General features: G+C 71.3%; 52 protein-coding genes. 15 read left to right on the top strand and 37 right to left on the bottom strand.

What is annotated here, in order from left to right; genetic code table 11:
• Positions 1–44 precede the first annotated feature (44 nt).
• The 4 genes from ACTIF1_RS17545 to ACTIF1_RS17530 are packed head-to-tail and all read left to right on the top strand — an operon-like array spanning position 45 to position 4,377.
• Entirely contained in the window at positions 45–1,439 is a 1,395-nt protein-coding gene (locus ACTIF1_RS17545) for an ABC transporter substrate-binding protein (protein ID WP_439597745.1), read from the top strand.
• A 1-nt stretch (position 1,440) separates the two neighbouring features.
• On the top strand, positions 1,441–2,271 hold the full coding sequence (locus tag ACTIF1_RS17540; protein ID WP_439597744.1) for a sulfurtransferase: 831 nt from the start codon (positions 1,441–1,443) through the stop codon (positions 2,269–2,271).
• Positions 2,268–3,374 carry a MalY/PatB family protein gene (locus ACTIF1_RS17535; protein WP_439597743.1) on the top strand — a complete coding sequence of 369 codons (1,107 nt, stop codon included), beginning with the start codon at positions 2,268–2,270 and terminating at the stop codon, positions 3,372–3,374. Before ACTIF1_RS17540 ends, ACTIF1_RS17535 begins: the two co-directional genes overlap by 4 nt.
• A 31-nt stretch (positions 3,375–3,405) precedes the next feature.
• A complete protein-coding gene (locus ACTIF1_RS17530; RefSeq protein WP_439597742.1) occupies positions 3,406–4,377 on the top strand; it encodes a Bug family tripartite tricarboxylate transporter substrate binding protein in 972 nt (323 codons plus the stop codon).
• On the opposite strand, the gene ACTIF1_RS17525 is transcribed toward ACTIF1_RS17530, so the two are convergent.
• Entirely contained in the window at positions 4,378–5,088 is a 711-nt protein-coding gene (locus ACTIF1_RS17525; RefSeq protein ID WP_439597741.1) for a ribonuclease activity regulator RraA, read from the bottom strand.
• Positions 5,085–5,783 carry a glutathione S-transferase N-terminal domain-containing protein gene (locus tag ACTIF1_RS17520; protein ID WP_439597740.1) on the bottom strand — a complete coding sequence of 233 codons (699 nt, stop codon included), beginning with the start codon at positions 5,781–5,783 and terminating at the stop codon, positions 5,085–5,087. The genes ACTIF1_RS17525 and ACTIF1_RS17520 overlap by 4 nt, the downstream gene beginning before the upstream one ends.
• A gap of 86 nt (positions 5,784–5,869) precedes the next feature.
• On the opposite strand from ACTIF1_RS17520, the gene ACTIF1_RS17515 reads away from it, so the two are divergent.
• Positions 5,870–6,835: a Bug family tripartite tricarboxylate transporter substrate binding protein gene (locus tag ACTIF1_RS17515; protein ID WP_439597739.1), complete on the top strand. Its 966-nt coding sequence runs from the start codon at positions 5,870–5,872 to the stop codon at positions 6,833–6,835.
• A 53-nt stretch (positions 6,836–6,888) separates the two neighbouring features.
• Here the strand turns inward: ACTIF1_RS17515 and ACTIF1_RS17510 are convergent, their stop codons facing one another.
• The 5 genes from ACTIF1_RS17510 to ACTIF1_RS17490 all read right to left on the bottom strand — a co-directional run bounded on the left by ACTIF1_RS17510 (position 6,889) and on the right by ACTIF1_RS17490 (position 11,726).
• Complete coding sequence (locus tag ACTIF1_RS17510; protein WP_439597738.1) at positions 6,889–7,800, bottom strand: DUF6282 family protein; 912 nt, start codon at positions 7,798–7,800, stop codon at positions 6,889–6,891.
• Positions 7,801–7,869: 69 nt separating this feature from the next.
• Complete coding sequence (locus tag ACTIF1_RS17505) at positions 7,870–9,018, bottom strand: alpha-hydroxy acid oxidase (RefSeq protein WP_439597737.1); 1,149 nt, start codon at positions 9,016–9,018, stop codon at positions 7,870–7,872.
• The gene (locus ACTIF1_RS17500; RefSeq protein ID WP_439597736.1) at positions 9,015–10,031 is read right to left on the bottom strand and encodes a C-terminal binding protein; all 1,017 of its coding nucleotides are present in this window, start codon (positions 10,029–10,031) and stop codon (positions 9,015–9,017) included. Before ACTIF1_RS17500 ends, ACTIF1_RS17505 begins: the two co-directional genes overlap by 4 nt.
• On the bottom strand, positions 10,031–10,708 hold the full coding sequence (locus ACTIF1_RS17495; protein ID WP_439597735.1) for an RraA family protein: 678 nt from the start codon (positions 10,706–10,708) through the stop codon (positions 10,031–10,033). Before ACTIF1_RS17495 ends, ACTIF1_RS17500 begins: the two co-directional genes overlap by 1 nt.
• A 34-nt stretch (positions 10,709–10,742) precedes the next feature.
• Positions 10,743–11,726, bottom strand: a complete 984-nt coding sequence (locus ACTIF1_RS17490) for a Bug family tripartite tricarboxylate transporter substrate binding protein (RefSeq protein ID WP_439597734.1) — start codon at positions 11,724–11,726, stop codon at positions 10,743–10,745.
• 143 nt (positions 11,727–11,869) lie between these two features.
• Here ACTIF1_RS17490 and ACTIF1_RS17485 point away from each other — a divergent pair, with 143 nt between their 5' ends.
• Positions 11,870–12,769 carry a LysR substrate-binding domain-containing protein gene (locus ACTIF1_RS17485; RefSeq protein WP_439597733.1) on the top strand — a complete coding sequence of 300 codons (900 nt, stop codon included), beginning with the start codon at positions 11,870–11,872 and terminating at the stop codon, positions 12,767–12,769.
• Positions 12,770–12,885: 116 nt separating this feature from the next.
• Here ACTIF1_RS17485 and ACTIF1_RS17480 read toward each other — a convergent pair whose 3' ends face one another.
• Both ACTIF1_RS17480 and ACTIF1_RS17475 read right to left on the bottom strand, forming a co-directional pair.
• On the bottom strand, positions 12,886–13,644 hold the full coding sequence (locus ACTIF1_RS17480; RefSeq protein WP_439597732.1) for an IclR family transcriptional regulator: 759 nt from the start codon (positions 13,642–13,644) through the stop codon (positions 12,886–12,888).
• Positions 13,644–14,291, bottom strand: a complete 648-nt coding sequence (locus ACTIF1_RS17475) for a Bug family tripartite tricarboxylate transporter substrate binding protein (RefSeq protein WP_439597731.1) — start codon at positions 14,289–14,291, stop codon at positions 13,644–13,646. Before ACTIF1_RS17475 ends, ACTIF1_RS17480 begins: the two co-directional genes overlap by 1 nt.
• A gap of 168 nt (positions 14,292–14,459) precedes the next feature.
• Between ACTIF1_RS17475 and ACTIF1_RS17470 the strand changes: the two genes are divergently transcribed.
• From ACTIF1_RS17470 to ACTIF1_RS17460, 3 genes are all read left to right on the top strand, one after another.
• The gene (locus ACTIF1_RS17470) at positions 14,460–15,434 is read left to right on the top strand and encodes a tripartite tricarboxylate transporter substrate binding protein (protein ID WP_439597730.1); all 975 of its coding nucleotides are present in this window, start codon (positions 14,460–14,462) and stop codon (positions 15,432–15,434) included.
• An 81-nt stretch (positions 15,435–15,515) separates the two neighbouring features.
• A complete protein-coding gene (locus tag ACTIF1_RS17465; RefSeq protein ID WP_439597729.1) occupies positions 15,516–16,523 on the top strand; it encodes a hydroxyacid dehydrogenase in 1,008 nt (335 codons plus the stop codon).
• 88 nt (positions 16,524–16,611) lie between these two features.
• Positions 16,612–17,589: a tripartite tricarboxylate transporter substrate binding protein gene (locus ACTIF1_RS17460; RefSeq protein WP_439597728.1), complete on the top strand. Its 978-nt coding sequence runs from the start codon at positions 16,612–16,614 to the stop codon at positions 17,587–17,589.
• Between the two features lie 48 nt (positions 17,590–17,637).
• Here ACTIF1_RS17460 and ACTIF1_RS17455 read toward each other — a convergent pair whose 3' ends face one another.
• Genes ACTIF1_RS17455 through ACTIF1_RS17440 form a run of 4 tightly spaced genes read right to left on the bottom strand, consistent with a single transcriptional unit; the run spans position 17,638 to position 22,329 of the window.
• Entirely contained in the window at positions 17,638–18,768 is a 1,131-nt protein-coding gene (locus tag ACTIF1_RS17455; protein WP_439597727.1) for a DegT/DnrJ/EryC1/StrS family aminotransferase, read from the bottom strand.
• Positions 18,765–19,169: a RidA family protein gene (locus ACTIF1_RS17450; protein WP_439597726.1), complete on the bottom strand. Its 405-nt coding sequence runs from the start codon at positions 19,167–19,169 to the stop codon at positions 18,765–18,767. Before ACTIF1_RS17450 ends, ACTIF1_RS17455 begins: the two co-directional genes overlap by 4 nt.
• Complete coding sequence (locus tag ACTIF1_RS17445; RefSeq protein WP_439597725.1) at positions 19,169–20,761, bottom strand: ABC transporter substrate-binding protein; 1,593 nt, start codon at positions 20,759–20,761, stop codon at positions 19,169–19,171. Before ACTIF1_RS17445 ends, ACTIF1_RS17450 begins: the two co-directional genes overlap by 1 nt.
• Positions 20,758–22,329 carry an ABC transporter substrate-binding protein gene (locus ACTIF1_RS17440; RefSeq protein WP_439597724.1) on the bottom strand — a complete coding sequence of 524 codons (1,572 nt, stop codon included), beginning with the start codon at positions 22,327–22,329 and terminating at the stop codon, positions 20,758–20,760. Before ACTIF1_RS17440 ends, ACTIF1_RS17445 begins: the two co-directional genes overlap by 4 nt.
• Before the next feature lie 275 nt (positions 22,330–22,604).
• Here ACTIF1_RS17440 and ACTIF1_RS17435 point away from each other — a divergent pair, with 275 nt between their 5' ends.
• Positions 22,605–23,621: a histone deacetylase family protein gene (locus ACTIF1_RS17435; protein ID WP_439597723.1), complete on the top strand. Its 1,017-nt coding sequence runs from the start codon at positions 22,605–22,607 to the stop codon at positions 23,619–23,621.
• Here the strand turns inward: ACTIF1_RS17435 and ACTIF1_RS17430 are convergent.
• The 4 genes from ACTIF1_RS17430 to ACTIF1_RS17415 all read right to left on the bottom strand — a co-directional run bounded on the left by ACTIF1_RS17430 (position 23,605) and on the right by ACTIF1_RS17415 (position 29,628).
• Positions 23,605–24,570 carry an aldo/keto reductase gene (locus tag ACTIF1_RS17430; protein ID WP_439597722.1) on the bottom strand — a complete coding sequence of 322 codons (966 nt, stop codon included), beginning with the start codon at positions 24,568–24,570 and terminating at the stop codon, positions 23,605–23,607. The genes ACTIF1_RS17435 and ACTIF1_RS17430 overlap by 17 nt on opposite strands.
• Positions 24,571–24,617: 47 nt before the next feature.
• On the bottom strand, positions 24,618–26,594 hold the full coding sequence (locus ACTIF1_RS17425; RefSeq protein ID WP_439597721.1) for a hydantoinase B/oxoprolinase family protein: 1,977 nt from the start codon (positions 26,592–26,594) through the stop codon (positions 24,618–24,620).
• Between the two features lie 5 nt (positions 26,595–26,599).
• Complete coding sequence (locus tag ACTIF1_RS17420; protein WP_439597720.1) at positions 26,600–28,642, bottom strand: hydantoinase/oxoprolinase family protein; 2,043 nt, start codon at positions 28,640–28,642, stop codon at positions 26,600–26,602.
• Between the two features lie 86 nt (positions 28,643–28,728).
• Complete coding sequence (locus tag ACTIF1_RS17415; protein ID WP_439597719.1) at positions 28,729–29,628, bottom strand: LysR family transcriptional regulator; 900 nt, start codon at positions 29,626–29,628, stop codon at positions 28,729–28,731.
• Between the two features lie 93 nt (positions 29,629–29,721).
• Between ACTIF1_RS17415 and ACTIF1_RS17410 the strand changes: the two genes are divergently transcribed.
• From ACTIF1_RS17410 to ACTIF1_RS17400, 3 genes are read left to right on the top strand one after another with little or no spacing between them, the layout of a single operon-like run.
• Positions 29,722–30,042, top strand: coding sequence for a (2Fe-2S)-binding protein (locus tag ACTIF1_RS17410; protein WP_439597718.1), 321 nt, complete (start codon positions 29,722–29,724; stop codon positions 30,040–30,042).
• Complete coding sequence (locus ACTIF1_RS17405) at positions 30,024–31,400, top strand: FAD-dependent oxidoreductase (RefSeq protein ID WP_439597717.1); 1,377 nt, start codon at positions 30,024–30,026, stop codon at positions 31,398–31,400. The genes ACTIF1_RS17410 and ACTIF1_RS17405 overlap by 19 nt, the downstream gene beginning before the upstream one ends.
• The gene (locus ACTIF1_RS17400) at positions 31,390–32,517 is read left to right on the top strand and encodes an NAD(P)/FAD-dependent oxidoreductase (RefSeq protein ID WP_439597716.1); all 1,128 of its coding nucleotides are present in this window, start codon (positions 31,390–31,392) and stop codon (positions 32,515–32,517) included. Before ACTIF1_RS17405 ends, ACTIF1_RS17400 begins: the two co-directional genes overlap by 11 nt.
• A gap of 570 nt (positions 32,518–33,087) precedes the next feature.
• On the opposite strand, the gene ACTIF1_RS17395 is transcribed toward ACTIF1_RS17400, so the two are convergent.
• The 13 genes from ACTIF1_RS17395 to ACTIF1_RS17335 all read right to left on the bottom strand — a co-directional run bounded on the left by ACTIF1_RS17395 (position 33,088) and on the right by ACTIF1_RS17335 (position 46,029).
• On the bottom strand, positions 33,088–33,855 hold the full coding sequence (locus ACTIF1_RS17395; RefSeq protein ID WP_439597715.1) for an ABC transporter ATP-binding protein: 768 nt from the start codon (positions 33,853–33,855) through the stop codon (positions 33,088–33,090).
• Positions 33,852–34,904, bottom strand: coding sequence for a FecCD family ABC transporter permease (locus ACTIF1_RS17390; RefSeq protein ID WP_439597714.1), 1,053 nt, complete (start codon positions 34,902–34,904; stop codon positions 33,852–33,854). Before ACTIF1_RS17390 ends, ACTIF1_RS17395 begins: the two co-directional genes overlap by 4 nt.
• The gene (locus ACTIF1_RS17385) at positions 34,892–36,001 is read right to left on the bottom strand and encodes an ABC transporter substrate-binding protein (protein ID WP_439597713.1); all 1,110 of its coding nucleotides are present in this window, start codon (positions 35,999–36,001) and stop codon (positions 34,892–34,894) included. The genes ACTIF1_RS17390 and ACTIF1_RS17385 overlap by 13 nt, the downstream gene beginning before the upstream one ends.
• A gap of 16 nt (positions 36,002–36,017) precedes the next feature.
• On the bottom strand, positions 36,018–36,794 hold the full coding sequence (locus ACTIF1_RS17380; RefSeq protein ID WP_439597712.1) for a DJ-1/PfpI family protein: 777 nt from the start codon (positions 36,792–36,794) through the stop codon (positions 36,018–36,020).
• Positions 36,795–37,107: 313 nt separating this feature from the next.
• A complete protein-coding gene (locus ACTIF1_RS17375) occupies positions 37,108–37,557 on the bottom strand; it encodes a hypothetical protein (protein WP_439597711.1) in 450 nt (149 codons plus the stop codon).
• 66 nt (positions 37,558–37,623) lie between these two features.
• Positions 37,624–38,010 carry a DUF2946 family protein gene (locus tag ACTIF1_RS17370; RefSeq protein ID WP_439597710.1) on the bottom strand — a complete coding sequence of 129 codons (387 nt, stop codon included), beginning with the start codon at positions 38,008–38,010 and terminating at the stop codon, positions 37,624–37,626.
• 73 nt (positions 38,011–38,083) lie between these two features.
• Entirely contained in the window at positions 38,084–38,899 is an 816-nt protein-coding gene (locus tag ACTIF1_RS17365) for a class I SAM-dependent methyltransferase (RefSeq protein WP_439597709.1), read from the bottom strand.
• 12 nt (positions 38,900–38,911) lie between these two features.
• Positions 38,912–40,702: a non-ribosomal peptide synthetase gene (locus ACTIF1_RS17360; RefSeq protein ID WP_439597708.1), complete on the bottom strand. Its 1,791-nt coding sequence runs from the start codon at positions 40,700–40,702 to the stop codon at positions 38,912–38,914.
• Positions 40,699–41,640, bottom strand: coding sequence for an ABC transporter substrate-binding protein (locus ACTIF1_RS17355; RefSeq protein ID WP_439597707.1), 942 nt, complete (start codon positions 41,638–41,640; stop codon positions 40,699–40,701). The genes ACTIF1_RS17360 and ACTIF1_RS17355 overlap by 4 nt, the downstream gene beginning before the upstream one ends.
• Before the next feature lie 63 nt (positions 41,641–41,703).
• Positions 41,704–42,405, bottom strand: coding sequence for an ABC transporter permease (locus ACTIF1_RS17350; protein ID WP_439597706.1), 702 nt, complete (start codon positions 42,403–42,405; stop codon positions 41,704–41,706).
• Positions 42,405–43,172: an ABC transporter ATP-binding protein gene (locus tag ACTIF1_RS17345; protein WP_439597705.1), complete on the bottom strand. Its 768-nt coding sequence runs from the start codon at positions 43,170–43,172 to the stop codon at positions 42,405–42,407. Before ACTIF1_RS17345 ends, ACTIF1_RS17350 begins: the two co-directional genes overlap by 1 nt.
• Positions 43,169–44,584, bottom strand: a complete 1,416-nt coding sequence (locus ACTIF1_RS17340) for a hypothetical protein (protein ID WP_439597704.1) — start codon at positions 44,582–44,584, stop codon at positions 43,169–43,171. Before ACTIF1_RS17340 ends, ACTIF1_RS17345 begins: the two co-directional genes overlap by 4 nt.
• Positions 44,585–44,733: 149 nt before the next feature.
• Complete coding sequence (locus ACTIF1_RS17335; protein ID WP_439597703.1) at positions 44,734–46,029, bottom strand: hypothetical protein; 1,296 nt, start codon at positions 46,027–46,029, stop codon at positions 44,734–44,736.
• Between the two features lie 112 nt (positions 46,030–46,141).
• On the opposite strand from ACTIF1_RS17335, the gene ACTIF1_RS17330 reads away from it, so the two are divergent.
• Complete coding sequence (locus ACTIF1_RS17330; protein ID WP_439597702.1) at positions 46,142–46,750, top strand: sulfotransferase family 2 domain-containing protein; 609 nt, start codon at positions 46,142–46,144, stop codon at positions 46,748–46,750.
• 63 nt (positions 46,751–46,813) lie between these two features.
• Here ACTIF1_RS17330 and ACTIF1_RS17325 read toward each other — a convergent pair whose 3' ends face one another.
• The 7 genes from ACTIF1_RS17325 to ACTIF1_RS17295 are packed head-to-tail and all read right to left on the bottom strand — an operon-like array spanning position 46,814 to position 54,023.
• Positions 46,814–47,794: a Bug family tripartite tricarboxylate transporter substrate binding protein gene (locus ACTIF1_RS17325; protein ID WP_439597701.1), complete on the bottom strand. Its 981-nt coding sequence runs from the start codon at positions 47,792–47,794 to the stop codon at positions 46,814–46,816.
• Between the two features lie 52 nt (positions 47,795–47,846).
• Positions 47,847–48,737, bottom strand: a complete 891-nt coding sequence (locus tag ACTIF1_RS17320) for a dihydrodipicolinate synthase family protein (protein WP_439597700.1) — start codon at positions 48,735–48,737, stop codon at positions 47,847–47,849.
• Positions 48,734–49,915, bottom strand: coding sequence for a sialidase family protein (locus ACTIF1_RS17315; RefSeq protein WP_439597699.1), 1,182 nt, complete (start codon positions 49,913–49,915; stop codon positions 48,734–48,736). Before ACTIF1_RS17315 ends, ACTIF1_RS17320 begins: the two co-directional genes overlap by 4 nt.
• Before the next feature lie 11 nt (positions 49,916–49,926).
• Positions 49,927–51,048, bottom strand: coding sequence for an iron-containing alcohol dehydrogenase (locus ACTIF1_RS17310; RefSeq protein ID WP_439597698.1), 1,122 nt, complete (start codon positions 51,046–51,048; stop codon positions 49,927–49,929).
• 10 nt (positions 51,049–51,058) lie between these two features.
• Positions 51,059–52,090, bottom strand: a complete 1,032-nt coding sequence (gene pdxA, locus ACTIF1_RS17305) for a 4-hydroxythreonine-4-phosphate dehydrogenase PdxA (RefSeq protein WP_439597697.1) — start codon at positions 52,088–52,090, stop codon at positions 51,059–51,061.
• Positions 52,087–53,199 carry a four-carbon acid sugar kinase family protein gene (locus tag ACTIF1_RS17300; RefSeq protein WP_439597696.1) on the bottom strand — a complete coding sequence of 371 codons (1,113 nt, stop codon included), beginning with the start codon at positions 53,197–53,199 and terminating at the stop codon, positions 52,087–52,089. Before ACTIF1_RS17300 ends, pdxA begins: the two co-directional genes overlap by 4 nt.
• A complete protein-coding gene (locus ACTIF1_RS17295) occupies positions 53,196–54,023 on the bottom strand; it encodes an IclR family transcriptional regulator (RefSeq protein ID WP_439597695.1) in 828 nt (275 codons plus the stop codon). Before ACTIF1_RS17295 ends, ACTIF1_RS17300 begins: the two co-directional genes overlap by 4 nt.
• Before the next feature lie 122 nt (positions 54,024–54,145).
• Between ACTIF1_RS17295 and ACTIF1_RS17290 the strand changes: the two genes are divergently transcribed.
• Complete coding sequence (locus ACTIF1_RS17290; protein WP_439597694.1) at positions 54,146–54,835, top strand: SDR family NAD(P)-dependent oxidoreductase; 690 nt, start codon at positions 54,146–54,148, stop codon at positions 54,833–54,835.
• Positions 54,836–54,944: the final 109 nt, after the last annotated feature.

Here is a 54,944-nt window from a genome sequence, read left to right as displayed (position 1 = left end):
AGCATTGCCCGCCGGCCGCGCCGTGGCAATAATGCGGGATGACGATGAACCGCCTGACCGTCGCGCTCGCCCGCGTATACATCCCACCGCGCGGCCGCATCACCGACGACACCTCCGTCCTCACCCTCCGCTCCCTGGTCTTCGAGCCGCTCTGCCGCTGGCGCGATGGCGTGGTCGGCCCGGCGCTCTTCGCCGACTGGCGGCATGATGCGGAAGGCCGCGTCTGGCATTTCGCCATCCGCCCGGACGCGCGGTTCCATGATGGCGTCGCCTGCACGGTGGAACATGTGCAGGACTGCATCACGGCGACGCTGGAGGGGCGCGACATGTTCGGCATGCCCTGGTCCTATGCCCGCTACCTCGCCGGCGCGCGGATCGAGGCCGCGGATGCGCGCACGCTGCGCATCACCACGCCGCAACCGCTCGCGGACCTGCCCGAGATCCTCGCGGAGTTCTTCGTCACCAGGGACACCGCGGAGGGCCAGGCGCTGATCGGCACCGGGCCCTATCGCGTGGTCTCCTTGCAGCCCGATGCGGTGGTGGAGCTCGATTCCGTCGATCCCGCGCGCCGTCCGGCGCAGCTGCGGCTGGTGGCGGAGCGGGATGCGGAAGCGCGCTTCGCCATGCTGCTGGACGGCCGCGCCGATGTCGCGCTGAACCTGGAAAGGCGCGCGGCGGCGCCGGGCGGGCATGGGCTGGACTGGTATCGGACGCCGACAACGCTCTCCGTCATGTTCTACCTGAATTGCGGATCGGGCCTGTTTGCCTCCCCGGCGGCGCGGCTGGCGGTGAACCTGGCTGTGGACAGGCAGGCCATCCTGGACCGCCTGTTTCACGGTCTCGGCGTGCCGGCGCAAACCATCGTCAGCCCCTTCCATCTCGGCATGCCCGCCGGGCTGGCGCCGATCCCGCACGACCCCGAGCGCGCCCGCCGGCTCTTCGCCGAAGCCGGTGCGGATGGGGTGACGGAAATCCTGATCCGCACGCCCACGCATATGCCGGAACGCGCTCCGGAGATCGCGGCGATGGTGGCGCAGGATCTTGCCGCCGCGGGCTGTCCAGCGCGGATCGAGATCGTCGAGGATCGGCCGGACTATGCGCTCCAGGTCGGTGACAAGCGCATCGGCGATATGGCGATCTTCGACTCCTCGCCGCACAGCACTTTTCGCGTCCTGAACGACAAGATTTCCTCCGTGTCGCGTGGCGTGTGGTGGCAGGGGCATGACGATGCGGCGCTGGAGCCAATGATCCGCGCGGCGAACCGGACGATGGACCCGGCGGCGCGCGCCACGGCCTATGCGCAGTGCCTGGCGCGGCTGCAGGCCGACCCGCCCTGGCTCTATCTGTTCCATCCGGAGGAAGCCTTTGCCGCGCGCCCTGGCATCACGGGGCTCACCATGGATCATCGCGGCGTGCTCGGCTTCGACGGAGAGGAATGAGATGAACCACCGCGACAAGGTGCTGGTCACCGCGACCGCGCTCGGCGAGATGCTGGCGCGCGGCGCGCCCGTGGCCGTGCTCGCCATCCGCAATGCGGCGGGGGATACGGCCGGCACGCCGCGCATTCCCGGCGCGGTGGATGTGGACCTGCCGACACAGCTCGCCGCGCCCGGCGGCGGCACGCGCGGCAGCCGCCCGCTGCCGGATCTCGCGGCGCTGCAACGTGATTCGCGGTCCTGGGGGCTGCGCAACGGCCTGCCAGTCGTCGTCTATGACCATGACCGCGGGCTGGTTGCGGCGCGGGCCTGGTGGGTGCTGCGCTGGGCGGGGCTCACGGATGTGCGGCTGCTGGATGGCGGCTTTGCCGCCTGGCAGGCGGCGGGCCTGCCCGTGGCGCAGGAGGCGGGGCGTCCCGAGGCAGGCGACGTGACGCTCAGCGCCGGCCACCTGCCAGTGCTGGATGCCGATGCCGCGGCCGCCCTGGCACGGGACGGGCTGCTGCTGGATAGCCGGGTGCGCGTGAACTACATCGGCGGTCCCGGCGAGCCGCGGCGCGGCCATATCCCGGGATCGGTCAGCGCACCGGCGGCGGATGCGCTGACGGAGGCCGGGCATTTCGCGGATGGCGACACGCTGCGGCATCTCTATGCGGCGCTGGGCGCGGATGGCACGCAGCCGGTGGGTGTTTCCTGTGGCGCGGGAATTTCGGCCGCGCATTCGGTGCTGGCGCTGGCCTCCATCGGCATCGAGGCCGCGATGTTTCCCGGCTCCTGGTCCGCCTGGGCGGCTGATCCCGCGCGGCCCGTCATCATCGGAGGCAAGCCCCAGTGAGTCCCGACTTCGCCGGCACGCCGGACCGCCGCGGCACCGATTCCACCAAATGGGCGCGCTACGCGCCGGACGTGCTGCCGATGTGGGTGGCCGACATGGATGTGGCCGTGGCGCCGCCGATCGCGGCGGCGCTGGCGGAGCGGCTGCAGCACCCGGTCTTCGGCTATGCCGCCGTCCCGGATCGCGTGCGCCAGGTGATCGCGGACCGCATGGCCACGCGCTACGGCTGGGCCGTCTCGCCCGAGGATGTGGTGCTGCTGCCCGGCGTGGTGCCCGGCTTCAACATGGCGGCGCGGGCGCTGGTGCCGGCGGGTGGAGCGGTGCACTACCACGCGCCCGCCTATCCGCCGATCCGCGCCGTCGCCGCGCATTGGGGCCTGCGCGACGCGCCGCTGCCGGTGGAGGCCGGCGCCGGTGCCGTGATGGCGCGCGACGATGTCTTCCTGCTCTGCAACCCGCATAATCCCAGCGGCCATGCCTTCACCCGCCCCGAGCTCGAGGCGCTGGCGCAGGCTTGCCTCTCCGCCGGCGCCTGGATCATCGCCGACGAGATCCATTGCGACCTGCTCTTCGACGGCCGCCGGCACGTGCCGATCGCCTCGCTGTCGCCGGAGATCGCGGCGCGGACGGTGACCCTGATGTCGCCGGGCAAGGCCTTCAATATCGCAGGCCTGAAGATCGCCTTCGCCATCATCCAGGACGCCGCGCTGCGCGACCGGTTCCAGGCCTGCCGCCTCGGCATGGTGGACCAGGGCAGCGGTTTTGGGCTGCTGGCGATGGAAGCGGCCTTCACGCAATGCGACGCCTGGCTCGCAGCGCTGATTCCCCAGCTGCAGGCGAATCGCGACCATGCCGTGCAGCAGCTGCAGCGGCTTCCCGGCCTGCGCGTCGCGGCGCCGGAGGCGACCTTCCTCGCCTGGCTCGATCTACGCGAGGCCGGCCTCGGTCCCGATCCCGCCAGGGTGCTGCTGGAACGTGGCCGCGTCGCGCTGAATGCCGGGCCGGATTTCGGCGCGCCCGGCTTCGCGCGGCTGAATTTCGGCTGCTCGCGGGAATCGCTTGACGAAGGCATTGCCCGCATCGCCGCCTGCATCCCATCATGACGCCTTCGAGATATCGCTGAGGAGTCCTGCCATGCTGACCCGTCGCGGATTGGCGCTGTTGCCCGCCGGCCTGCTCGCCACGCCGGCCCTGGCGCAGTCCGGCTGGCCGAGCCGCCCGATCCGCCTGATCGTCGGCTTTCCCGCCGGCGGCCTGTCCGACCGCATGGGCCGCATCATCGCGGAGGTGCTGAGCGCCGGGCTGGGCCAGAATGTCTTCGTCGACAATCGCGGCGGTGGTGGCGGCACGACCGGCACACGCCAGGGCGTGACGGCGGCGCCGGATGGCTACACGCTGACCTTCGCCGCGCCGTCGACCCACATCACCGGGCCGCTGCTCTACCCGAACCCCGGCTATGACGGCGTCAGCGACGTGGTGCCGATCGGCGCCTTCGCGCAAATCGGCAGCCTGGCGGTGGTGCATCCCTCCGTGCCCGCCACCACCATCGCGGAGCTGGTGGCGCATTGCCGGGCCAATCCGGGCAAGCTGAACTTCGGCTCGGCCGGCTCCGGCGGTTCCGTGCATCTGGCGGGCGAGCTGTTCAAGATGATCGCGGGCGTCGACATCGTGCACGTGCCCTATCGCGGCGGCGCGCTGATGCTGCAGGACCTGCTGGCCGGCCGCATCCAGATCGCCTTCGACAATACGCCGCAGATCCTGCCGCATGTGCGTGCGGGCAGCGTGCGCGGCCTGGCAGTGACGACGCGGGAGCGGACGCGCTTCGCGCCGGAATTCCCGACGATGATCGAGGCCGGCGTACCGGATTTCGAGATCAGCAGCTGGTTCGGCGTCACCGCGCCGCCCGGCACGCCGCCCGCGATCATCGAGCGGCTCAGCAGCGTCATGCAGGCGGCGGTGACGGGCCCGGCCTTCAGCACCACGCTCGAAGTGCTGAATGCCGAGCCGCTGGCCCTCGGCCCCGCGGCCTTCGGTAGCTTCATGCAGGAACAGCGCGGCCGCTTCGGCGAGATCATCCGGCGGCTGGACCTCAAGGCCGCCGATTGATCAGCCGCGCTCGGCCTTGAAGCGCGCCTTCGTCTCCGCATCCGGCGGATAGGTTCCCTCGAGCGGCGCGCCGGCGGCGATCTGCTCGAGGATCCATTCCTCCATGCGCTCCTTCTCGATGGCGGCGTCGGCGACCTCCTCGGCGATCTCGCGCGGGATGCAGACGGTGCCGGAGGCATCGCCCACCATGACGTCGCCGGGGAAGACCGCGACGCCCGCGATGCCCACGGGCAGGTCGTAATCGACGATCATCACCACCGCGCCGGAGGGCACCGGCGAAGACCCGCCGGCGCAATGCACGCAGAAATCCATCTTGGACATGATCGGCAGGTCGGAGACCCCCGTATCCAGCACCGCGCCGGCCAGGCCCGCCTTCTGCAGGGAGGTGGCGATGATGTCGCCAAGCACGGAGACATGCAGGGCCGCGCCACCGGTGGCACAGACCAGCACCGATCCGGCCGGCGCCGCGGCGAAGGCCTTGCGGTGGATATTGGGGATCCGGCCCGCCGCCGCGGCCTCACGCAGATCCTCCCGCACCGGAATCGCCCGCACGGTGAAGGCCGGGCCGATCATCTTCGCAGCCTTGGGATTGCAGGGCGCGATGCCATGCAGGAAGCGCGTGCGCAGACCGCGGGCATAGAGGATGCCGGACAGCGTCGGCACCGCGACCTGCGCGAGCTTGGCCACCAGTTCAGGGGGCAAGGCGTTCATGGATACTGCAGCACGATGTCGCGCCCCACTTCCTTGGCTTCAGCTTCGGCGCGGTCACGCCAGGCACGCATCAGCGGACTTTCCATCTGCGCCGCGATGAAGTCCATGCTGTCGGCTGCCAGTTCCACGCCGTAGGTGACGTAGCGGCTGCACATCGGCGCGAAGGCGGCATCGGCGTAGCAGAAGCTGGTGCCGACGATGTAGGGGCCACCATAGCGGGCGCGCGCATCGCGCCACATCGCCTCCATGCGCTCCGTCCCCGCGCGCACGCCGGGGCGGTTCATCAGCTTGACGCTGGAGGGCAGGCCATCGCGCACCGGCCAGCGCTTGATGAGGTTCATCGGCAGGCCGTTGCGAACCTCGTCGAAATGGCTGTGCACCTCGGCCGCGACACAGCGGGCATAGGCGCGCGCGGTGGGGTCCTGCGGCCAGATGCCGCAGCCGGGATCCTGCTCCCACAGCCACTCCGCGATCGCCAGGCTGTCCCAGAGCACCATGGGCGCATCCGGACCACCCACATGCAGCGACGGCACGCGGCCGGAGGGTGAGACGGCCTTCAGCCTGGCCGGGCTGTCGGGGCGGGACAGGAAGATCCGTACCTCCTCCGGGGCGATGCCCCCCAGCTGGCAGGCCATCCAGCCGACCAACGACCAGGATGACGACCAGGCACTGCCCAAATACAGGACAGATCGCATACGGCTTCTCCATTCGCGTGGGGTATATTGCTGCAATGCACAAGGTCTGGGCAGTATCCTCTCCCAGGATGCTGGAGATCTTGAGGATGACAACCCGTCGAATGGTACTGGCCGCTGCGGCCGCAGCCTTGGCCGCGCCGGCCGTGCAGGCCCAGGCGGCCTATCCCAGCCGCCCCATCCGCTTCGTCGTGCCCTGGGCGCCGGGCGGGGCGACCGGCAACATCGCGCGCATCATCGGTGACGCCATGGTCCCCTTCCTGGGCCAGCCGCTGGTCTATGACTTTCGCGCAGGGGCCGGCGGCGCCATCGGCTCCGACAATGTCGCGAAATCGGCCGGCGACGGCTATTCCATCCTGATCGCCGGGGCCGGCACCTTCTATCGACCAGTAATCGAGCGCGACACGCCCTTCGACCCCTTCAAGGATTTCGGCTTCATCGGCCGCATCGGCGACGGCCCCTTCGCCCTGGTGACCCGCAACGGCCTGCCCACCGACCTCGTGGGCTTCATCGCCCATGGCAAGGCGAATGCCGGCCGGATGAACTACGGCTCCTCCGGCCAGGGCTCGACGAGCCACCTGACCGCCGAGGCCTTCAACACCGCGGCCGGGATCCAGGCGACGCACATCCCCTACCGCGGCTCCGCCGGCGTCACCGCCGACCTGATCGCCGGCCGCATCGACTACTATTTCGACGCCTTCTCCAGCGTGCAGGAGAATGTGGCCGCCGGGCGCATCCAGATCCTCGGCGTCACCAGCAGCCAGCGCGCGACGCAGGCGCCGGAGGTGCCGACGATCGGCGAAGCGGCGCTGAGCGGATTCTCCGTGGCACCCTGGTGGGGCATCGTCGGCCCCGCCTCCGTGCCGGCAGCGGTGACGGCGAAGCTGGCCGAGGCGATGAAGCAGGCCGCTGCCATTCCGACCGTGGTCGCGCAGCTGGGCGCGCAGGGCTGCCGCGCCGCCTTCCTGGAGCCCGCACCCTTCGCGGACTTCGTGCGGTCGGAGGACGCCAAGTGGACCCGCATCATCGAGGGCGCAGGCCTGCGGGTCGCGTGATCTTCGGCGACCGGACCGGACGCGCCGAGGCGTATCCGGTCCGGCCAGCCGCATCAGACCGGCAGCTTGAACAGCGCCGCAGGATTGGTCGCCGTCATCCGCCGGATCTCGTCATCCGTGAAGCCTTCGGACTGCACCAGCAGCAGATACTCGCGAAACGCCTCGACCGGCGGCGGCAGCAGGAAGACACCGCCATCGCTGGACAGCACAGCCCTTTCGCCCGCGGCGCGGATGCGCGGCGCGAAGTCCTGGATGGTGCTGGCATTGGCGATCTTGTGCTTCTCCTCATCCACATGCGTGAGCCCGACCTGGGTCGCATGCGTCAGGATGAAGAAGGAGAATTCGCAATAGGCGCCCATCGCCACGATCTCGCCGATCTGGTCGATGGTGTAGCGGGACCCATGCGTCCGCACGCGCTCCACGCCGCGGCGCCTGGCCTCCCGCACCAGCTGTACCGCCTCCCGCCCCGAGACATGGCCGCAATCGAAGACCACATCCTTCGCGGCGCAGAGATCCATGATGGCGCAGACCACTTCGGGTACTTCGCCGCTCTCGGGCACGAAGAAGGTGGTCTCCAGGAAGGCGGGGCTGCGGCCCTCGCGTTCGGCGATGTAGCGGGTGTGGTGCGTCGGCAGGCTGACGAAGCGGGCGCCGGTGCCGGGGCCGTAGCCATAGCCGATGGCGGCCTTGGCGACTTCCAGCGTCACGCCACCCGCGGTGGGCTGCATGATGACGCCGCCGAAGGCGTAGCAGCCGAGATGGCCCAGCTCCTCATTCGCCAGGGCCGCATAGCCCGAGGTGTTCTGGAAGTTGTCCATGATGCCGATGGCCTTCATGCCCGCGGCGGCGGCCTGGCGCACCGATTCGAACACATTGACCGACCGTCCGTTCAGATGCGGCGCGCTATGGACGTGGCAGTCGATGGCGCCCTTCAACAGGTGCGAACCAGGCATGGCGTAGGCCATCAGCGAAGTCTCCTTGGTGCGGGGGCGATCATGTCGCCCGGTCACTTCTCTCGCAGGCGGGCCGCCGCGTCAAAGCGGCGGACACGACGGCGCCGCGAGGTGGTCGACATCGCTCATCGCCGCAATTCGCGTCTGCCCAAGCAGCGCCATCACGCGCCGCAATTCCTGAATCAGGATTTCGATCGCCTGGGCCGCACCGGCTTCCCCTGCGGCCGCCACGCCATAGAGCGGCACGCGGCCGACCAGCACGGCCTTGGCGCCCAGCGCCAGCACCTTCGCGATATCGACACCGTCGCGGATGCCGCCATCCAGCAAGAGCGGCATGCTCCTCGCCGCAGCCAGACAGGCGGGAAGCATTTCCACCGTCGAGACCATGCCATCCAGCTGCCGCCCGCCATGATTGCTCAGCACGGCGGCCTCCGTGCCGAGGGCGGCGAGGCGCGCCACATCCTCCGGATGCACCACGCCCTTCACCACCAGCGGTCCCCGCCAGGCGTCGCGCAACCGTGCCAGGCCCTCGAAGGTGAAGGCCGGATCCTTGCCCTCGTTGATTGCCCTGCGCTCCGCCTGGACACTGTCGTCCGGCAGCTTCATCGCGATGTTCGGAAAGCGCGGCGGCCCATGCCGCAGCGAGGCCGCCAGCCAGGCGGGATGGCGCAGCGCGTCGATCCGCGTGCGCAGGCGGGGGCGCCCTGAGGGCGTGAAATGCCGCGCCTCCCAATGACGGATGCCGGCGACCGGCGTATCGACGGTGATCACCAGCCCGACGCAGCCCGCCCGCTGGGCCCGCGCCATCAGCCGCTGCGTCGCATCCGGGTCGCGCAGCGGATAGGCCTGCATCCACACCTGCCCGCCGGCCTTCGCCACCTGCTCCACCGGCATGTTCGACGCGGCGCTGAGGATGAAGGGCACGCCCATCCGCGCCGCCGCGCGGGCCAGCATGCCATCCGCGCCCGGCCGCATCATGCCGGCGACCCCGGTGGGCGCCACCATGATCGGCGCCGCCATGGCAAGGCCGAACAGGCGGGTGCCGACATCGACCTGGGACACATCGCGCAGCGTGCGCGGCAAAAGGGCCAGCGCATCCAGCGCTACCCTGTTGCGCGCGAGCGTGCGTTGCTGCCCCGCACCGCCTTCAAGATAGTCCACGACGAAGCGCGGCAGATGGCGATGCGCCGCCTCGCGCAAGGCAGCGATGCTGTTCGGCAGCGCCCTCACCGTGGATGCGTGAGGTACTGCGCGTTCACGCAGGTGCGCAGACGGCCGTTGCGCAGGTAATCGACCAGATAGGTCATCGAGAGACGACGGATATCGAGGATGCTCGCCGTGCTGTAGAAGGCCGAATGCGGCGTCAGGATCAGCCGCTCATCCAGCCATTCCTCGCCGGCGGCCCAGGCCTTGGTGAGCGGGTCCTCGCGATCCAGCGGTTCCTCCTCGAAGACATCGAGCCCGGCGGCATTGAGATGACCGCTGCGCAGCGCCTCGGCCACGGCGGCGAAATCCATGATGCCGCCACGCGCGGTATTCACCAGCACGGCGCCCCTGGGCAGCAGGGCCAGCGCGCGCGCATCGACCATCCTGCGCGTCTCCTCGTTCAGCAGGCAGTGGATGCTGAGCAGGTCGCTGCGTGCGAGCAGCGCATCCAGCGTGTCAAACCTCTCCCAGCCGAAGGAAAGCTGGTGGCCGACGGGCAGATGCGGATCGTAGTAGCCGACCTTCATGCCGAAGGCCTCGAACCGGCGCGCCGCCGCGGTGCCGATGCGGCCGAGCCCCACCAGCCCCACCCGCACCTCGCCCAGCCGCTTCACGGTCTTCAGCAGCCTCGCATCCCAGCTGTCATTGGAACGACGCAGCCGGCGGTCATAGGCCTGGACGCCGCGCAGCAGCGCCAGCGACAGGGCGACCGCATGGTCCGCGACCTCCGTCGTGCCGTAGTCCGGCGTGTTGATCACCGGAATGCCACGCTCACCGGCCGCCTTGAGATCGACATGGCCATAGCCGACGCCGCCCTGCGCGATGCAGCGGCAGCGGTCGAGCCTGGCGATGATCTCGGCCGGAAGCCGGTGCGCGCTACGGCAGTTCAGCACCGCATCCGCATCGGCATAGTCGCCAGGGTCCGGCAGCGTGCCCTGCACCGAACGCCGGAACATCAGCTCGACGCCAGGGCCGGCCGCGGCTTCCTCGACATCGGGCAGGGTGTCGTAGAGGGGATCGATGACCAGGATCTTCATCAGTGGGTCTTCTGCCAGAGGGAGATGAGCGCCTCGGCATCGAAGCCGGCCGCCCTTGTGGCGTCGATCATCGCCTGTTCATCCGCGAGCAGATCCTCGATCGCGTCCGGAAGTGCCGCGACATGCTCGGGCGGCACGATCATCGCGCCATGCCGGTCGGCATGGATCAGGTCGCCCGGATGCACGGTGAGGCCGAAGACGGTCACCGGTTCGCCGAAGCCGCGGATCTGCGTGAAGCCATTGCCGAGGCAGATGCTACCGGCGAGGATCGGAAAGCCGTCCACGGCATGAAGGTCACGCATGGCGCCATTGGTGATGACGCCCGCGCAGCCGAGGCCACGATGGATCGCCGCATGCACCTCCCCCCAGATCGCCCCGAGCCCAGGACGTTCGCCGACATCCTGCATCACAACGATGCATGGGCCAGGGCCGCGATCCACCATGCGGTAGTAGCCAAAGCGGATCGCGTCCTTCTCGGCCTGGGCCAGTGGCGCGGGCCGGTCGGATGTCATGCGCGCCGTCACCGCATGGCCCACCATGCGCATGGCGGGATCGCTCGCGATCGGCCGGCCGAGGGTCAGCCCCTCGACGCTGTGGCCGCGCAGCCTGGTCAGGGCGTTCCAGACGGTGGGCGTGTCGTATCGTCGCAGCGTGGCGATGGTTGCTTCGGTATCCATGCGTATCGTCCTTGCGGCGGGGCTCCGCCCTGCGTCAGTTGAGGCTGATGTTCCCGCGCGTGATCACACGCTTCCAGCGCGCCGCATCATCGGCCAGCGTCGCCCCGAAGGCGGCGGGCCCCTCGCCGACCGGGACCAGGATCAAGGGCTCCAGCCGCGCCTGCAGCGCCGGCAGCGCCATGACCGCGCGCACCACCTCATCCACCCGCGCGATGGCCGAGGCCGGTGTGCCGACGCGGGCGACGAGCCCGATCCAGACGCGCACATCCATGCCGGGAATGCCCAGCTCCGTCGTCGTCGGCACATCGGGATATTGCGCCAGGCGCACAGGACCGGCCGCGGCGATGGCGCGCAACTCCCGCCGGTCCAGCGCCGGCTTCACGGAGGCGACGGAGCCCAGCGTCATGTCGACACGGCCGGACATCAGATCCGCCATCGCCTGCCCGGTGCCGCGATACGGCACGTGCAGGAAGCCGGCGCCGGTTTCCTGGTTGAGGATCTCCATCATCAGATGCGTGACCGAGCCGATGCCCGGCGAGGCATAGGTGATGCTGCGGGGCCGCGCCTTGGTCTCGGCGATCATCTCGTTCAGCCCCGGCTGGCGCAGCGACGGGCCGGCGGAAAAGATATAGGGCGCATCCACCAGATGCGTGACGGGCACCAGATCGCGCATCGGATCGAAGCTGAGATTCGGCGCCAGCGCCGCGGCGATGGTCACCTGGCCGCCGGAGGCGACCAGAAGGCTGGTCCCGTTCGCCGGCGACTGCACCACATTCTCCGCCGCGATGAGTCCGGCCGCACCGGTGCGGTTCTCCACCACCACCTCCTGGCGCAGCCGCTCAGCCATATGCGGCGCCATCAGGCGGGCCAGCACATCGACCGAACCACCCGGCGCGAAGGGCACGATGAGCCGGATCGGTCCCGTTCCGCCGGATTGGGCCCGGGCAGGCACGGCAAGGGCGGGCATGGCCAGGCTCGCGCTGGCCGCGGCCAGCAGGCTTCTCCTGTTGATGGGCACTGGACATGATCTCCTGTGAAGCACCGCCGGGGCGTGCCACGCCCCTGGCACCGTCACACGATCATCACGGCGAAGCCCGGATAGTGTCCAATCGCATTTCTTCGTCTATCTATGCAGAAATGCTATCAAGTCGGGCGTCAGGCATGGTCACCCATCGCATGGTCGAGGCATTCCGCGCGGTGATGCAGACTGGCAGCGTCACGCGTGCGGCCGGCATGCTGAACATTTCCCAGCCTTCGGTGAGTCGCCTGCTGGCGGATCTCGAAGCGGGGCTGGGCCTGCGCCTGTTCGACCGGCGCGGCACGCGCATGACCGCGACGAGCGAAGGCATCGAGCTTCATGACGAGGTCGAACGGTCCTTCCTCGGCCTGGCGCGCGTGCTCGATACGGCGGAGCGGATCCGCGCGCGTCATTCGCAGGTGCTTTCGGTCGCCACCATCCCGGCGCTGGGCAATACGCTCCTGCCCGAGGTGTTGCGAGGATTCCAGGCCTTGCGCGACGCCCCGGTGGTGCATCTGCACATCGTGCCGTCGCAGCAGGCCCTCAGCCTGCTCGCCCAGCGGCGCTGCGACCTGGCCTTCGCCTCGATCGCACCCGCGCCCGAGATCGGCCGGCAGGTCGCAAGCTTCCCGATGCGCGGGCGCGTCATCCTCCCGGCCGCACATCGCCTTGCGCGTGGCAGCCGGGCGCTGACACCGGAGTTGCTGGCGGGCGAGCCGATCGTCGCACTGGCGGCCCATTCGGTGATGCGGGTGGAGACCGAACAGGCCTTTGCCCAGCGCGGCGTGCCCTTCCACGTCGCGATCGAGACGATGCAGGCCTTCTCCGCGGCGCAGCTCGTCCAGGCCGGCTTCGGCTGCGCCATCGTCGATCCGATGACCGCCCGCGCCCATGAGGCGTCCGGCGGCGCGAGCCGCGCCTTCGAGCCCGAGATCGATTTCTCCTTCAGCGCCTATGCCTGGCGCACGGGCGACCAGATGGGCTGGATCGAACGCTTCGTCGCATCGGTCGCCGCGGCCGTCGCGTCACTGACCGGCGATTGAGACGCCGGGCACCACCTCCCGGCCCAGCCACTTCAACCGCCCTCTCCAACCGCGCCCGCTCGGGGACAGGCCTTCCGCGCGAAAGGCCAGCCTCGTCGCCCGCCTTCCAATCCCGCTCAGCCGGCCGGCTCGGCGCCGACGCGCGGCCGTTCCGGCATCTCGCCACCGATCCGCCGGGTCAGAGTTGCAGCCGCCTCGGTGAGGATCGGCCGGGCGGCCGCCTGCGCCTCCGCGGTCCAGCGGATCACCGGCGCGGAGAGCGCGAGGGCACCGGCGAGCTTGTCACCCGGCCCGAACACCGGCGCAGCCATCGCGCCGGTATGCGGATCCGTCGCCCCCATGGTGACGATCGGCAGCTCGAGCGTCGCGGCATAGGACGGCAGGGGTCGCGGCGCGAAGGCCCGCAGCACCTGGGCGATGCCGGAATTGTCGAGCGGCAGCGCATCGCCGACCCGCACATGCATCCGCAGCAGATGCGGGCTGTCCACCCGATGCAGGCAGAGCCGCTGCTCCCCGCGCCGCACGTAGAAGGCCGCCGTCTCGCCCGTCCGGGCCACGAGCTCCTCCAGCACCGGGATCACATGCGCATCCAGCCGGAAGGATTGCGTGTAGATGGAGCCGAGGCGGAGGACCTCGGCATCGAGCCGATAGGCGCCCTCCTCCTCGCGCGCCAGATAGCCATGCTCCTCCAGCGAGATGGCCAGACGCATGATGGTGCTCTTCACCAGGCCGGTCCGTTCCGCCAGCTCCGCCAGCGACAGGGCCCGATCGCCCTTGCGGAAGGCCGAGAGCACGGTCAGGGCACGGTCCGCCGAAGCAACGCCCTCAAGCGCCGGCCTTCGCTTTTCCTTCTCCACCATGGGCGCCTCCGTCATCAGGCCGCATCTAAGCCGATTCCGGGCGCGCGCGCAGGATGCGGCCGGTCGGGTCGTGCAGGCCGGTCTGTTCCTGGTCTGTGAAGAAGATGCTGCCATCCGCGCCGAGGGCCCGGTCGTTCAGCCCCCTTGAAGGTGGCGACCTGCGGCAGGACGGGCGCGCGCTGCGCGCCGCTGATTGCGAGCACGCGCAGCGTGCCGCCCTGGACATGGCCGAGCGCCAAGTCGAGCGAGACCATGACCGCGTCCACCTGGCGCGACAGCACATTGGTCACCGCCTCCCCCGCCCCGCGGAAGGGCAGGTGCAGCATGCGGGTTCCGGCGGCCTGGGCGAAGGCGGCGGTGGCGAAGTACGGCGCGCTGCCGCTGCCGCCGGTGCCGTAGGTGATACGCTCCGGCTCGCGCTTCGCGGCCGCGATCAGCGCCGCGAGGTCGGGCCAGGGCGCGTGGCGGTGCACGGCGATCACGACCACCGGCCGTCCCAGGCTCACGGCGAGCTTGGGCGGGAGGCGCCGCGCGATGGTATGCACGGCCCCGCCGGGCGCCCAGGCGACGACGAGGCGGATCGGGCGCGACGGCCAGGCTTCGCCCGCCGCGCCGCCCTGCGCGAGCCCGGGCCGGGACAGCGCCCCGCAGGCGAGCGGCATGGCGGCGAGACCGGCGCGGAGGATCTGGCGGCGGAGAGCATGAGGCGCGATTCCTTCCCGGGGATGCCCTGTTGCCGGGGCTTGTTTTTCGAAATGGCGTTTCGTTATATTCGAGTGCCGTCTGAGCCTGTCAAGCAAAGCCGCGGCGCGGGGAAGGAAACCATCGAGATGCCAGCACCCCTTTTCGGGCGCCGCACCGCCCTTTCCGCCGCCGCCGCCATGCTGGCCACGCCGGCGCTGGCCCAGCGCGGCTGGCCGGCGACACGCCCGATCGAGATCGTGGTGCCCTTTGCGCCCGGCGGCGGCATGGATGTCATGGCGCGCACCGTCGCCCCCTTCCTCGCCGCGCAGCTGCCCGGCGCGCGCGTCATCGTCGGCAACCGGGCCGGCGCCGGGGGCCAGGTCGGCACCGAGGCGGTGGCGAATGCCGCACCCGATGGCTTCGTGCTGGGCGCCTGCGCGACCCCCACCATCCTCAGCCAGCCGATCGAACGCGCTGTCCGCTGGCAGCCGGCGGAACTCACCTATCTGGCGCAGGTCGTCGAGGATCCCTGCGGCCTGTTCGTCCGCGCCGACAGTCCGCTGCGGGGGCTGCCCGATCTGCTGGCGGCGGCGCGGGCGCGGCCGGACGACGTGCCCTATGGCACCGCCGGCATCGGCGGGGACGACCACATCGCCACCCTGCTGCTGGAGGAGGCCGCGAGCCTGCGGCTGAACCACATCCCCTTCAACGGCACCTCGCAGCTGCTCGTGCCGCTGCTCGGTGGCCAGCTGGCGGTCGGCGCCTTCAATATCAGCGAGGCGCTGCCCCTGCTGCGCGACCGGTCCATTCGTGGCCTGGCCCTGGCCAGCGCCGAGCGGAATCCCACCGCACCGGATATCCCGACCTATCGCGAGGGCGGGGTGGACGTCGTCTTTTCCGCAGGCCGGGGCATCTTCGGGCCGCCAGGGCTGCCGGGGGCGATCCGCGCGCAGATCGAGGCGGCCTTCGCGGCCATCTTCTCCGATCCGGCCTGGTCGGACGCCGCCGCCCGCGCCGGCCTGCCGCTCAAGCCGCTGGTCGGCGCGGCCTATCGCGACGCGGCACTGGGGGGTGAGGCGGCGCTGCGCGCGCTCTGGGCCCGGCGGCCCTGGAAAGAGTAGGATCAGCTTTTCGAAATTTGATTTCGGTTTTCTATATTCCTGTCTGACCGCGCGCCCCGCCCCGTTCCGAAAGTGTCCTGCATGCCCCAGCCCGAAGCCACCAGGCCCGCGGTCCTCGTCACGGCCGCGAAGCTCGCCCCGGAGGCGGTCGCCCTCCTCGAATCCGCCGGCTACGCCGTGCCCTGCACATCCGGCTATCCGTCCGAGGCCGAACTGCTGGCCGCCATCGCCGCGCACCGCCCGGTCGCGCTGTTGCACCGGCAGGGGATCATCAACGGCACGGTCATGGATGCGGCGGCGCCCAAGCTGCGCGTCATCGCGCGCCACGGCGCCGGCGTGGACGGCATCGACCTGCCGGCCGCCGAGGCGCGCGGGCTGACCGTGACCCGAGCCGCCGGCGCCAATTCCCGCTCGGTCGCGGAACATGCGATGGCGCTGATGCTGTCCCTGCTGAAGGACCTGCCCGCGGTCGCGCAGGGCATGCGCGAGGGCCTGTGGGAGAAGACCTCCCGCATGACCCGCGACGTGGCGGGGGTCTCGCTCGGCCTGGTGGGCTATGGCGCGATCGGCTCCAAGGTCGCGCGCCTGGCGGAGGCCTTCGGCATGCGGATCGCCGCCTATGACCCGCTGCTGCCCGCGGGCCCGCTGCCGGGGCCCGGGGAGCGCGTCGCCGACCTTGCAACGCTGCTCGCACGCTCCGAGGTGCTGTCGCTGCACTGCCCGCTGGATGCGTCGACGCGCGGGATGATCGGCGCGGCGGAACTGGCGGCGCTGCCGCGCGGCGCCATCCTGGTGCATACCGCCCGCGGCGGCATCGTGGAGGAGGCGGCGCTGCTGGCCGCGCTGGACTCCGGCCACATCGCCTGGGCCGGCATCGATGTCTTCGCGCAGGAGCCGCTGGACGGCGCGAGCCCGCTGCGCGGCCATCCGCGCATCCTGCCCACGCCGCATCTGGCGGCCAATACGCCGCTCGGCGCCGTCGGCATGTCCACGGGCGCCGCCGAGAGCATCGTCGCGGTGCTGGCAGGGCGACTGCCGGCCCTGCCGGGCGCCGTGGTGATCCCGGGCGGCCTGCGCGTGGCAGCCTGAAGGGATGACGCGCGACGCGCCCTGCGGATGGGGCGCCTGCGCCACCGCCTGCCCGCAATCCTGAAGACGTTCCAATGGAGAGGAAACCATGAGCACCCACACCGCCCCCACGCGCCGCGGCATTCTCGCCGCCGGCCTCGCTTCCCTGGCGGCGCCCGCGCTGGCGCAGCCCGCCTGGCCGGCCGGCCGGCCGATCGAGGTCGTGGTCGGCTTCGCGCCGGGCGGCGGGACGGATGTCATGGTCCGGGCCCTCGCGCAGTTCCTGCCGGCGGAGCTGCCGGGCGCCAGTTTCGTCGTCTCCAACCGGCCCGGCGCCGGCGGGGAGACCGCCTATGTCGCGCTGCAGGCCGCCCGGCCGGATGGCTACACGCTCGGCACCATCAACACGCCCGGCTATCTCTCGCTCGGCGTGCAGCGACGGGTCCGCTACGACCGCGCGCAGATCCGGCTGATCGCGCGCCTGGTCGATGATCCGAGCGCCTTCGTCGTGCATCGCGATTCACCCTTTCGCACGCTGAAGGACGTGGTCGAGGCCGCGAAGCGACGCCCGGGCACCATCAGCGTCGGCTCCTCCGGCATCGGCACCGACGACCATCTGGGCCTGACGCTGTTCGAGGCGGCGTCGGGGGCAGAATTCATCCACGCGCCCTTCGCCGGCGCCGGACCGGTGCGGAATGCCGTGCTCGGCAAGCAGATCGATATCGCGGGCCTCAACCTCGGCGAGATCGGCATGCTGGGGCAGGAGAATCCGCTGCTCCGCGCCATCGCCGGCATGGGAGAGCATCGCTGGGAGCTGATGCCGGACGTGCCGACCTTCCGCGAGGAGGGTTTCGACGTGCAGATGACGAGTGAGCGCGGGCTGGGTGCGCCGCTTGGCATCCCGGACGAGATCGCGAAGCGGCTGGAGGATGCGATCGCGAAGGTGATCGCCACGCCGGAATGGGCCGAGAAGGTCCGCCAGCTGGAACTCGCCATGGCCTTCCTGCGCGGCGCGGAGTGGGAGGCGCAGATGCCGGCGCAGCTCGCGCGCTACCAGGGGATCTGGCAGCGCACGCCCTGGCAGTGATGGGCGACAGGCTGCGCCGCGGCCGCGCCCATCACCACGCGGAGGCGGTCAATCCGTGCGCTTCCACCGGCACATGGCGGCCGTCACCCCATCGATATCCGCCATCTGCAGGTGCGGTCCGATCGGCAGGCCCAGCAGCCGGTCTGCCGAGGCCTCCGTCTTCGGCAATTGCCCGCGCGTGACGCCGAGCCCGGCATAGACCGGCTGAAGATGCATCGGCGGGCTGTAGAGTGCGTTGCACTGCACGCCCGCGGCGGTCAGGTGCCGCGCCAGCGCCTCCCGCTCCGGCGTCTCGATGACGTAGTTGCGCCAGGCGTGGCGCAGGCCCGGCTGTTCCGCCGGCACCTGCACCAGGCCCGCAAGCGCCTGCGAATAGCGCGCGGCCTGCGCGCGCCGTTGCGCCAGCGTCCGGTCCAGTGACGGCAGCTTGGCCCGCAGCACCGCGGCCTGGATCTCGTCCATGCGGTCGTTCTGGCTCTCCTCCTCATGATGCAGGGCCAGCGGACGCGGCTGCATGCGGTGCCGGGCGCGGTCCTGCCCGTCACCCGAGACCAGGCGCAGACGGCGCGCGACCTCGGCATCCTGCGTGGCGCAGCCGCCGGCATTGCCCATGGCGCCGAGATGCTTGCCGGAGGAGAAGCTGAAGCAGGTGATATCCGCGAAGCGGCCGAGGCGCTGGCCCTCGATCTCCGCGCCCAATGCCAGGCAGGCATCCTCGATCAGCGCCAGCCCGTGCCGGTCGGCCAGCTTGCTGAAGGCCCGGATGTCGCAGGGCTGGCCATACATGTCGACCGGCAGGATGGCGGCGGTCCGCGGCGTGATGGCGGCCGCGCAGGCCGCCGGGTCCATGCAGCGCGTCAGCGGATCGATATCCACCCACACCACCCTGGCGCCGACCGAATGGATGGCGGTGCTGTTCGCCATGTCGGTATTGGCGACGGTGATCACCTCCGCGCCCGGCCCGATGCGGAGCGCGCGGAACGCCGCCTTCAGCGCCGCGGTGCCAGAGCCGGTGGCCACGAAATGCCCGGCGCCGAGCCAGGCCGCCAGTTCGCCCTCGAAGGCCGGAACCTCGTCGCCCCAGTCATAGCGCCCGCTGGCCAGCACGCGCGCCACCGCGGCATCGATGGCGGCCTTGTCGTCGAGATAGAGCTTCCGCCGGTCATAGACGGGGATCATGGGGAGGGCGCTTTCGCCTGCGGCGCATAGGCGATGACCTCGACTTCCATCGTGATCTGCGGCCGGCCGAGCACCGGCACATAGAGGCCGGTATGCGGCGGGCGATGATCGCCGAGGTAGTCCAGGCGCACGGCCGTCACGGCCTCCCGGTCCGCGGCATTCGTCAGGATCGTCGTGACCTTGGCGATGTCGTCCTTCGTCGCGCCCATATGCGCCAGGACGCGGTCGATGTTGCGCCAGATCTGACGCGCCTGGTTGGCGGCATCGCCGCCGACCCAATGGCCGTTCTCATCCTTTGCGACCTGGCCGGAGAGGAAGATGAAGTCGCCGGCGCGGGAGGCCTGCTCGTAGCTTTCGCCCGCGCGAACGCCGGGCGGGCTGGAGGTGAAGACCCTGGTCATCAGCGCGCCCCGGTATTGCGGCGCGCCAGCACGGCGCGCGTATAGTCGTAGCCGCTGGCCTCGTAGGTGATGCCCCGGCGCGTCGCCCAGAAATTGGTGAGCTGGTAGAGCGGAATGACCGCGGCATCCTCCACCGCCATGGCCACGGCCTGCCGCAACTGCGCCTCCCGCGCGCCATCGTCGAGCGTCGTGAGGGCGCGGGCAATCAGCGCATCCAGCGCGGCATTGGAATAGCCGGACCGGTTGAAGCTGCCCGTCGAGCGGTCGCGATCGAAGGTGCTGACCACATTGATCAGCGGATGCCCGGCCTGACCCGAACTCGCCCAGCCCCACATCGTGATGGGAAACTCCATGCGCGCGGCCCGCGGGCCGTAGGCGGCAAGCGGCAGGACCTCCACCGTGGTCTGCACGCCGATGCGCGTCCACATCTGCGCGATGGCCTGGGCCGAGACGGGATCGGTCGGCCGCGCATTGCCGGCGACGTGCAGCACCATGCGGAAGCCGTCGGGATAGCCGGCCTCGGCCAGCAGTCGCCGGGCCGCCACCGGGTCCGGCTGCGGCACGGCGATCGCCGGATTGTAGGAATAGGCCCCCGGCGGCATGAACTGGTAGTTGGGCACCGCGGTGCCCTGCATGATCCGCTCCGCCAGCGCCTGGCGATGGATGGCGATGGACAGGGCCTGCCGGACGCGCCGGTCCTTCAGCGGATTGGTCGCCAGCGGCCGTCCCTCATTATCCGTGACATGCGGTGCCACCTCCGCCGATTGGTTCGGTGCCAGGTAGACCAGCCGCAACCCCTGCGCCGAATGCACGGCCGTATTGGGATCGCTGCGGAAACGCGGCAGGTCGTTCGGCGAGGGCAGGTCGATCAGGTCCACCCCGCCCGAAAGCAGCGCTGCTGACCGTGCGCCGGCATTGGGGATGTAGCGGAACACGACGCGGTCCCAATCCGGCCGCGCCCCCCACCAGCCCTCGTTGCGCACCAGCTCCGCTTCCGTCCCCGGCGCGTAGCTGCGCAGGATGAAAGACCCCGTGCCGATTGCGGCGCGCAGCGCATTGTAGTCATCCGTCGTCGCACCCTCGCCGACCTGGCGGGAGACGATGGCGACCACCGAAAGGTCCATCGGCAGGGTCGGCGCGGGGCCATCCGTGTGGAAATGGACAGTCAGCGGATCGACCACCTCCACCCGGCTGATCGAGCGCACCTGGCCGGCATAGCTGGAGGTCGCATTGGGCACGTTCGGCACGCGCCCGACGGTGAAGGCCACGTCCTCCGCCGTGAAGGGCTGGCCGTTGGAGAAGCGCACGCCCGGACGCAGCTTGAATTCCCAGACTGTCTCCGCCACCGGCCTCCAGCTCAGCGCAAGGCTCGGCGCCAGGGTGGAATCCGGGCGGCGATCCGTCAGCGCCTCAAAGACATGGTAGGTCAGGGTCTGCGTGGAGGTGCCCTGGTTGAAATGCGGGTCCACCGAGCCGGGAGCGGCGCTGATGCCCATGGTCAGCGTCGTCTGCGCCACGGCCGGCATGGCGAAGAGAGCGACCAGGCCGAGCGATGCCGCGCTGACGCGGAGGTGCCTTGCCAGGGCGCTCACCGCGGGAAGGCCCGCATCGCGGAGGTCATCTCGGAACTGCCGCTGTCGCCGACCTCGTAGCGAATGCTCGACTTGGAGGCTACGAGGACCGGGGCGGTGAAGAAGGGGATCAGCACACGTGCCTCCGTGGCACGGCGGTTGGCGGATTGCAGCAGCGCCAGGCGCCGCGCCGGGTCGCGCGCATTCAGCGCCGCCTGGATGTCGCGGTCCGTCTCCGCGTCGGAATAGCCGGATCGGTTGCTGGCGCCGAGCCGCCGGCCGCGATCCAGGCTGTGGAAGAGGTTGTTCAGCGTATAGCCGGCATCGCCCTGGTTGTTGCTCCAGGCACCGAGGAAAAGTGGCGCGGGATTGCTGCCGGCGCGGACGCGTCCGAAATAGACATTCGCCGGCACGGCCTGCACATCCGCGCGGATGCCGATGCGCGCCAGCATCTGGCCCAAGGCCTGGCAGACCTGCGCATCGGCCACGTAGCGGTCGTTGGTGCAGAGCAGCGCGGTGGAGAAGCCGTTGGGGTAGCCGGCCTCCGCCAGCAGGCGCCGCGCCTCGTCAGGGGCGAAGCGGTCGGCGGGGCGCTCGACGTAGCCGTTCATGCTGGGAATGCCGATCTGGCTGGCGGCCTGGCCATAGCCGAGCAGCAGGCTCCGGATCATGCCTTCCCGGTTGGCGGCCAGCGAGATGGCCTGGCGCACGCGCGGATCGGTCAGCGGACTGCGCCCCTCCACCATCGCGACGCGCGGATCGAGGTTAACGCCGAGGAACATGACGCGGGAGGAGCTGCCGCTGTGGAGCGTGATGCCCGGCGTCGAGGCCAGCCTTGCCGCATCGTGCAGCGGTACGAATTCGATGAGGTCCACATCGCCCGCCAGCAGCGCGGCGCTGCGCGCGGCGTCATTCGGCAGCACGCGGAATTCCACCGCATTCCAGGCGGGCTTCTCGCCCCAATAGCTGTCGTTGCGCTGCAGCAGCAGCCGGTCGCGGCCCTGCAGCCGCACCAGGCGGTAGGGGCCGGTTCCGATGGCGGCGCGCCCCTGGTTGAATTCCTCCGTGCCCCGCCCTTCTGCGGCACGCCGGGAGAGGATCGACAGCTTGGCGATCTGGTTGGGCAGCATCGGCACGAAGCCATCGGTCACCAGATCCACGGTAAGATCATCGACCTTGCGGATTTCGGTCACGCCGAGCAGCGCGCCCGTATAGGGCGCCGGGTTGTTCGGGATATTCGGCACGCGCTGCAGGCTGAAGACCACGTCATCGGCGGTGAAGGGCGTGCCGTCATGGAAGGTCACGCCGGGGCGAAGCCTGAAGCGCCAGGCATTCTCGCCTTCCGGCTGCCAGGACAGGGCCAGGTCGGGGTGCAGCCGGCCCTGCGCATCCTGGTCGATCAGCGCGCCATAGATATGCTGGTTATAGGCGATGTTGGTGTCGATCAGCATGAAGTGCGGATCGAGCGTCGGCGTGCCGGTGGTGCCGATGCGCAGATCGGTCGCTTGCGCCGCCGGAAAGCCAAGGCCCAGTCCCAGCAGGGCGATGGCTGCGCGCAGCGGCAAGCGGGATTTCGTCGTGAACCCCATGGCCTACTCCATCCTGTATCGGGCTGGCCGTCCAGGTTCCGCTTCTTCCGGGCGGGGACCTGTCGGGAACCACCGAAATTCGCGAGGGTAATGCCGCGTATTCTGCGCTCCGGAAGCGATCCTCATCTGCAGGCGCGCGATATGCCAAGACAATCCGCGCCTGCCTTCATAAGCGCGTCTTATACCGAAGACCGCGATCGGCCTGGCCGAAGCAATGGGCAGTCGGCGGCCCGCGGCGTATCACCTGGCATGATCGTCCATCAGGGAAGTTCCAGATGCTCGTCATCCATCACCCGGACCAGGCCAGGCACGACGTCGAAAGCGTCTTCCGCACCGGCAGGTTCATCCCGCATTTCGACCGGGCCGAGCGCTACCGCATCTTCCTGGATGCGGTGACGCGCGCGGGACATGAGGTCGTGCAGGCGCCGATCGCGGGGCTGGAGGCGATCACCGCCGTGCACGATCCCGCCTATGTCGACTTCCTGAAGGGCGTGCATGCGCGCTGGATGCAGCGGCCGGACTTCGGCCCCGTCGCGGTGCCGAGCGTCCATCCCACGCACCGCATGCATCGCAGGCCCACCGACCTGATCGGCGAACTCGGCTGGTACAGCAATTCCACGACCTGCCCGATCGCCGCCGAGACCTGGACCTCGGTCTTCGCCAGCGCGCAGGTCGCCATCCACGGGGCGCAACGCCTGACCGCCGCCGAGGCGCCCGTCTATGCGATGTGCCGGCCGCCCGGACACCACGCCTATGCCGACCTGATGAGCGGCGGCTGCTACCTCAACAACACGGCCATCGCCGCGCAGCTTCTCACCAGCCGCTTCGGCCGCATCGGCATCCTCGACATCGACGTGCACCACGGCAATGGCACGCAGTCGATCTTCTGGGACCGTGCGGACGTCATGACCTGCTCCGTGCATGTCGATCCCAATGCCGGCGCGCCGCTCTATGCCGGCCATGCCGATGAGGTGGGCGGCGAGGCCGCGCGGGGATGCAACGACAACCAGCCGCTGCCGCGCGGCACGACCGATGCGCCCTGGCTCGCGGCCATCGACAGCGCTCTGGCCCGTCTCCGCAACTTCGCGCCGGGGGCGCTCGTCATCGCGCTGGGCTTCGATGCCGCAGAGCACGACCCCGTGGCGACCTTTCGGATCACCGAGGCAGGCTTCGCCGAGGCCGCAGCGAGGATCGCAGCCCTGGGCTGCCCCACCCTTCTGGTGCAGGAGGGCGGCTATCTCAGCCCTTCGCTGGGCCGGTATCTGCAGAGCTTCCTCAGAGGATGCGGCTGACGTAGGGCGCTTCCAGCCGCGCCACCTCCTCCGCCGTCAGGTCGAGCTGCGTGGCGGCCGCCGCATCGGCGATCTGGGCGGGGTCGCTGACACCGACGACAGGCGCCGCCATCACCGCCTTGCCCATCAGCCAGGCCAGCGACACCTGCATCGGCTTCACGCCGCGCGCCCGCGCGATGTCCAGCACCGCATCCAGCACGGCGAAGTCGCTCTCCCGGTAAAGGCCTTCCGCGAGATGATCGGTGCGCGCCCGCTGGGTCGCCGCGCCTTCGCGCGTCCGGTTGCCGCCGAGAAAGCCGCGGGCGAGCGGGGAATAGGGCACCAGGCCGACGCCCTGGTCGAGGCAGAGCGGGATCATCTCCCGCTCCTCCTCCCGCTGCACCAGGTTGTAGAGGTTCTGCATCGCCACCGGCCGCGCCCAGCCGCGCTCCGCCGCCAGGGTGCACATCTGCGCGAAGCGCCAGGCCGGCATGGTGGAGCCGCCGATGTAGAGCACCTTGCCCGCGCGGACGAGGTCGTTCAGCGCCGCCATCGTCTCCTCCACCGGCGTCACCGCATCCAGGCGGTGCAGCTGCAGCAGGTCGATATGGTCCGTCTCCAGGCGCTTCAGCGAGGCCTCCACCGCGGCCACCAGGTGCTTGCGCCCGACGCCGCCGGCATTGGGCTTCGGACTCGTGGGGATGCCGACCTTGGTGGATATGACGACCTCCTCGCGCGGCACCTCCTTCAGCAGGGTGGCGCCGATGATCCGCTCGCTCTCGCCGGCATTGTAGACGTTCGCGGTGTCGAAGAAATTGATCCCGGCCTCGAGCGCCGCGCGGAAGAAGGGGCGCGCGCCCTCCTGGTCGATCGGCGCCCAGCCGCGGCGACCCGCCGCGCCCCAGGAATTGCCGCCGAGGCAGATGGCGGAGACGGTCAGGCCACTGCGGCCGAGCTGGACGTATTTCATGCGAAGACCTTTCCGGCGTCGTGGCCGCGCCGATGTCTACCCGGCGATCAGCCCGCGGGGAACATCTCCGGGTAGCGCCGGCGCAGGCGCGTCACGGCCTCCGTCACAGGGCAGCCGGTGGTCTCCCGTGCGATGGCCGGCACCATCTCAAACAGCCGAGACTTCATGAAGAAGCGCCAATGCACCGGCAGGCTGGCGATGACATCCGTCATGGCGGCATAGACGTCGCGGCTCCAGAGCTGTTCGAAGGTATCGCGTTCGGGGCCGAAGAAGAAGTGGCGGCCGGTTTCCGTCGCGCGCAGCGCCGCCCGCCGCGCTGCTGTCGCGCTTTCGTCCACCACGCCGTCGCGGATGATCACCCCGTAGTCGGTGGCCGCGGCCTCGACAGAAACATAGCCGCGCCGCACATCCTGCAGCACCAGCGCCGCGTCGCGCTTCAGCGGGCTGCCGCGGCCGCCGCCGCCGGGCGAATGGATATGCAGCACATCGCCCGGATCCATGCTGGTGATGTCCGTATTGCCCAGCGGCTTCACGCGAGCCGTGCCCGGATTGAGCATGAAGTCGGATGGCTTGCCGCTATGCCCGCCGAGCGTGCCCCAGGGACGGAAGCGGCAGCGGTCGCGGTTGCGCGCGGTGATATGCGTATTGGGCGAGAAGACCTTGAATTCCAGCACCGAGGCGAGGCCGCCGCGATGCTCACCGGCCCCGCCGGAATCCGGCATCAGCCCGTAGCGCAGGAACTGGATCGGGACCTCGGTCTCCGTGATCTCGATCGGCGTGTTCTTGAGATAGGCGCCATCGGCGCCGGATCCATTGGTGCCGTCGCGATGCGGCATCCCGCCGGCGCCGCCGACCACCGGGTTGATCGCCGCCAGCACCGTCTCCCGCGTGCGGTTGTCCACGGTGCGGACATTCATGATGGAGCTGGTGCCGGCGGGCGCCGCCGGCATGCGGTCCGGAATCGCCAGGCTGAAGGCGCCGAAGATCAGTGAGCGCAGCCGCGCGCAGGTCAGCGACCGCATGCCGACCGCGGCCGGGAAGGTCGGGTTCAGCACCGTGCCCTCCGGCGCGATGCAGGTGAAGGGCCGCACCAGCCCCGCATTCAGCAGGATCTGCGGATTGAGCGTGTAGAGCACGTAGTAGACGCCCACCAGCAGCAGCGTGTGCCGCGCCGCGCCGCCCGTCGGCACGTTCAACGCGGAGGTCAGCTGCGGGTCCGTGCCGGTGAAGTCCAGCGTCGCACTGTCACCCTCGATGCGCAGCGTCAGCGCCAGCCGGCAGGGATTGCCGCCGGCCGAATCCTCATCCGTGTAGTCGCAGAAGAAGTAGTCGCCATCGGGGATGGATCGCAGGATCTCCCGCGCCTGGTGCTCGGCATAGTCCAGAAGCCCGGCCTGGCCGGCACGGAAGCCCTCCAGCCCGAATTTGCGCAGCATGGCCAGCACCTTGCGCTCCCCTGTATTGAGCGCGCCGACGAAGGCCTTGAGGTCGCCCAGGTTCTGCTCCGGCTTGCGGACGTTGAGGAGCATGATGCGCAGTGCCTCCTCGTTCAGCACGCCTTCGCGGTACATCTTGAGCGGCGGGATGCGCACGCCTTCCTGGTGGATCTCTGTCAGGGTGCGCGAGAGGCTGGCCGGGACGGCGCCGCCCATATCGGTGTTGTGGATATGGCCGCTGGCGAAGGCGACGATCTCATCCTCCCAGAAGATCGGCTTCCACATGTGCAGGTCCGGCGCATGGGTCGCCAGGAAGCCGCTATAGGGATCGTTGGTGGCGCCGATATCGCCCGGCCTGTAGTCGGGGATCATGCCGATGGCGGGGCCGTAGTTCAGCCCGACATACCAGGTGGCGCCGAGGTCCATCGGCACGGCGCTGACCTGGCCGGCGGGGTCGAGGATCTGGATGGTGAAGTCCTCCGTCTCCTTGACGAAGGTGGAATGCGCCGTGCGGTACAGCGTATAGGCCATGTTCTCCGCCGCCGCGCGCGCGTGGTTGGCGAAGACCTGCAGCGTGACCTTGTCCATCGTGCTCAGCCCTCCGCCGTCAGGTGCAGGTTGCCATGGGCATCGACGGTACCGGCGTAGCCCGCAGGGATGCAGACCGTGCTGTCCTCCTGCGCCACCACGGCGGGGCCGGCGAATTCGTGCCCGTGCCGCAGGTTCTCCCGCAGGAAGAGCGGCATGCGGTGCATCGCGCCATCGTGCCAGACATCGACCAGCCGTTCGGGCCGCGGCGTGCCGGAGGCTTGCGCCTGCACCGCGAAATCGGGCGGCTCCGTCGCGCCGGCGATGACCAGGCGCAGATTGACCAGCTGCACGGGCGCGGCCTCGTCGGCGAAGGCGTAGATGGCGGTGTGGCGGGCATGGAAGGCGGCGCGGATGGCGTCCAGGTCGCCGTCCTCGATCCAGGCTTCCTCCAGCACCGTCTCGATCTCGAAGGACTGGCCCCGGTAGCGCATATCCGCGGAGACCTGCAGCGCAGCGACACCCGTGAAATTCTGGTCACGGCGCAGCCAGCGCTCGGCCTCCGCGCGCAGCGCCGCCAGCGCGGCCTGCATCGCCCCCAGCCCCTCCGGCCGCACCTCGATGAACATGGTGCGGATGAAGTCGTTCTTCACCTCCGCGACCAGCCCGCCGAGCGCGCTGACCACGCCAGGGCGGCGCGGGACCATCACGTGGCGGATGCCGAGTTCCCGCGCCAGCAGGCAGCCCATCATCGGGCCGGCGCCGCCGAAGGGCACCAGCGTGAAATCGCCGAGATCGACACCGTAGCGCGCCACCAGCTTGTTCACCTCCGCGAACATGGAGGAGATGGAGACCATGATGATGGCTTCCGCCGTCTCATGCAGGCCGCGCCCCAGCTTCCGTGCCAGCTCGCCGACCACCGCTTCCGCCCGCCCGCGATCCATGCTGACGGAGCGATAGGCCAGCGGCGCATGGCCGAGGAAGCCGCAGACCGCCATGGCGTCGGTGATGGTCGCGCGGTCGCCGCCGCGCCCATAGCAGGCCGGGCCGGGCGTCGAGCCGGCGCTTTCCGGGCCCACCTTCAGCATGCCGAAGCCATCGACCGTGGCGATGGAACCGCCACCATCGCCGATCGAGGTGACGGAGACGCTGGGCACATAGAGCGGGAATTCGCCGATCAGCTCGCCGGTGCCGAACTGGGCCTTGCCGTCGATGATGAGTGCGACATCTGCGCTGGTGCCGCCGATATCCAGCGTCAGCGCATGCGGCACCCCCGCCTGCCGCGTCAGGAAGGAGGCGCCCATGACGCCGGAGGCGGTGCCCGACAGCAGCATGGAGACGCAGGAGCTGCGCCCCATGGCGATGTTCATCATGCCGCCATTGGACTTGGTGATCATCGGCGGCGCCGTCACACCGCGGCCGCGCAGCGCCTGTTCCAGCGAATGCAGGTAGCCATCGACGCGCGGGAAGACATAGCCGTTGAGGATCGCCGTGGTGGTGCGTTCGTATTCCCGGATCACCGGCCAGATCTCGGCGGCGCAGAAGACGAAGAGGTCCGGCGCCAGGCGCTGCACCACCGCCTTGGCCGCCTGTTCCTGTGCCTGGTTCCGGTAGGCGTGCAGGAAGGCGATGATGACGCCCCGCGCGCCCCGCGCCCGCGCCAGGTCCAGCGCCTCGGCCACCGCCTGTTCGTCCAGTGGCTCCGCCTCGCTGCCATCGGCCAGGATGCGGCCGGCGACGCCGAAGATGCGGTCGCGCGGGATCAGCTGCTCCGGCCGCGCGCAGAACAGGCTGTACATCTCCGGCATGCGCAGCCGCGCCAACTCGATGACATCCTCGAAGCCGGCATTGGTGATCAGCGCCAGCTCCGCGCCCTTGCGCTGGATGACGGTATTGATGCCGACGGTGGTGCCGTGCACGAAGCTGGTCACCTCGGCGGGGTCCATGCCGTGCCGCTGCTGCAGCAGCGCGATGCCTTCCATCACCTCGCGCCCCGGCTCATCCGGCGTGGTGAGGACCTTCAGCGTGTGCATCTGCCGGGTCGTCTCATCCAGCGCGCAGAAATCGATGAAGGTGCCGCCGATATCCACGCCGATGCGCCAGCCCATGCCGTATCCCCGTCAAAGCTGGCGCAGTGTCGGGCGGCGGCCGCCAGGCGTCCAAGACCGAGTGAGGGGTCCGCGATAAGCCGCCCTTATGAAGGCAGGTGGGGCATGTAGCGGCTGCCGGCCTCCCGCAGCTTCCGGCGCAGCACGTTCTGGGTGGTGGAAAGCGGCCGCCGCGTGCTGAACAGCAGGGAGATGGGCAGGGTCTGCTGCGGCAGGAAGCGCCGCGTCGTCAGGTCCTGGAAGCCGCTCCAGGGCACCAGCGCATCCACCAGCGCCACGCCCAGCCCCTGCTGCACGAAGCCGATGGCGGCGATGGAGACGTCGATCTCCACCTGCGGCAGGTAGCGCGTGCCCGCCTCGGCGAAGGCTTCCGCCAGCATCACGCCCTGGAGGCTGTCCGGGCGATAGGAGATCAGCGTCTCCCCCTCCAGGTCGGCGGGGCCGATGCTGGGCTGGGCGGCCAGACGGTGGCCCTGCGGCAGCAGGCACAGCACCTCGCTGCGGCCGATCCGCTCGGTCTGGATCAGCGGCTGCGGCGTGTCGTTCAGCGCGACGCCGAGATCGGCCTCGCCATTGTCCAGCATGGTGGTCAGCACGGCCATGGAGACGATGTAGGAGACCACCCGGACGCCCGGGCAGGCGATGCGGAAATCGGCCAGCGCCTGCGGCACGAAGGACAGTGCCGTGGGGGCGGAGGCCGCGAGCCGCAGCGCCCCCTGCTTGCCGTGGCGCAGATCGGCGGCGAAGCGGCGGAAGCCTTCCAGGTCCCGGTGCAGGCGCTCCGCTTCCGGGAAAAGCAGATTGGCCTCCGGCGTCGGCGTCAGCCGGCCGTGCAGGCGCTGGAACAGGCGGAAGCCCAGCTGGTCCTCGGCATGCAGCAAAAGCTGGCTCAGGGCGGGCTGGGAGACATTGAGCGCCTGGGCCGCGGCCGTCAGCGTGCCGCAGCGCATGATGGTGCGAAAGACTTCGATCTGCCGTGCATTCATGGGTCGCTCCCAGGCTCCGCCATAGGTCGGGCTTATGCAAGCAAGCCGGATGCCGATTGGACAGCCCCCGCCGCCGGGCGGAGGCTGGGCGGCATGAGCGCAAGCGGGCACGAGGCGGGGCTGTTCCGCCGATTGGCGGAAACCGGGCGGCGGCCGCTGCGGCTATGGGTCGATGGCAAGCCGATCGAGGCGCTGGACGGCGACACGCTGATGGTGGCGCTGCTGACCCAGGGCCTGCTGCTGCGGCACAGCGAATTCGGCGATGGCGCGCGGGCCGGCTTCTGCATGATGGGCGCCTGCCAGGATTGCTGGGTCTGGACGGAGACGGGCGAGCGGCTGCGCGCCTGCAGCACCCCCGCCACCGACTCGCTCCGCATCGTGACGCGGGAGGTTCCGTGGCCGGCCCTGCCGTGATCGTCGTCGGCGCTGGGCCGGCGGGCATCCGCGCGGCCGCGCGGTTGGTCGAAGCCGGCCTGCGCCCGGTGCTGATCGACGAGGCCGAGCGCAGTGGCGGCCAGATCTATCGCCGCCAGCCCGCCGGCTTCACGCGCCCGGCCTCGGCGCTCTACGGATCGGAGGCAGCCAAGGCGGTGGCGCTGCACGCCGCGGCCGATGCACTGGCGTCGCGCGTCGATCATCGCCCCGGCACGCTGGTCTGGGCCATCGCCGATGGCGCGGCGCTGACCCAGCGTGAGGACCGGCTGGAGCGCCTGCCCTATGCGGCTCTCATCGTCTGTTCGGGCGCGACGGACCGCATCATGCCGCTGCCCGGCTGGACCCTGCCCGGCGTCTACAGCCTGGGCGCGGCGCAGATCGCGCTGAAGGCGCAGGCCTGCGCCATCGGGTCGCGCGTCGTCTTCCTCGGCACCGGGCCGCTGCTCTACCTGGTCGCCTGGCAATATGCGAAGGCCGGCGCGACGGTGGCGGCGGTGCTGGATACCAGCCCCTTCCACCGCCGCGTCCTGGCCGCCGCGTCGCTCGCCGCGCGGCCGGCGGTGCTGGCGCAGGGGCTGCGCTACCTGGCCGGCCTGCGGCGGGCCGGCATTCCCGTCCTCACCGGCGTCACGCCGCTGCGGATCGAGGGGCAGGGCCGCGTCGGCGCCGTGCTGGTGCGCGACCGCCGCGGGCGGGAGCGGCGCTTCGAGGCGGATGCGGTCGGGCTGGGCTACGGCCTGCGCTCCGAGACGCAGCTGGCGGACCTGGCGAAGGCGCGCTTCGCCTTCGATGCCGCGGCCCGGCAATGGCTGCCGGAGAGGGATGCGGATGGCCGCAGCAGCGTGCCCTTCGTCTACCTCGCGGGGGATGGCGCGGCGGTGCGCGGCGCCGATGCGGCGGAGCTGGCGGGGCAGCTGGCGGCTTGCGCCGCGCTGCGCGACCTGGGCCATGCCGTGCCGGAGGCGGAGTTCATCCGCCTGCGCGCGGCGCTGCGGCCGATGTCGCGCTTCCGCCAGGGGCTGGAGGAGGGCTTTCCCTGGCCCGGCCACCTGGCCGCGACGCTGCCGGACGAGACCATCATCTGCCGCTGCGAGGCCATCACAGCCGGCGACATGCGCCGCACCATTGCCGAGACCGGCGCGCCGGAGATGAACCGCGCCAAGTCGCTCGGCCGCGTCGGCATGGGGCGCTGCCAGGGCCGCATCTGCGGCCTGGCCGCGGCGGAGCTGCTGGCCGCCGCCCGCGGCGTTCCGGTGCGGGAGGTGGGACGACTGCGCGGCGCCGCACCGATCAAGCCCCTGCCGCTGACCGCGGAACTGGCCCCCGATGCAGGCTGACGTCATCATCGTCGGCGGCGGGCTCATGGGCAGCGCCACCGCCTTCTTCCTGCGCCGCCGCGGCCTGTCCGTCATCCTGCTGGAACGCGACCTGGTCGGGCAGGCCGCCACCGTTGCCAGCTTCGGCAATATCCGCCGCCAGGGCCGCTTCCTGCCCCAGCTGCCGCTGGCCAATCTCTCGCGCGAGCTCTGGGGCCGCCTGCCGGAGCTGATCGGGGAGGATGTGGAATTCCTCGCCAGCGGCCATCTGCGCGTCTGCTTCCGCGAGGCGGAGATCGCCCGGATGGAGCAGTATGCGCGCGACTGCCTGCCCTACGGGCTGAAGCTGGAGCTGATCAGCCGCAACGCGCTGCGCGAACGCTTCCCGTATCTGTCGCCGGATGCGGTCATGGCCTCCTACTCGCCGCTGGATGGCCATGCCAATCCGCGCCTCGCAGCGCCGGCCTTCGCGCGCGCCGCACGACGTGAAGGTGCGATGGTGGTGGAGAATGCGGAGGTGATCGGCATCGCCCGCGGCGCCGAGGATTTTGCCGTGGAAACCCGCGCCGGCACCTACCACGCGCCGATGGTGCAGGTCTCGGCGGGCGCCTGGGGCCAACGGCTCTCGGCGGCGCTGGGGGAGGATGTGCCGCTGACGCCGGCCGGCCCGCAGATGGGCGTGACGGAACCCGCTCCCTACCGGATCCCGGAGGTGATGGGCATGCACACCGACATCGCGGAGGAGGGCGTCTATCTGCGCCAGGTGAAGCGCGGCAACATCGTCTTCGGCGGCGGCCGCCGCGATGCCGCCTCGCTGGACACCAAGCGCGCGACGCTGAATCCGCTGAACACCATGGCCCAGATGCCGCATCTGCGGCGCCTTCTGCCCGCCATGGCCCAGCTGCGCGTCATCCGCAGCTGGAGCGGCGTGGAGGGCTATCTGCGCGACGACATCCCGGTGATGGGGCCGAGCGGCGTGACGCCGGGCCTGTTCTACGCCTTCGGCTTCTGCGGCCATGGCTTCCAGCTCGGCCCCGGCGTCGGCGCGACCATGGCGGAGCTGATCGCCACCGGCCGCACCAGCGTGCCGATCGAGCCGTTCCACATCGGGCGCTTCGCCGCCTCAGGCCCCGCCTGAGCGGCGCGCTTTGCCGTCTCCCCGCCCCAGGGCCGGGAGGCCTGCCAGGGCATGGGCTCCCCCTTCAATCGCCGCGGAGGCTGATCGCTCCTGTCGCTTCTGGCCAAGGCCGGAAGGACGGGCGCATGACTTGCGCCATCTGCCGCCCCCTTCGCCCGATCGTCCCGCCTGCTGCGACCAGGCGAGCTCGTCCCGGAGCCCTGGATGATGGATCTCCTCTCGTCGCCCTGGGCGGCGCGGTGGTGATCGGCCTGCTCGCCGCGCGCTTCCTGACGGCGGAGGGGATCGCCGAGCCCTGGCGCGGACCTGGCTGCTGCTCGTGACCGGCGTGCTCGGCAGCTGCACCACCGTCTCCTCCTTCAGCCCGCAGACGCCTGGCTCGCGCCGCGGTGACCGGGCGCGCAGCGGTCTATGTGATGGCCTCGCTCGGCCTTTAGCTCTCCGCCGTAGAGGCCGGGCAAGGGGGCCTGGCTGCCGGCCGCCTGCCCCGGCCATCGCCTGGCGCAACGCATGAACCGTCTTCGGGCGAGCTGAACATGGCCACGACCACGACCAGGGCCGCCCGCTGCATCAGGCCATGCGCGGCCCAGCCGGCAGGGCGGCAACCGGGATGATCGCGCGCTGCCCCCTGGGCGTGACATGCAGCTCCGCCTCCAGCCCATAGACCTCGGCCATCAGCCGCGGGGTCAGCACCGCCTCCGGCAGGCCGCACCCCACCAGCCTTCCCTGGCAGAGCACGGCGAGCCGGTCGGCAAAGGCTGCGGCGGCGTTCAGGTCGTGGATCGCCACGATCACAAGCAGCCCATGATCCCGCGCCAGACGCCGCAGCAGGCCGAGCAATTCGAACTGGTTGCGGAGGTCCAGCGCGCTGGTCGGCTCGTCCAGCAGCAGCGCCGCCGGCTCCGCGCAGAGAAGCTGCGCCAGGAAGACCATCTGCCGCTGCCCGCCGGACAATTCCCCGAGCAGGCGCGAGGCCAGGCCGGCGATGCCCAGGCGGTCCAGCGCCGCGATGGCGCGCGCCACCTCTGCCTCCGCCACCCGCATCCCCAGCACGCGCAGCCGGCCGAGCAGCACCGTCTCCAGCACCGTCAGCGCGGTGCGCGCGCCATTGTCCTGCGGCAGGAAGCCGATGCCCGCGCGATCCAGCCCGTGATGCACCACGCGCCCCTCATGCCGCAGCAGGCCGGCCGCCGCGCGCAGCAGGGTCGATTTGCCCGAGCCGTTCGGCCCCAGCAGCGCCAGCACCTCCCCTCCCCTCGCCGAGAGGCTCACCCCCCGCACCGCGTCATGCTCGCCGTAGCGCACCGAAACCGCGTCGAGATCCAGCCGCGCGCTCACCAATGCGACCTCCGCGAGGCCAGGATCAGCCAGGCGAAGAAGGGCACGCCGATCAGCGCCGTGACGATGCCCACCGGAAACAGCGCCCCCGGCGAGACGATCTTGCTGGCGACGGAGGCGGCGGACAGCAGCACCGCGCCGGCCAGCGCCGCCCCCGGCAGCAGCACGCGCTGATCCTCCCCCAGCAGCATCCGCGCCAGATGCGGTGCCACCAGGCCGATGAAGCCGATGGTGCCGACGAAGGCGACCGCGACGCCGGTGGCGACGGAGACGAAGACGAAGCCGCGGAAGCGCACGCCGGCCACGCGCACGCCCAGCGCCGCCGCGCGGTCATCGCCGAGACGCAGCGCCGTCAGCCGCCAGGCATCGCACAGCAGCAGCGGCACGGCGATGACCAGCACCGCGGCGACGATGGCCAGCTTCGGCCAGGTGGCGCGCTGCAGGCTGCCGAACAGCCAGAAGACGATCTGCTGCAGGGCCTCAGGCGAGGCCATGAACTGCAGCATCGCCAGTAGCGCCTGGAACAGGAACATCAGCGCGATGCCGGCCAGCACCAGCGTTTCGGGCGTCGCGCCGCGGATGCCGCCCAGCGCCCAGACACCGGCGCAGGCCAGCGCCGCGAAGAGGAAGGCGGCCAGCGGCACGGCCTGCGCCTCCGCCATCGGCAAGGCCGCGCCGAAGACGATGACCAGCGCCGCGCCGAACCCTGCGCCGGCGGAAACGCCGAGCGTGTAGCTCGAGGCCAGCGGGTTGTTCAGGATGGTCTGCATCACCGCCCCGGTCAGGCCGAGCGCCGCGCCCACCAGCAGCGCCATCAGCGCCACCGGCAGGCGGATGGACCAGACGATCGCCTCCACCATCGGGTCCTGCCCGGCCCCGAACAGGGAGGCCGCGACGGCCGAGACCGGCAGCAGCGCCGGCCCCGTCGCCAGGTCCAGCAGGAAGCACAGCGCCAGTACCGCCGCGCCACCGGCCAGCAGGCCGGCGCGCCGCGCAGCGCGCCGCCCCCAGGCCGCGCGCGCCTCCGCCGTGGCGCTCAGGCCCGCCATGGGAGCATCCAGGTGCCGGAGAAGGGCACCGGCAGGTAGCGCGCGTGGTAGTCGGCCAGCGCCGCCACGGGGTCCATGTCCGCAAAGGCGCCGGGCCAGGCGCGGCGGGCGATGTAGAGCATGGCGGTATCGTCGAAGAGCGTGCGGCACAGCCCGTGCTCGATGGCATGCAGCTCGCCGTTGCGGATCGCCGTCAGGCCGGACCAGCCGGCGCGCGTGGCATAGGGCGCCAGGCTGGCGCGCGTCTGCTCCGCCGTCACGCCATAGCCGGTGCGCACGGCGTTCGGGCGGTTCACCCAGGAGGAGGCGCCGATGTAGAGAAAATCCGGATTGGCGGCGAGCACCGCCTCCGCCGCGATCGGCGCGTAATTGCCGGTGAAGCGCCCCTCCGCGACATTCTGCACGCCGAGCAGCGCGAAGATGCGGCCCCACATGGTGGCGGAGCCGTAGCTGTTGCCGACCACATCCTTGCCGCCCTGGCCGAGCTCCAGATGGATTTTGGGGCGCGTCGGGCCGGCGGCGCGGCCGACGCGGTCCAGGATCTCGCCAATACTGCGGCGATAGCGCTCCGCCAGCTCCGCCGCCCGCGCCTCGGTGCCCATGGCGGCGCCGATCGCCAGCGTCGAGGCGACATGACGCTCCACGGTCTGCGCATTGTAGTCGAAGACGAGGATGGGAATGCCGGCGGCGGCAATCTGCTCGCGCGCCGTCGATCCCGCCGTCCAGGCCCAGGCCGGCATCATCAGCAGGTCCGGGCGCAGCGAGATCACCTTCTCCGCGCTGAAGGTGCCTTCATCGGTATTGCCGACATCGGGCAGCGTCGCGAGGTTCGGGATCAGCTCCCGGTAGCGCGCAAAGATGGCGGGGCGCCAGCCTTCCCAGACCACGCGGTTCATGCCGACCACGCGCTGCCAGCCCTCGAGGCCGGCGATGGCGGTGAACTCCTCGTAGTTGAACATGTTCACGATGCGCTGCGGCTGGCGCGGCAGCACGACCTCGCGGCCGATGGCGTCGGTGATGGTGCGGGTTTGCGCGAGGGCCGGCAGCGGCAAGGTGGTGGCCGCGAGCGCGGCCAGGATCTGGCGTCGGGTGGTCATGGGGTGTCTCCTCGATTCAGGTTCCAAGCCGGCGCTGGGCACGCAGCGCGGCAGCCCGCGCGCTGGCCAAGGCGGGCGCGCGGCGGGCCAGCACATCCGGCACCGCCGCGGGCGATGCCTCCGGCGATCCGGGCCCGAAGGGCGGGTCCGGGGCATATTCGAGAACCAGGCCGATGCGGCGGGCCAAGGCCTCGCCGCCGATCTCGGCGGCCAGGCGCAGGCCGAAATCGACCCCCGCCGTGGCGCCGCCGCCGGTCATCCGGTTGCGATCCACCACCACGCGATCCGTGGCCATGGTGGCGCCCAGCAGCGGCAGCAGGTCGCGCACATACCAATGCGAGGTGGCGCGATGGCCGCGCAGCAGCCCGGCGGCGCCCAGCACCAGCGACCCGGTGCAGACACTGGTCACCCAGCGCGCCGACGCCCCCTGCGCCGCGAGGAAGCCCAACACGTCAGGATCATCCATCAGCGCGACGCTGCCGCCGAGGCCGCCCGGCAGGAACAGGATCGGCGCGCCGGGCGTGAGGTCAGCGAACCGGCTGTTCGGCGTGACCGGCAGGCCGATATCGGTCGCGACCGGCGACAGATCCTTCCAGGCCAGCCGCAACGTCGCGCCCATCAGGTTGAAGACGGTCATCGGCGCGACGAGGTCGAGCAGGATCATGCCGGGATGCACCAGCAGGACCACCTCCGGCCCATCGCGCGGGATGGGCTGCGCGCTGGCCGTGCTTCCGGCGGCCAGCGCCGCGAAGGCCGCGAGGCTGGCGCGGCGGGGGAGTTGCGCGGTGCTCATGGCTGGGGACTCACCAGGATGCGCAGCACGGCATGCGCATTGCCGTTGATCGCCAGGCGGCAGCGGCCTGCCTCCGCCTATCCACGCGATCGACGCTGGAGAGCCAGTTCACCGGCGCCTCCGGCGCCGTGCCGGTGACGGCGATCTCTCCCAGCGAGAAGGGTTCCGGGACCGCGCCCTGCGCGGGCAGTTCGACTGACAGCAGGCAGGGCGCGGCACCCGCCAGAAGGCGGGCGCGCGGGGTTGGGCTTGGCATATTGTCTCTCCGATGCGTCGTGACGAAAGGCATCCGGCCTGTGGCCGCAGGGCGTCGTCAGGCGGTCGGAGGGGCGCGGGGTTGCTGCGGCGGGGCGCGCGGCGGAAAGGGTGGGAGGCCCGCCGGGCGCGGCGGCTCGGGCAGGACGGCGAAGCTGAGGCGATTCGCGGGCGCGGTCGGCGGCTGCGGCAGGATCGCCAGCGGGCCGAGGCCCAGGGCGCAGCACTCCATCGGCTCGGCCAGGTCGATCGGCTGGCCCTCCGCATCCAGAAGCAGGATGCGGATCCCCTCATGCGTGCAGATCTCGACGAGCTGGCTATCAGCCAGCCGCGCCATGCCGCGCGCATGCGCCGTGGCCGTCGCCACCCATTGGCCCAGCAACAGGCAGGCCAGCAGAGCGGCGAGAAGGTCCCGGCCACGCCAGCGGCGCAGCGCCGCCGCAGGCCGGGGCTTCCCGCCCCTGGCCGGCCGGGCGGCCATGCCGCCGCGGCCATCTGCTTCCACCATCCCGAAGATCCCCGAGCTGCAACACCAGCGCCCCGGACCGCAGGCGGCCGGGGCGCAGACAAGGCGTCAGAGCTGGATCGGGGGACCGGTGGGGCGGTAGGGCGGCGCGCGCGCGCCGGGCGGCAGCGCCAGGCTGCGCGCAAGGTCCGGCGCCTCCGCATGCGCCAGCCGCGGCGCAGGGATCTCGACAGGCGGCGGCAGGTCCGCGCCCGGCAGCAGATGGCAGGCCAGGCAGACATCCGCCGCGGCCTGCGGCCGCTTGTCCGCCCCATCCTGGTCGGTGTCGGACATGTCCATAGTGACCAGGCCATCGCTGGTGCAGATCACCAGCTGCAGCGCCCCGGGCTGGTCCGGCACCGCCAGCCGCGCGCAATGGGCCATGGCAAGGCCGCTCTGCAGGCAGAAGGCCAGTGCGATGATCAGCCGAAGCGCGCGGGCGGCCAGGGGGAACATGGGGACTTCTTGCCTCGCCCGGTCCCCGATCGCAACGGGTCCGTGATCGCCCAGATGCCGCCCTGTCGGAGGGTCAGGGGCTCCCCGGCAGCGCCTCCGCGCCGCGGTCCTTCCGCCCCCAGACCTGCACCACGGCGTAGAGCGTCGCCGTGGTGCCCGGATCGGCCAGATGCGCCCGGCAGGCGGCGAGGACCTCGTCCAGGGCGGCGCCGCAGGTCAGGCCGGCCCGCAGAAGCGGGCCGCGCAGGGAATCCACCGTATCCGGCAGCCAGTCGGCCTGCGGATCGCCCGCCTGGCAGGCCACCAGGAAGGGGCGGTAGCGCAATTCCCGCAGCCCCGCCTGCCGCAGCAGCCCGAACAGCCGCCGCGCGACACCCCGGCCGGTCCCGCTCTGCTCCAGCCCGGCGCCAAGCAGCGCCTTCAGCCGCGCGAAGGCGGGATGCGGCGGGAAGCAGGCCATGCAAGACAGGTCCTGCTCCTGCAGCGCCACCATCCCGCCGGGCCGGGTCAGCCGGATCGCCTCGGCCAGCAGCGCCTCGAACTGCGCCCCGCCGGCAAACAGGAAGCGGCCATGCACCAGGTCGAAGCCGCCATCGGGCAGGCCGGTCCGGCAGGCATCTCCTTCCAGGTAATCCACCGCCCCGGCGGCGCAGACGCGGGCGCAGTCGAGGAAGCGGCGCTCCAGGTCCAGGCCCACCACCTGGCCCGTGGCGCCGGCCCGCGCCGCCATCAGCCGCGTCACGTCACCCAGGCCACAGGCCAGGTCGAGGCAGCGCCAGCCGGGCCCGAGCCCGATGGCGGAGAGCAGGGTCTCGGTCTCCGGCGCCAGCCAGGCGCCCTGCGCCGCCAGCCGGGCCATCTCGCCCGCGCGGGGCTCCAGGGGATACATTGCGGGCGGTCCCTAGGCTGTCTGGGCCGCCTGGTCAGCATGGCGATCCACCGCCGCGGCCATATCGGCCAGGCGGGGATGCTCCAGCAGATCGGCATCGGTGATGAAGACCGAACGCTGCTCATAGAGGCCGGCGGCCACCTGCAGCATGTCGAGCGAATCGCCGCCGAGCTCGAAGAAATCATCCTCGCGCCCGATCTCATCCACCTCGAAGAGGGTGGCCCAGAGGCCGGCCAGCAGCCGCTCCGTCGCGCCCCGCGGCGGCACCGCCGGCGGCATGCCCTGCGGCCGCGCGCCGCGCAGCGGCGGCAGGCGGCCGCGCGCGATCTTGCCGCCGGCCGAACGCGGCAGGGCCGCGAAGACGCCAACCCGCCAGGGCACCATATAATCCGGCAGAACCGAGGCCAGGCGCTGCCGCAGGCCGGGCGCGCTGATCGTGGCGCCCGGCACCGGCTGCACCCAGGCGGCCAGACGCAGGTCACCGCCCGCCATCCGCACCGCCTGCACCACGCCCTCCGCCACGCCCTCCTGCCGGCAGAGCACCGCCTCGACCGCGGCCAGTTCCACGCGATAGCCGCGGATCTTCACCATGTGGTCGGCCCGGCCGAGATGCTCCAGCAGCCCATCCGGGTGCAGCCGGCCGAGATCGCCGGTGAAAAGCCGCCGCCCGCCGGGGCGCTGCGGATCCGGGCGGAAGCGTTCCGCCGTCAGCTCCGGCCGCTGCCAATAGCCGAGGGCCAGGTAGTCGCCGGAGACGACGATCTCCCCCACCTCCCCGGGCGGCACCGGCATGCCCTGCTCGTCCAGCACGGCCACGCCGCGCTCTTCCACCGCAAAACCCACCGGCACCACCTCCCGCCCCTGGCAGGCGGCGGGGTCGACCACCCATTCGGCGATCATGCCGGCCTCGCTGCTGGCCAGCCGGTTCACCACCGGGCAGTCCCAGCCCAGCCGCTCGCGCAGCGCGGTCACATCCTCCGGCCGCAGCACCTCGCCACCGACGATGATGCGGCGCGGCTGCCATGCCTGCCGCTCCGGCAGCCGCGCCTCCACCAGGTCGCGCAGCACGGGTGGCGTCACCGGCAGCACCGTGATCCGCCGTGCCGCCGCCCAGCGGCCCAGCGCCAGCAGGCCGTGGCGGCGGCTGTCGAAGACCTCCACCGTGGCGCCGGCCAGCAGGCCGCCGAGGATGGCCGGAATGGCGCCCGCATAGGCGAAGGAGGAGAGATGCGCGATCCGGTCGCCCGGCGCATAGCCATGGTGGCGGGTCTGCAGCCCGGCGTGCCAGCACAGCGAGCGCTGGGGGCGGACCACGCCCTTGGCCGGGCCGGTGCTGGCGGAGGTGAGGTAGATGATGGCCGGGTCCTCCGGCCGCGGCGTGCGGGCGATGCCGCCGGGCGCATCGGCAGGCACCCCCACCTGCACGGGGGTGCTGCCGGCATGGTCGCGGCACCAGGCCTCCTGCGCCGGCGCGGTGACGATGCGCGCCACCTGGGCGAGCAGGCCGATGACATCCTCCGGCGGCGCCGCCGGGTCGATCGGCATGGCTGGCACGCCCGCCTTCAGCGCGCCGAGCAGGGCGATGATCGCCTCCATGCCGATGCCGAAGACCAGCGCCACCACGCTGCCCTGCGGCAGGTCGCGCAGCGCCGCCGCCGCGCGGTCGCTCTCGGCGTCCAGCGCCGCATAGGTCAGGCTGCGCCCCTCCTCCACCAGCGCCTCGGCGGCCGGCAGGGCGGCGACGATGCGGCGCAGGCGGGCGGGGATGGTGCCGTCGAACTCGGCGCGCTCGAAGGGGATCATGGCGCGATCTCCGCCGCCAGTTCGCCCGGCGCCAGCACGCGGTCGATCAATTGCCGCTGCCGCAGCCAGTGCTGATAGGCCATCAGGCTCTCCAGATTCAGCGCCGCATCGGCCGGCATGCTCGGCCAGCAGGCCCGCGCCAGAAGCTCGGGCGCCAGCCGCGTGGCGCGCGCCAGGATTTCGAGGTTGCGCGGCGTCTTGCCCTCATTGTAGCGGGCGAGCGCGGCGCGCCAGGCACGCAGGAAGCGGCGGCCAAGCGCCTGGCCGTCGGCCAGCATGCGTTCGGAGAACATCAGCGCCGTGAACTGCCCGCCCGGCAGCAATTGCTCCGCCCCCACGGCGACGCGGCCGATGCCGGCCTGGTCCAGCCGCGCCACCCAGGGCTCGGAGAGGAAGGCGAGATCGAGCGCGCCGGAGGCCAGCGCCGCCTGCTGCGCCGCCACCGGCATTTCGCGGAAGCTGACCTGCAGCCGCTCCGCCCCCGGGCGCTGCCGCAGCAGGTCCACCAGGAAGCCCTCGAAGGCATTCGGCTCCGCGCTGATGCGCAGCGATCGCGGCTGGCCGGACGTCAGCTCCGCCAGGGTCAGCCCGGTGCCGTAGAAGGCGGCATAGGAGCATTCGGCCGGCGCCAGCATCACGCCGGAGGCCACCAGCCGGGCGCGGCCGCCGCGCGCCATCGCGTTGAACAGCGCCGGTGCCGCCTGCGGGATGCCGGCATCGAGGTCGCCGGTCATCAGCCCGGGCAGGGCGAGGTGGGAGGAGGAAAGCGCCACCGGCTCGACGGTGATCCCCTCCCGCGCAAAGAGCCCTTCCTCCAGCGCGATGAAGATCGGCGCCTGGGAGAGGAAGGGGAGCACCACCAGCTTCACGCGCTCCGCCTTTGCTGCCATCGGCAGCGCCACCATCAGGCAGAGGGCGAGGCCCAGCGCCCGCGCCATCCTGGCCGCGCCGCGGGTTCCTCCTGGCCCTGTCCGCATCGATCCTATTCCTTCCTGCACGTTTCAGCGGCCGAGGCAGCGATTGAAGAGAATGCCGAGCACGGCGACGACCAGCAGCGTGCCGTAGAGCTGTTCCACCCGCATGGTCTGCCAGGACTGCCAGACCGCGGCGCCGAGCCCATCGCTGCCGCTCAGCATCTCCACCGAGATCAGCACCACGATGGCGGCATTGAGCGACAGGCGGAGCCCGGCGCGCAGCATCGGCCAGGACCCCGGCAGCACCAGCCGGCTCAGCAGCATCCAGCGCCCGGCGCCGTAGTTGCGCGCCACATCCCAGAGCAGCGGATCGATCGACCGCACGGCGACGGCGCCGGCGATGGCCGCCGGGAAGAAGGCGACCAGCGCCACCGGGACCACGCGCGCCTTCTCGCCGAAGCCGAAGAGCACCAGGAACAGCGGCAGCAGCGCCACCTTCGGCATGGGGTGCAGCGCGGCAATGACCGGGTCCAGCGCCCGGTGCAGGCGCGGCAGCAGGCCCATGCCGAGCCCGGCCAGCGTGCCGAACCCGGCGCCGAGGCCGACGCCGATGGCCAGCCGCTGCCCGCTCGCCAGCAGGCTCTCGGCCATCTCGCCGCTGCGCAGGCTGGCCAGCAGCCAGTCGAGGATGGTGGTCGGGGCGGGGAAGAGCAGCGGCGCCACCCACTCCGCCCGCACGGCACCTTCCCAGGCCGCGGCAAGGCCGAGCAGGGCGAGCAGATGCGCCATCAGGCGGCATGGGTCGCGATGGCGGGCGCCAGCAGGTCCCAGATCCGCCAGCGCAGCGCCGTGACCTCAGGCGGCGGCGGGCCCAGGATGCGTCGCGGACGCGCGAAGGGCACCGTGATCTCCGCCACCACCCGGCTCGGTCGTGCCGAGAGCACCACGACGCGGTCGCAGAGCAGCAGCGCCTCCTCGATGTCGTGGGTGACGTAGACGACGCTGCGGCCCGTCCCGGACCAGAGGTCCAGCAATTCCTGCTGCAGCAGCACGCGCGTCTGCGCATCAAGCGCGCAAAAGGGCTCGTCCAGCAGCATCGCCTCGGCCTCCGCCACGAACAGCCGGGCGAGGGCGGCACGCTGGCGCATGCCGCCCGAAAGCTGGTCCGGACGCGCCGCGGCAAAGCCCTCGAGCCCCAGGCGGCGGAGCATGGCATGCGCGCGCGCCTCCCGCTCGGCGCGCGGAACCCCCTGGGCTTCCAGGCCGAAAGCAACATTGTCCAGCAGGCTGAGCCAGGGCAGCAGCCCGTGGTCCTGGAAGGCCATCAGGCGCCGGGGCGGGCGGCGGCCGGTCCAGTCGGGGAAGTCGATGTGGCCGGCGCTCGGCGCCCGCAGCCCGGCCAGCATGGCCAGCACCGAGGATTTGCCGCAGCCGCTGGGGCCGATCAGGCCGAGAAACTCGCCTGCCGCCACCTCCAGATCCAGCCCCTCCACGGCGCGCAGCGGCCCGCCCGGTCCGGGGTAGTCCAGCCGCAGGCCGCGCAGAGCGATCCTCACGCCGGCGGCGCCTCGAACAGCGCCGCGACCAGCCCGGGCACACGGCCCTGGCGCAGGAACCAGCGGATCGCGCCATGATCGGCGACGCCCGCGGCCGGCACCAGGCGCACGCCGGGCAGGCCATGCATCCGCTCCGCCTCCTGGCGATCCGTGTGATGGCCATCGCCGAAGCAGAGAATGGCGCGCGGCGGCTGCGCCACCGCGGCATAGGCCTGCGGCAGGTCGAAGACGAGGCCTGGATTGCGCTCGGCCACCGCGCGCATGGCGGGCGAAACCTCCGGGTCGTGCCGCGTCTCCGGATTCGTCATCAGGCCGAAGGCCAGCGCCGCCTCCGCCCCGAGATCGAGGGCATAGCGCAGCGCGGCATAGCCGCCGGAGGAATGGCCGAGGCAGGCCAGTCGTGTCGCGCCCAGCCCAGCCGCCTGCGCGCGCAGCAGGTCGAGCAGGCCACGATAATCCGCGATGCCGAGATCGGGGTCGCCGGCCAGGTAGAAGCTGCCACCCAGGTCGCGCAGATAGATCAGATGCACGCCACAGCCGCGAAGGGCGCGGTGCAATTCGTCGAGCAGCAGCCAGAAGCCCCGGCCGCCGCCGGCGAAGATGATGAGGGCCCGGTCGCCGCCTGCCGGGTTGCGCCAGACGAGGCTGGTGCCGGACCGCGCGGGATCCACGCCGCCGGCCGCCAGGTCCTCGATCAGGCCGCTGCGCTCCACGGTGCGGATGATCTGGGCGCAGGCACGGCCCGTCGCGCTCTCCCGGTCCAGGGCGGAAAGCGTCTCCAGCACGCGCTTGGCCTCGGACGGGGTGCCGAAGCGAAGGAGGTCCTCCACATCCCGCAGGCTCGGCGCCCGGTTGCGCCCTGTGCCGCCCGGGACGGTGCTGCGAGCGCCGGAGGCGTAGCGGTCCCACCAGGTCTCGTGATCCGGCCAGCGGTCGCGCAGCCTGGCACGCAGCGCCTTGAAGCCGGGCCCGTCATGGGCGAGCCAGGAGGCCATCATGAACTGCTCGTACCAGTCCGGCTCCGCCAAGGCCTCGAAACGGTCGAAGACCGCCTGCCAGTGGCGCTGGGCCTCCGGCCAGGCGCCGCGCCATTCGGCGAGCTTGGCCAGGCCGATCCAGCCCAGCGGCTCCTCCGGCCATTCCGCCAGGAGGCGCGTCAGTGCCTCCGCCGCATGGGGCGGGAGCAGCGCATCCTCGGCCCGTCGTGGCCGGTTGAAGGCAAGCAGGGCGCGGGCGAAGGCCAGGCTCTCCGCACGTCCGGCCAGATGCGGCCAGCGGTGCAGATCCTCGGCCTGCAGCTGCAGCGCGGACGCCTCATCGCCGCCCTCCCGCGCCTGCCGCATGCGGACCAGAAGGCCGCGGCGCTCCGCCGGCCCTTCGGCTGCCGGATGCACTGGCTCCGCCCAGGGCATGCGACAGTCCAGGCTATCCGTCGAACTCTCGCACGCCCCCTCGCCGCCGTCCCGTTGCACCGCGCCCGCATCCTGCCAGAGGGTGAATCACGCGGAGGGTGGTGACGAAAAACCATGAAGAGATGGTTAAAGGCGCGTCGATTGTTCCGTCATCCGATCTCGTAGCTGTAGCGCCAGAGATTGAAGATCTTGCGGCGGTCGTCGTCGCCGGGCCGACCGGCCTCGGCATCCGTCAGCGCCTGCGCGCCCTGCAGCCCGATTCGCATCCAGCCGCGCCGCGCGACGGCGCGGCAGCAGATCGCCTCCGCCACCTCGCGCCGCGCCTCCGACCAGCTTCGCACCGGCACGCCGTCCACCGTCACCACCAGCCGGTCGCGCAGGGCGGGATCGACCCAGCCCTTGTTGTAGAGACGCAGCGTCAGCCGTGCGCCGGGCCCCGGCACCGGCAGATAGATCAGTGCCTCCTCGCCCGCGCCCAGCCAGCGGCAGCATTCCCGGCTGCCGGCGGCGTCGCGGCCATGCAGGCCGCGGCCGATCAGGGGCATGTTCATGTCGAAGACATGCTCCGCGCCGATCCGCATCGGCAGCAGGGTGGCAAGGCGGGCGGCGAGGAACTCCGCCTCGAATTCCGCCAGCGTATAGTCGGCGGCGCGGTCCTGCCGCAGCGCCGCCACCGCGCGCTCATGCAGGAGGCGGTCGCCGGCGGTGACCTCGGCGGCGGCGGCCAGCGCCGCCTCGCCCGGGGCCTCGGGCCGCGTCCGGTTGCGCACCTCCAGCGGGTCGGGCGGGCACCAGCCCATGTCGCGCGCCAGCGCGCCGAGCAGCCGATCCACCTCCTCCAGCACGCCGATGCGGGCACGGTAGTCCTGCAATGTCTGCCAGGCCTGCGCGGCCCGTTCCTCCGGCGGCATGGCGTCGAAGGCCGCGGCCGGGAGCCTGTGCTGGGTCAGGGCGCGGCACTGATGGTCCTCGAACATGCTGCGGAAGGCCGGGCTTTCGCCACAGGCGGCCCGCAGCGCGGCGAAATCGGCGGCGCCGCGACAGGCCTCGTGCATCCGCTGCCAGTCCGCGGACTTGTGGTCGTAGTCGTGCGGCGCCAGCCGGCGATAGTCCTGGAACTGCGACAGCGCGCGCCGATCGGCCCGGCGCAGCACGGTGACGACGTGATCCTCCGCCGACAGCCAGGGGGCGATATCGAAATGGCCGTGCAGCACGTCGAACCAGGCGATGCTTTCGCGCGCGGCCGCCGCCACCGCATCGCGCAGGGCGGGGTCCTGCAGCTCGGCGAACTCGGTGCGCCGGACGCCGCGGTCGCGCAGCCGCTGCGCAAAATCCGTAGCCGGGCGCGCGCGCTCCGCATGCACCTGGGTGTCGAGCGCGGCATTCAGCGCCGTGCCGCCGCATTTCGAGATATGCAGGTGAAACAGCTTGCGTGCGGCCAGCATGGGATCCCGGTGGCGGATTTTGTTGCGATGGAAAGGCGATTGGCGTCTTTTCTTCCGGATCGGTATAGATCATCCCTCCGCCACAGCGCCAGCAAGGGGGGAACCTCGGCCCGTGATCTCGATCCGCCACGCCTTCCTGTTCATCCATCGCGGCAAGTCGGGCGGCAATTCGGTCTCGGAGGCGCTGCTCCCTTATTCCGAGGACCGCAAGAGCGTCACCGGCACGCAGGACGGCACGGAGCGCTTCGACGTGGAGAACGCCACCTTCGGCACCCACAAGCATGCCCGCCTCGCCGACTACAGGCGGGTGCTGCCGGCCGAGATCTTCGACCGCCTCTACAAGTTCTCCACCCTCCGCAATCCCTTTGAGCGGCTGGTGAGCGCCTATTTCTCGCCGCATCGCCGGGCCGACCGACAGGTGGCGGGCTTCGACCGTGCCGACTTCCTGGCGCTGATCGAAAGCCAGGCGACCTTGCGCGACTTCGTCTGCACCCGCCCGGGTGGCAGGCTGGATGACGAGCTCGACATGCTGATGCGCTTCGAGCGGCTGGAACAGGATTTCGCCGCCGTCCTGCGCGCCCTTGGCCTGCTGCCGCGGCCGCTGCCGCATCGCAACCGCGGCGAGCATGCGCCCTATCGCGCCTATTACGACGCGGAGCTCCGCCAGCTGGTGGAGGCGAGGTTCCGGGAAGAGCTGGAATGGGGCGGCTACGCCTTCTGAGGCCGGCTCTGATGACGGGAAAGCTGTTTCACCGCCCTCGCCCACGGTGAAACAGCCACGCGCTCACTCCGGCTGATAGTTGACGCTGCGCAGCAACTCGGTGGCACGGGAGATTTCCGCGCCGATGAAGCGCCGCGTCTGCTCGATGCTCTCCGTCACCGGCTCCAGCACCTGGTTCTTCAGCCGATCGACGATGGCGGGCTCACGCATCGTCTCCTGCATCAGCGCATTCACCTGCTGGCAGATCTCGGCCGGCGTGCCCTTCGGCGCCCAGACGCCGTACCAGGACTGGAACTGGTAGCCGGGCAGGCCGGCCTCCGCCATGGTCGGCACGCTGGGCGCCAGCGTCGACCGCTCCGCCGTCGCGATGCCCAGCGCGCGCACGCGGCCGTCGCCGGTCGCCGGCAGCAGCGCGAAGCTGGGGTCGATCAGCAGCTGGACATTGCCGCCCATCAGGTCGCTCAGCGCGGGCTGCGTGCCACGATAGGTCACCAGGTTGATATCGAGGCCGGTGCGCCGCAGGAATTCAATCGTCGCGAGATGCCCGGCCGAGCCGAGCGAGGAGACGGCGAAGTTCCAGTCCCGCGGGCGGTCCCTGGCCGCCGCGATCACCTCCGCCAGCGTACGCTGCGGCCGCTGCCCGGTCATCACCATGACCAGCGGCGCCTGCGCGGTGCGGGCCATCACCTCCAGGTCCCGCTCCGGGTCGAAGGTCGCGCCCTTCAGCACCAGCGGCATGACCGCGGTGTTGAAGGCGGAGGCCAGCAGGGTGAAGCCATCCGGCGCCGCCTGCAGCACGGCATTGGTGCCGACCAGGCCGGCGCCGCCGGTGCGGTTCTCGACCACGGCCGTGGCGCCGAGCTTCTCCTGCAGGCGCTGCGCCGTCAGCCGCGCCAGCGCGTCATTCGCGGCCCCCGGCGGCCAGGGACAGATCACGCGGATCGGCCGGCCGCGCGGCCAGGCTTCCTGCGCGCGCAGGGCGGGGGCGGCCAGCAGGCCGATGCCGCCTGCCGCGGCGCTGGCCAGAAGGTGACGTCTCTGCATGGTTTGCTTCCTCCAGAAAGGGCGCGCGTCGTTGCGCCGCCCGGTGATGCGGTCAGGACTCCAGCAGCGCGCTTTGCTCCGCGCTGGAAAGCGGCAGCAGGGGCGGGCGAAGCCTCTGCCAGCCTGCCTCCCCGGTGCGCTGCATCAGCAGCGCCTTCAGCGAGGCCATCTGCGCGAAGCGGGAGGCGCGGTTGCGCATGGCGACGATGCGCGCCTGCGCCGCCTCCACCTCCGCCGCGCGGCCGGCATCGGCGAAGTGGCGGAAGACGAAGGCGAGGTCCACCGCGACGAGGTTGGAGGTCGCGGTGATGCAGCCGGCCCCGCCCTTGCGCAGCAGCGGCAGCATCAGGGGATCCGCGCCCGCCAGTACGGCGAGACCCGGAAAGGCCTCCACCAGCGCCTCCATATGCGAAAGGTCGCCGGCGGAATCCTTGATGCCGGTGAAGACGCCCGGATAGGCGGTGCGCAGCCGCGCGATGACCGGGAAGGGGATCGGCACCGCCGACATCTGGGGGATGTGATACAGCACGATGCGCAGGCGCGGATCGGCAATGCGCTCGACCACCTCGGCATAGGCGGCAAAGAGGCCGTCCTCGGTCGGGGCCTTGTAGTAGAAGGGCGGCAGCATCACCACGGTGGTGACGCTGAGCGACAGCGCGTGGCGAGTCAGCGCCACCGTCTCCGTCACCGCGGCCACGCCCGTACCCGGCAGCAGCCGCGCCGGCGCGATGCCGGCGGCGACCACCGCCTCCAGCAGCGCGCGGCGCTCGTCGGAGGAGAAGGAATTCGCCTCCCCCGTCGTGCCGAGCAGTGCGATCCCGTCGCAGCCTTCCGCCAGCAGCCGCCGGCAATGCGCGACGAACAGCGCATGGTCTGGGGCGAAAGCTTCCGTGATGGGGGTCAGCGCGGCGCTGAAGACGCCGCGCGGATGCAGCGCGCTCATGCGCCGCCTCCTGCCGCCCAGTCGGGCGCGACGCGGACGTATTTGATCGCCTGGCGCCAATAGGTATAGGCGATGTGCAGCATGCCATCCGGCGTCTGCACCAGGGCGGGATAGGAGAATTCCCGGTTCAGCCGGTCCTTCGAATTATTGGTCATGCAATAGCCGTCGCCGGTTTCCAGATGGCGCCGGACCGGCCAGCTGCGGCCATGGTCGGCCGAGAGCGCCAGGGTCATCGGCGCCCGCGGCGCGCCCCAGAAGGCGCTGCGTCCGGTCGACGGCGCGACGGGCGGAAGCGCCTCCGCGTCGATATCGTCATAGAGCGAGACCCGCCGCCCGGTCGCATCCGCCGCGCTGGAATGGTTGTAGACCATCGCCAGCCGCCCATCCGAAAGCCGGGTCGCCATGATGGAGGAATTGTTGTTCGGCAGTTCCGTCGGCAGCGGCGCGGACCAGCTGCGCCCACCATCCGCGGAACGGCTGAGATGAATCGAATCCGCCCAGCGGCTGCGATAGAAGGCCACCAGCGTACCGTCGCGCAGATCGACGATGCTCATATGCACGCAGCCCGTGCTGCCGGGCACCGCATGCTCCGTCCAGCTCGCGCCGCCGTCCGAGGAGATCATCACCGAGCTGGTATCGAGGTCACCGGTCCAGGCGCCCTGCGGCGGCCTGGTGCAGCGCCAGATCGGCAGGAGCCAGTCGCCATTGTCCAGCACCACGATGGGGCTGCGGATGAAGGTGCCGAAGCCAGGCTGCTCGCCGAACAGCGTCTCGATCGGCCCCCAGCTGCGCCCACCATCGGCCGAAATGCGACGGCGGATGATGGCGGTGTCCTGGTTGCCGGAGATCTGCGCCGTCCAGAGCAGCCACAGCTTTCCATCGGGTGCGGCGAAGAGCAGCGGATTCTGCTCCGACCGCGCCGGATCGTCCGAAAGCCGCACCGCCGGCGACCAGCGATCCGCCCCGGCGTCCAGGCGCGAGAAATGCACGGAGATATCGGGCACGCCTTCCTGCGTGCCGCCGAACCAGACGCAGCCCATCGCGCCATCGGCCAGCGGCAGCAGGAAGGCCGCATGGTTCTGCACGCAGGGGGTGGGGATGAAGGCCTCGATGCGCGCCGGATCGCCAGCGGCGGGGGCCAGGATCTCGGGGCGGTCGATCACGCCGGCATCTTGCATGGGATCCCCCCTCACAGCGCGGCGCGATAGATCGCGAGGATCTGCTCGCGGCTCATCTCGCGCGGATTGTTGTCGAGCAGGCGACGGATCGCATGCGCCTCCGCGGCCATCCGCGGCAGGTCGCCCTCGGGCACGCCGAGATGCGAAAGCCGCATCTCGATGCCCAGCGCGGCGCACCAGCCATGGCTGGCGGCGAGCACGTCGGAGGCCCCGCCGCAGCCGAGCGCCTCCAGGATCAGCGCCGTCTTCTCCGGCACCGCTTCGGCATTGAAGGCCAGGGTATGCGGGAAGATCACGGCGCAGGCCAGGCCATGGGCGATATGGTGCCGGGTGCCCAGCGGATAGGCCACCGCATGCCCCGCGGTGGTGTTCACCGGGCCCAGGCAGAAGCCGCCATAGAGCGAGGCCAGCGCCAGCCCCGCCCGCGCCTCCCGGTCGCTGCCATCCGCCACGGCGCGCGGCAGGAAGCGGCCGACCAGGCGGATGCCCTCCAGCGCATAGAGGTCGATCAGCGGATGCGCCTTGCGGCTGGTGAAGGCCTCGGCGCAATGCGCCAAGGCATCCACGCCGGTCGCCGCCGTCACCGCGCGCGGCACGGTCAGCGTCAGATCGGGATCCACCACGGCGAGATCGGCGATCATGTGCCGGCTCTGCACGGCGAGCTTGTTCTGCGTCGCGGGATCGGTGACCAGCGCGCGCGAACCCGCCTCGCTGCCGGTGCCGGAGGTGGTCGCAACCTGCGCCAGCGCGACGGTCCGGCCCGCCACCTTCTCCGGCCCCACCACATCCTGCAGCGCCTGGCCGCTGCCTGGCAGCACGGCCACAAGCTTCGCGAGGTCCATGGCGCTGCCACCGCCGAACCCGACCACGAGCTGCGGCTCCACGCGCAGGGCGAGGGCCAGCGCGGCCTCCAGATTGGGGATATCCGGCTCGGGCTTCACCTCGCCGAAGACGGTGACCTCGCCGGGCAGGCCGAGCAGGTCGATGCGCGCAGCATTGAAGGCATCGGCGATCACCAGACTGCGTGCGATTCGCCGCTCCACCGCCCAGGTGCCGAGGGCGGCGACCTGGCCAGGGCCGAAGGCGATGCGCGCCGGGCGGTCGATGTCGATGGGATGCAGCAGGTCGGTCATGGGGGCCTCCTCAGGCCTTGGCGCGATGCGCGGCGAGCAGCTCGGCATATTCGATGGCCTCGATCAGGCTGCGCTCGCTGGCGATGCCCTGTCCGGCGATGTCGAAGGCGGTGCCGTGGTCGACGGAGGTGCGGATCACCGGCAAGCCCAGCGTGATGTTCACGCCGGACAGCGCATCCCACTTCCCCGTGGCGGGATCCACGTGGAAGCCCAGCAGCTTCACGGGGATATGGCCCTGGTCGTGATACATGGCGACCACCGCGTCGAACTGTCCGGCGCGCAGCTTCACGAAGACCGTGTCGCCGGGCACGGGGCCGGTGACCCGCATGCCATCCGCCACGGCCTGTGCGATGGTGGGCGCGACCACGTCGATATCCTGCCGGCCGAACAGCCCACCCTCACCCGCATGCGGGTTCAGCGCGGCGACGGCAATATGCGGCTCCGCGATGCCGAGGCCGCGCAACGCCTGCTGCGTCAGATCCAGCACCAGGCGGATGCGGGCGGGCGTGACGCGCTTCGGCACATCCTCCAGCGCGCAATGGGTGGTGACATGGCTGACGCGCATATTGCCGTGCGCCAGCAGCATCACGCTGCCCTTCACCCCCGTCAGCTCCGCCAGCATCTCGGTATGGCCGGCATAGTGGTAGCCAGCCTTGTTCAGCGCTTCCTTGTTCAGCGGCGCGGTGACGATGGCGCCGACGCGGCCGGCCTGCGCGAGGCGCACGCCATGCTCGATCGCCAGATAGGCGAAGCGGCCGCCATCGGCGCTCAGCACGCCGGGCCGGATCGGCGCGCCTTCGGGCGCGGCCTGCAGGAAGGCAAGCGCCGGCCAGTCACGGCCCTCGGCCGTAACCTCCGGCAGGTCCAGCCCCGGCGCCCAGGCATCGCGCGCGCGCAGCAGCGCGGCGCCGCTGCCGATGACGAGCAGGCGCAGCGCGCCGGCGGCGATGCGGTCCCGCAGCCCGGCGCAGGCCTTGACGATGATCTCCGGGCCGATGCCCGCCGGATCGCCCATGGTGATGGCAAGGGGAAGCGGCGTCATGCAGACAGGCTCCAGGCATTCGGGAGGTTTTCGGCCAGCAGGTCGCGCCACAGCGTGTCGCCACCGAAGGCGCCGGATTTCGAGATGACCGCGACGCCGTCCCAGGAACCGCCGCGGAGCAGGGAGCGCGGCACGCCGGGCTGCACGAGGCCGAGCGCATCCAATCCCTGCGCGCCGAGCCCATCGCAGACGGCACGCAGCGTTTCGCCGCCCGCCACGATCAGGGTGCCGGGTGGCGGCAGACGACGCGTCAGCCCCGCCATCGCCGCGGCGATGCGCCCCGCGGCTTCGGCGCGGCCGAGGCCATCGGGCAGCGCGACGCGTACCATCGCAGCGCCGGCCAGCCCCATCATCCGGGCAACCTGCGAGGCTGCCGCGTCATCCCCGGCCGCGATGGCCATGGCGCAGTCGCCACAGGCGGCCATCTGCCGCGCCGTCGCAGGCTGGTCGGAACCGAAAAGCCCCAGCACCGGGCCATGCAGCGCGCTGCTGGCCTTGGACGTCGTCGTGCCGGCGAGCGCGCGGGCAAGGCCGCCGCTGCCGCACCACAGCACCGGGCCCGATGCCACGCGGCCGCGCGCGACAACGGCGGCGAGATCGCCCTGCGTTTCCGCATCGAAGATCGAGAGTCCCGGTGCGAGCGGTGCTGCGGGATCGCCGCGCCGCGCCTGCAGCCCCTCCGCGGCAAGCATCTCCGCAAGGTCCTGGGCGAGGGGGGCGAAGCGGCCATCCGCCTGCCGCACCAGCACACGGCCCGCGCGCGTGACGCGGCCCTGCGCGGGAAAGGCCGGGGCGAGCACCACATGGTGCCAGGCCCCCATCGCCACACAGGCGGCGAGCTCCGCCGCGACCTGGCCGCGCAGCAGGCTGTCGATCTTCTTGAAGGCGATATCCGCGCCCTGCCAGGCCGGCGCCGCCGCGTGCAGCCCCGCGGCCGCGGCATCGCGCGACGCCTCCCGCGTGCCGGTATCGATCGCGAGACTGCCGGTCGCCGCACCGGCACTGCACCAGCGCACAGGCACCGGGCCACAGAGGCCCGTCAGCTCCGCCGCGGAATCCAGCGCGCCCGTCAGGTCGTCCGCGACCAGGCGCAGGATCGGCCGGGTCATCGCGCGGCGCCGCCCGGCCCGATGGTGCCGAAGGACAGCCGCAGCCCGCTGCCCAGCTCCTCGGCCAGCTTGCGGAGATGCGGCGCGGTCAGGCTGATGAAGTCGGCCAGCGGCAGGCGGTCGCTGCCGATGGTCAGGCTGACGCCCGCCGCCGGCGCGCCCCGCGCATCCAGCACCGGCGCGGCGACCGTGCGAAGCCCATAGGCGTTCTCACCGTCGGACACCGCATAGCCGCGCGCCCGCACCTCATCGAGCCGCGCCAGCAGGGCATCGAGCTCGGTCAGCGTGCGATCGGACAGCTTCACGCGGGGCACGCTTTCCAGCTGCGCGACCTGCGCCTCCCGCGGCAGCCAGGCCAGGATCGCCTGGCCGAGCGCCGTCGCATAGGCGCCGATGCGCGTGCCCGGGCGCCGCACCACGCCGTGCCGCTCCAGCCCCGCCTCGACACGCGCGAGGTAGATGACCTCCCCCTTCTCCAGCACGCCGAGGGAGCCCGCATCGGCAATCCCGGGCACCAGTTCACGCAGCAGCGGCCGCGCATGCGTGGGCAGGTCACCGGCCGAGAGGGCGGCATAGCCGAGCTCGAGGCATTTCAGCGTCAGCCGGAAGCGCCTCCCCTCCGGCACGGCACGCAGATAGCCGAGGTCGACCAGCGTATGGACGAGGCGGAAGGCGGTTCCGCGGTCGTGGCCCGTCTGCGCCGCAACCTCGGCGACGGTGAGCTCGGGGCGGTCAGGCCCGAAGGCCTTGAGGACGGCAAAGGCCTTGGCGACGGACTGGACGAGGTTCTTCGGATTCTCGACGCGTGCCTGTGGTCCGTCCATCACCGCGCCTCCCTCGCAATTTGATCGGAATGCGATCACTTGTTCGATTTCTTGCACCTTGCTATCCGTCGCGCGGTCGCGCTGTCAAGCGCATCACGACCGCCATCAGGGAGGGACGTCGCATGACGCCAGAGACCGCCGCCGGCCACGCGATCGTCACCGGCGCCAGCTCCGGGATCGGCGCCGCGATCGCCAAGCGACTGCTGCGCGAGGGCTGGCGCGTCACCGGGCTCAGCCGCAGCGATCCGGGCCTCGGGGAAGCGCGCTTCTCGCATCGCGGCGTGGATCTGCTCGACACGGGCGCCCTGCCCGGCGCCGTCGCCGGCCTGCAGCCGACCGCCTTCGTGCATGCGGCGGGATTGATGCGCGGCGGCGTGGTGGGTGCGCTGGATGCGGAAGCCGGCCGCATGCTGTGGCGCCTGCATGTGGACGCAGCCGCACGGTTGGCGGATCTGCTGGTGCCGCGCCTGCCGGATGGCGGCCGCATCGTGCTGATCGGAAGCCGCACCGCGGCCGGCGCGGCCGGGCGCAGCCAATATGCCGCGACCAAGGCGGCGCTGGTCGGCATGGCGCGGTCCTGGGCGATGGAGCTGGCACCGCGCGGCATCACCGCGAATGTCGTGGCCCCGGCGGCGACAGAAACGCCGATGCTGCGCGACCCCGCGCGCAGCGCGGTGGCACCGAAGCTGCCGCCGATCGGGCGCTATATCCAGCCGGAGGAGGTCGCCGCCCTCACCGCCTTCCTGCTGGGGCCGGAGGCGGGCGCGATCACGGGCCAGCAGATGCTGATCTGCGGCGGCAGCTCGCTGTAGCGATCGCGACGCTCAAACGAAAACGGCTTCGACCTCCGCGAGGAGGACGAAGCCGCCTGTCGTGATGGACGGGCGCCGCATCCGGCGCCCGTCCCGTCGGATCAGAGCA

The organism is Falsiroseomonas sp. (assembly GCF_051860665.1).
Taxonomy (GTDB): domain Bacteria; phylum Pseudomonadota; class Alphaproteobacteria; order Acetobacterales; family Acetobacteraceae; genus Falsiroseomonas.
Note: the sequence above shows the minus strand (reverse complement) of the source record. Positions and strands in the feature narration are given on the sequence as shown.

Coding starts and splice junctions, on each gene's coding strand:
- ACTIF1_RS17545 (WP_439597745.1), top strand. CDS start 45: ATGAACCGCCTGACCGTCGCGCTCGCCCGCGTATACATCCCACCGCGC.
- ACTIF1_RS17540 (WP_439597744.1), top strand. CDS start 1,441: ATGAACCACCGCGACAAGGTGCTGGTCACCGCGACCGCGCTCGGCGAG.
- ACTIF1_RS17530 (WP_439597742.1), top strand. CDS start 3,406: ATGCTGACCCGTCGCGGATTGGCGCTGTTGCCCGCCGGCCTGCTCGCC.
- ACTIF1_RS17525 (WP_439597741.1), bottom strand. CDS start 5,088: ATGAACGCCTTGCCCCCTGAACTGGTGGCCAAGCTCGCGCAGGTCGCG.
- ACTIF1_RS17520 (WP_439597740.1), bottom strand. CDS start 5,783: ATGCGATCTGTCCTGTATTTGGGCAGTGCCTGGTCGTCATCCTGGTCG.
- ACTIF1_RS17515 (WP_439597739.1), top strand. CDS start 5,870: ATGACAACCCGTCGAATGGTACTGGCCGCTGCGGCCGCAGCCTTGGCC.
- ACTIF1_RS17510 (WP_439597738.1), bottom strand. CDS start 7,800: ATGGCCTACGCCATGCCTGGTTCGCACCTGTTGAAGGGCGCCATCGAC.
- ACTIF1_RS17500 (WP_439597736.1), bottom strand. CDS start 10,031: ATGAAGATCCTGGTCATCGATCCCCTCTACGACACCCTGCCCGATGTC.
- ACTIF1_RS17495 (WP_439597735.1), bottom strand. CDS start 10,708: ATGGATACCGAAGCAACCATCGCCACGCTGCGACGATACGACACGCCC.
- ACTIF1_RS17485 (WP_439597733.1), top strand. CDS start 11,870: ATGGTCACCCATCGCATGGTCGAGGCATTCCGCGCGGTGATGCAGACT.
- ACTIF1_RS17480 (WP_439597732.1), bottom strand. CDS start 13,644: ATGACGGAGGCGCCCATGGTGGAGAAGGAAAAGCGAAGGCCGGCGCTT.
- ACTIF1_RS17475 (WP_439597731.1), bottom strand. CDS start 14,291: ATGCCGCTCGCCTGCGGGGCGCTGTCCCGGCCCGGGCTCGCGCAGGGC.
- ACTIF1_RS17470 (WP_439597730.1), top strand. CDS start 14,460: ATGCCAGCACCCCTTTTCGGGCGCCGCACCGCCCTTTCCGCCGCCGCC.
- ACTIF1_RS17465 (WP_439597729.1), top strand. CDS start 15,516: ATGCCCCAGCCCGAAGCCACCAGGCCCGCGGTCCTCGTCACGGCCGCG.
- ACTIF1_RS17460 (WP_439597728.1), top strand. CDS start 16,612: ATGAGCACCCACACCGCCCCCACGCGCCGCGGCATTCTCGCCGCCGGC.
- ACTIF1_RS17455 (WP_439597727.1), bottom strand. CDS start 18,768: ATGATCCCCGTCTATGACCGGCGGAAGCTCTATCTCGACGACAAGGCC.
- ACTIF1_RS17450 (WP_439597726.1), bottom strand. CDS start 19,169: ATGACCAGGGTCTTCACCTCCAGCCCGCCCGGCGTTCGCGCGGGCGAA.
- ACTIF1_RS17440 (WP_439597724.1), bottom strand. CDS start 22,329: ATGGGGTTCACGACGAAATCCCGCTTGCCGCTGCGCGCAGCCATCGCC.
- ACTIF1_RS17435 (WP_439597723.1), top strand. CDS start 22,605: ATGCTCGTCATCCATCACCCGGACCAGGCCAGGCACGACGTCGAAAGC.
- ACTIF1_RS17430 (WP_439597722.1), bottom strand. CDS start 24,570: ATGAAATACGTCCAGCTCGGCCGCAGTGGCCTGACCGTCTCCGCCATC.
- ACTIF1_RS17425 (WP_439597721.1), bottom strand. CDS start 26,594: ATGGACAAGGTCACGCTGCAGGTCTTCGCCAACCACGCGCGCGCGGCG.
- ACTIF1_RS17420 (WP_439597720.1), bottom strand. CDS start 28,642: ATGGGCTGGCGCATCGGCGTGGATATCGGCGGCACCTTCATCGATTTC.
- ACTIF1_RS17415 (WP_439597719.1), bottom strand. CDS start 29,628: ATGAATGCACGGCAGATCGAAGTCTTTCGCACCATCATGCGCTGCGGC.
- ACTIF1_RS17410 (WP_439597718.1), top strand. CDS start 29,722: ATGAGCGCAAGCGGGCACGAGGCGGGGCTGTTCCGCCGATTGGCGGAA.
- ACTIF1_RS17400 (WP_439597716.1), top strand. CDS start 31,390: ATGCAGGCTGACGTCATCATCGTCGGCGGCGGGCTCATGGGCAGCGCC.
- ACTIF1_RS17390 (WP_439597714.1), bottom strand. CDS start 34,904: ATGGCGGGCCTGAGCGCCACGGCGGAGGCGCGCGCGGCCTGGGGGCGG.
- ACTIF1_RS17385 (WP_439597713.1), bottom strand. CDS start 36,001: ATGACCACCCGACGCCAGATCCTGGCCGCGCTCGCGGCCACCACCTTG.
- ACTIF1_RS17380 (WP_439597712.1), bottom strand. CDS start 36,794: ATGAGCACCGCGCAACTCCCCCGCCGCGCCAGCCTCGCGGCCTTCGCG.
- ACTIF1_RS17375 (WP_439597711.1), bottom strand. CDS start 37,557: ATGGTGGAAGCAGATGGCCGCGGCGGCATGGCCGCCCGGCCGGCCAGG.
- ACTIF1_RS17370 (WP_439597710.1), bottom strand. CDS start 38,010: ATGTTCCCCCTGGCCGCCCGCGCGCTTCGGCTGATCATCGCACTGGCC.
- ACTIF1_RS17365 (WP_439597709.1), bottom strand. CDS start 38,899: ATGTATCCCCTGGAGCCCCGCGCGGGCGAGATGGCCCGGCTGGCGGCG.
- ACTIF1_RS17360 (WP_439597708.1), bottom strand. CDS start 40,702: ATGATCCCCTTCGAGCGCGCCGAGTTCGACGGCACCATCCCCGCCCGC.
- ACTIF1_RS17355 (WP_439597707.1), bottom strand. CDS start 41,640: ATGGCGCGGGCGCTGGGCCTCGCCCTCTGCCTGATGGTGGCGCTGCCG.
- ACTIF1_RS17350 (WP_439597706.1), bottom strand. CDS start 42,405: ATGGCGCATCTGCTCGCCCTGCTCGGCCTTGCCGCGGCCTGGGAAGGT.
- ACTIF1_RS17340 (WP_439597704.1), bottom strand. CDS start 44,584: ATGCCCTGGGCGGAGCCAGTGCATCCGGCAGCCGAAGGGCCGGCGGAG.
- ACTIF1_RS17335 (WP_439597703.1), bottom strand. CDS start 46,029: ATGCTGGCCGCACGCAAGCTGTTTCACCTGCATATCTCGAAATGCGGC.
- ACTIF1_RS17325 (WP_439597701.1), bottom strand. CDS start 47,794: ATGCAGAGACGTCACCTTCTGGCCAGCGCCGCGGCAGGCGGCATCGGC.
- ACTIF1_RS17320 (WP_439597700.1), bottom strand. CDS start 48,737: ATGAGCGCGCTGCATCCGCGCGGCGTCTTCAGCGCCGCGCTGACCCCC.
- ACTIF1_RS17315 (WP_439597699.1), bottom strand. CDS start 49,915: ATGCAAGATGCCGGCGTGATCGACCGCCCCGAGATCCTGGCCCCCGCC.
- ACTIF1_RS17310 (WP_439597698.1), bottom strand. CDS start 51,048: ATGACCGACCTGCTGCATCCCATCGACATCGACCGCCCGGCGCGCATC.
- pdxA (WP_439597697.1), bottom strand. CDS start 52,090: ATGACGCCGCTTCCCCTTGCCATCACCATGGGCGATCCGGCGGGCATC.
- ACTIF1_RS17300 (WP_439597696.1), bottom strand. CDS start 53,199: ATGACCCGGCCGATCCTGCGCCTGGTCGCGGACGACCTGACGGGCGCG.
- ACTIF1_RS17295 (WP_439597695.1), bottom strand. CDS start 54,023: ATGGACGGACCACAGGCACGCGTCGAGAATCCGAAGAACCTCGTCCAG.
- ACTIF1_RS17290 (WP_439597694.1), top strand. CDS start 54,146: ATGACGCCAGAGACCGCCGCCGGCCACGCGATCGTCACCGGCGCCAGC.